This window comes from Pseudomonas sp. 1121_17, assembly GCF_052850745.1.
The window spans coordinates 1-50,599 of sequence record NZ_VXCX01000019.1 but is presented as its reverse complement, the minus strand read 5'-3'; the positions used below and the strand labels follow the sequence as shown (position 1 = coordinate 50,599).

The window sequence follows — 50,599 nt, the reverse complement described above, 5'->3', positions numbered from 1 at the left end:
CCGCAACGCGGGCCCGGCGATGTCAGCGGCGAAGCTGAAACCGTGGGGCCGCTACGCACCCCTTTCGCGACACAAGGCCGCTCTACAGGGGATTGCTTTAGAGGGGGGTGACTGCCACGACGGCGCGGATATCCGCCGCCAGCTCACGCACGCGCGTGAGTTCGGTGTCCCACGAGCACATGAAGCGTGCGCCGCCGCTGCCAATGAAGGTGTAGAAACGCCAGCCCTTGTTGCGCAGCGCCTCGAGCGCCGGCTCCGGCATTTGCAGGAACACCCCGTTGGCCTCCACCGGGAACATCAGCTTCACCTGCGGCAGGTCGCTGACCAGCGAGGCCAGCAACTGCGCGCAGTGGTTGGCGTGGTTGCCGTGGCGCAGCCAGGCGCCGTCCTCCAGCAGGCCCACCCAAGGCGCGGAGAGGAAACGCATCTTCGATGCCAGCTGGCCAGCCTGCTTGCAACGGTAGTCGAAGTCTTCGGCCAGCTCGCGGTTGAAGAACAGGATCGCCTCGCCCACGGCCATGCCGTTCTTGGTGCCGCCAAAGCACAGCACATCGACGCCGGCCTTCCAGGTCAGCTCGGCCGGCGAGCAGCCGAGGAACGAGCAGGCATTGGTGAAGCGCGCGCCATCCATATGCAGGTTGAGGCCCAGCTCCTTGCAGGTGGCGCTGATCGCCTTGAGCTCGTCGGGGCGGTACACGGTGCCGACTTCGGTGGCCTGGGTGAGGGTCACCACGCGTGGTTTCGGATAGTGGATGTCCTGGCGTTTGAGCGCCACTTCGCGGATCGACTCAGGCGTCAGCTTGCCGTTGACGCTGGGCGCGGTGAGCAGCTTGGAGCCGTTCGAGAAAAACTCCGGAGCGCCGCATTCGTCGGTCTCGACGTGGGCGGTCTCCGAGCAGATCACGCTGTGGTAGCTCTGGCACAAGGAGGCCAGGGCCAACGAGTTAGCTGCGGTGCCGTTGAAGGCGAAGAACACTTCGCAGTCGGTTTCGAAGATCTTGCGAAAGTACGCCGCCGCACGCTCGGTCCACTGATCGTCGCCGTAGGCGCGCTCGTGGCCCTGATTGGCCTTGGCCATCGCCGCCCAGGCTTCGGGGCAGATGCCGGAATAGTTGTCGCTGGCGAATTGCTGGCTGTTATCTGTCATGACACGGTCCTGTGAACGACGCAGAGATGCACTCTAAACGATCATTTACCCGGTTGCCTATACAACCGTGCAGGGCGCAATTGCCCGGCCCGCCGGCGGCTCAAGCACGCGGGCGCAGGCCGATGGCTGATTTTGGCAAGCATGCCCGCGCGCGACAGCCCACCGGCGAATGTCGTAAACGCGCCATTGCAAGGCGTGCGCAGGCATCTGACCCACCCGCCGCAGTCATACCATCGGCACAAAGGGGCACTGAACCCTACTGACAAAAAATGATCGCTGCCGGGAGACACATGATGTTCAGCAAGCAAGACCAGATCCAGGGTTACGACGACGCGCTGCTGGCGGCGATGAATGCCGAAGAACAACGTCAGGAAGATCATATCGAGCTGATCGCTTCGGAAAACTACACCAGCAAGCGCGTGATGCAGGCCCAGGGCAGCGGCCTCACCAACAAATACGCCGAAGGTTATCCGGGCAAGCGTTACTACGGCGGTTGCGAGCACGTCGACAAAGTCGAGGCGCTGGCCATCGAGCGCGCCAAGCAGCTGTTCGGTGCCGACTACGCCAACGTCCAGCCGCACTCCGGTTCGTCGGCCAACAGCGCCGTTTACCTGGCCCTGCTGCAGGCCGGTGACACCATTCTGGGGATGAGCCTGGCCCACGGCGGTCACCTCACTCATGGTGCCAAGGTGTCGTCCTCGGGCAAGCTGTACAACGCGGTGCAATACGGCATCAACACCGACACCGGCCTGATCGACTACGACGAAGTCGAGCGCCTGGCGGTCGAGCATCAGCCGAAGATGATCGTTGCTGGTTTCTCCGCATACTCCAAGACCCTCGACTTCCCGCGCTTCCGCGCCATTGCCGACAAGGTAGGTGCACTGCTGTTCGTCGACATGGCCCACGTTGCCGGCCTGGTTGCCGCTGGCCTGTACCCGAACCCGCTGCCGTATGCCGACGTGGTCACCACCACTACTCACAAGACCCTGCGCGGTCCACGTGGCGGCCTGATCCTGGCCAAGGCCAACCCGGACATCGAGAAAAAGCTCAACGCGGCGGTATTCCCCGGCGCCCAGGGCGGCCCGCTGATGCACGTCATCGCCGGCAAGGCAGTGTGCTTCAAGGAAGCTCAGGAGCCTGGCTTCAAGCAGTACCAGCAGCAGGTCATCGACAACGCCCAGGCCATGGCCGAAGTGTTCATCAAGCGCGGTTATGACGTGGTGTCCGGCGGTACCGACAACCACCTGTTCCTGGTCAGCCTGATCCGTCAGGGCCTGACTGGCAAGGACGCTGACGCAGCCCTGGGCCGCGCGCACATCACCGTCAACAAGAACGCCGTGCCCAACGACCCGCAGTCGCCTTTCGTTACCTCGGGCCTGCGCATCGGCACCCCGGCGGTCACAACCCGCGGTTTCAAGGTGGCTCAGTGCGTGGCACTGGCCGGCTGGATCTGCGATGTCCTCGACAACCTGGGCGACGCCGACGTCGAAGCCGACGTTGCCAAGCAGGTCGCCGCACTGTGCGCCGACTTCCCGGTTTACCGCTGAGTGGAGTAACAGACAATGGAACGCTATTCGGGCTTCGGCCTTTTCAAACACTCCCTCAGCCACCACGAAAACTGGCAGCGCATGTGGCGCACGCCGACCCCGAAAAAGGTCTATGACGTGGTGATTGTAGGCGGCGGCGGGCATGGCCTGGCGACCGCCTACTACCTGGCCAAGGTGCACGGCATCACCAACGTTGCCGTGGTTGAAAAAGGCTGGCTGGGCGGCGGCAACACCGCGCGCAACACCACCATCGTGCGCTCCAACTACCTGTGGGACGAGTCGGCCAAGCTCTACGAGCACGCCATGAAACTGTGGGAAGGCCTGTCGCAGGACATCAACTACAACGTGATGTTCTCCCAGCGCGGTGTCTACAACCTCTGCCACACCCTGCAGGACATCCGTGATTCGGAGCGTCGAGTCAGCGCCAACCGCCTCAACGGCGTCGACGGCGAGCTGCTCAATACCGACCAGGTCGCGGCCGAGATCCCGTACCTGGACTGCTCGAAGAACACCCGCTACCCGATCCTCGGTGCAACCGTTCAGCGCCGTGGTGGTGTGGCCCGTCACGATGCAGTGGCATGGGGCTTTGCCCGCGCTGCCGACGCGCTCGGCGTCGACCTGATTCAACAGACCGAAGTGACCGGTTTCCGCAAGGAAAACGGCGCGGTGATCGGTGTCGAGACCAACAAGGGCTTCATCGGCGCCAAGCGCGTCGGCGTGGTCACTGCCGGTAACTCCGGGCACATGGCGCGCCTGGCTGGCTTCCGCCTGCCGCTCGAGTCGCACCCGCTGCAGGCGCTGGTTTCCGAGCCGATCAAGCCAATCATCGACAGCGTGATCATGTCCAACGCGGTACACGGCTACATCAGCCAGTCGGACAAAGGCGACCTGGTCATCGGTGCCGGTATCGATAGCTGGGTCGGCTACGGCCAGCGCGGTTCTTACCCGGTGATCGAGCACACCCTGCAGGCGATCGTCGAGATGTTCCCGATTCTCTCGCGGGTACGCATGAACCGCCAATGGGGCGGCATCGTCGACACCTGCCCGGACGCCTGCCCGATCATCTCCAAGACCCCGGTGAAGAACCTGTTCTTCAACTGCGGTTGGGGCACCGGCGGCTTCAAGGCCACCCCAGGCTCAGGCAACGTGTTTGCCGCAAGCCTGGCCAAAGGCGAAATGCACCCACTGGCTGCGCCATTCTCCATCGACCGCTTCTACAACGGTGCGCTGATCGATGAACACGGCGCTGCGGCCGTCGCCCACTAATCGGAGACAATCGTCATGTTGCATATTTTCTGTCCCCACTGCGGCGAGCTGCGCTCCGAAGAAGAGTTTCACGCCTCAGGCCAGGCCCATATTGCCCGCCCGCTCGATCCGGCGGCCTGCTCCGACGAGGAGTGGGGTACCTACATGTTTTTCCGCGACAACCCGCGTGGCATTCACCACGAACTGTGGGATCACGTCGCCGGTTGCCGCCAGTATTTCAACGTCACCCGCGACACCGTGACCTACGAAATTCTGGAAACCTACAAGATCGGCGAGAAGCCGCAGATCACTGCCGCCAGCAAGGCTAACGCCGCGCCGTCGACCGTCAAAGGCCTGGGGGAAAAAGTATGAGCCAGAGTTATCGCCTTGCCAGCGGCGGCCGTGTCAACCGCGGCAAAGTCCTCAATTTCAGCTTCAACGGCAAGACCTATCAGGGTTACGAAGGTGACAGCCTGGCTGCCGCGTTGCTCGCCAACGGCGTCGACGTCGTCGGCCGCAGCTTCAAGTATTCGCGGCCTCGCGGGATCATTGCAGCCGGCACCGAAGAGCCGAATGCGATCCTGCAGATCGGTTCCAGCGAAGCCACCCAGATCCCCAACGTGCGCGCCACTCAGCAGCCGCTGTATGCCGGCCTGGTCGCGACCAGCACCAACGGCTGGCCGAACGTCAACAACGACGTGATGGGCATCCTCGGCAAGGTCGGTGGCAGCATGATGCCGCCGGGCTTCTACTACAAAACCTTCATGTACCCGAAATCGTTCTGGATGACTTACGAGAAGTACATCCGCAAAGCCGCCGGTCTTGGCCGCGCGCCGCTGCAGAACGATCCGGACAGCTACGACTACATGAACCACCACTGCGACGTGCTGATCGTCGGTGCTGGCCCTGCCGGCCTGGCCGCAGCGCTGGCCGCTGGCCGCAGCGGTGCGCGGGTGATCATCGCCGATGAGCAGGAAGAGTTCGGCGGCAGCCTGCTCGACAGCCGTGAGACTCTCGATGGCAAGCCTGCCACCGACTGGGTCGCGGCTACCGTGGCCGAGCTGCAAGGCATGGCCGAAGTGCTGGTACTGCCACGCGCTACCGTCAACGGTTACCACGACCATAACTTCCTGACCATCCACGAGCGCCTGACCGACCACCTCGGTGACCGCGCGCCGATTGGCCAGGTGCGTCATCGCGTCCACCGCGTGCGTGCCAAGCAAGTTGTGCTGGCGGCTGGCGCCCACGAGCGTCCGCTGGTGTACGGCAACAACGATGTGCCGGGCAACATGCTCGCCGGCGCTGTCTCCACCTACGTGCGTCGCTACGGCGTGGCGCCTGGGCGCAAGCTGGTGCTGTCGACCAACAACGACCACGCCTATCGCGTGGCGCTGGACTGGCACGATGCCGGCCTGCAAGTGGTCGCGATCGCCGATGCACGGCACAATCCACGCGGTTCGCTGGTGGAAGAAGCACGCGCCAAGGGCATTCGCATCCTCACCTCCAGCGCTGTGGTTGAAGCGGCTGGCAGCAAGCATGTGACCGGTGCGCGGGTTGCCGCCATCGACGCCCAGGCGTTCACCGTGACCAGCCCTGGCGAAACCCTGGCCTGCGACCTGATCGCGACCTCCGGCGGCTACAGCCCGATCGTTCACCTGGCCTCGCACCTTGGCGGGCGTCCGGTATGGCGTGAAGACATCCTCGGTTTCGTCCCGGGTGATGCGCCGCAAAAGCGCGTCTGTGTTGGCGGCATGAATGGCGTCTACCCGCTCGGTGATGTCCTGGCCGATGGTTTTGAAGGTGGCGTGCGCGCCGCTACCGAAGCCGGCTTCAAGGCCGTGGTCGGTACCCTGCCCAAAGCCGTCCAGCGTACCGAGGAGCCTACCCTGGCCTTGTTCCAGGTGCCGCATGACAAAGGCACTCGTGGGCCGAAGCAGTTCGTTGATCAGCAGAACGACGTCACCGCTGCCGGCATCGAGCTGGCGACCCGTGAAGGCTTCGAGTCGGTCGAACACGTCAAGCGCTACACCGCGCTGGGCTTTGGTACCGACCAGGGCAAGCTGGGCAACATCAACGGCCTGGCCATCGCCGCCCGTTCGCTGGGTATCAGCATTGCGCAGATGGGCACCACCATGTTCCGCCCCAACTACACGCCGGTTACCTTCGGTGCGGTAGCGGGCCGTCACTGTGGTCACCTGTTCGAGCCGGTACGCTTCACCGCGCTGCATTCCTGGCACGTTAAAAACGGCGCCGAGTTCGAGGATGTCGGCCAGTGGAAACGTCCGTGGTATTTCCCAAAACCCGGTGAAGACATCCACGCTGCTGTTGAGCGTGAGTGCAAGGCAGTGCGCGACAGCGTCGGCCTGCTGGACGCCTCGACCCTCGGCAAGATCGACATTCAAGGCCCGGATGCGCGTGAGTTCCTCAACCGTATCTACACCAACGCCTGGACCAAGCTCGATGTGGGCAAGGCCCGTTATGGCCTGATGTGCAAGGAAGACGGCATGGTCTTCGACGACGGCGTGACCGCCTGCGTCGGCGACAACCACTTCATCATGACCACCACGACCGGTGGCGCAGCGCGCGTGCTGGGCTGGATGGAGCTGTACCTGCAGACCGAATGGCCGGAACTGAAGGTGTACTTCACCTCGGTCACCGACCACTGGGCAACCATGACCTTGTCTGGCCCCAACAGCCGCAAGCTGCTGGCCGAGATCAGCGACATCGACCTGGACAAGGATGCCTTCCCGTTCATGACCTGGAAGGAAGGCACCGTTGGCGGCGTGCCGGCGCGGGTGTTCCGCATCTCGTTCACCGGTGAGCTGTCGTACGAAGTCAACGTCCAGGCCAACTACGCCATGGGTGTGCTGGAGAAGATCGTTGCTGCTGGCAAACAGTACAACTTGACCCCGTATGGCACCGAGACCATGCACGTGCTGCGTGCCGAGAAGGGCTTCATCATCGTTGGCCAGGATACCGATGGCTCGATGAACGCCGACGACCTCAACATGAGCTGGTGTGTCGGACGCAACAAGCCGTACTCGTGGATCGGCCTGCGTGGCATGAACCGCGAAGACTGCCTGCGCGAAGACCGCAAGCAACTGGTCGGGCTCAAGCCGATCAACCCTAAACAGTGGCTGCCGGAAGGCGCTCAGCTGGTGTTCGATCCGAAGCAGCCGATCCCGATGGACATGGTCGGTCACGTCACCTCCAGCTATGCCTCCAACTCCCTCGGCTATTCGTTCGCCATGGGTGTGGTCAAGGGTGGTCTCAAGCGCATGGGTGAGCGGGTGTATTCGCCGCAGGCCGATGGCAGCGTGATCGAAGCAGAGATTGTGTCTTCGGTGTTCTTCGATCCGAAGGGTGAGCGGCAGAACGTCTGACACCAGACCGATGCTCAACTCTCGTGGCCGCGGCCGAGCGCCGCTGCCACGCCTGAACACAAGAATTCAAGGCAGGTAACAATGAGCGCTATCAACGTCTTCCAGCAAAACCCCGGCGCCGAGGCCAAGGCCCAGACGCCGCTGCACCATGCAGACCTCGCCAGCTTGGTGGGCAAGGGCCGCAACAACGCAGGCGTGACCCTGCGCGAGAAAAAACTGCTCGGTCATCTGACCTTGCGTGGCGACGGCCATGATCCGGCCTTTGCCAGCGGTGTACACAAGGCACTCGGCCTGGAGCTGCCGGTAGCCCTGACCGTGGTCGCCAAGGGCGAGACCTCGCTGCAATGGGTTGGCCCGGATGAGTGGCTGCTGATCGTCCCGGGCGGGCAGGAGTTTGCGGTCGAGCAGCAACTGCGCAACGCCCTCGCGGGCTTGCACATTCAGGTGGTCAACGTCAGCGGCGGGCAGACCCTGCTCGAGCTGCAGGGCGCCAACGTGCGCGACGTGCTGATGAAATCCACCAGCTATGATGTACATCCAAACAACTTCCCGGTGGGCAAGGCGGTCGGCACGGTGTTCGCCAAGTCGCAGTTGGTGATCCGCCGCACCGGTGAAGACACCTGGGAACTGGTGATTCGCCGCAGCTTCGCCGATTACTGGTGGATGTGGCTGCAGGACGCCTCGGCTGAATACGGCCTGAGCATCGAAGCCTAAGGAGAGTTACATGAGTCGGGCACCGGATACCTGGATTCTCACCGCCGACTGCCCGAGCATGCTCGGCACTGTCGATGTGGTGACGCGGTTTCTCTACGAGCAGCGTTGCTATGTCACCGAGCACCACTCCTTCGATGATCGGCTGTCGGGGCGCTTCTTCATTCGCGTCGAGTTCCGCCAGCCAGATGATTTCGATGAGTCGGGTTTTCGTGATGGCCTGGCCGAGCGCAGCGATGCGTTTGGTATGACCTTCGAGCTGACCGCACCCAATCACCGGCCCAAGGTGGTGATCATGGTGTCCAAGGCCGATCACTGCCTCAACGACTTGCTGTATCGCCAGCGCATCGGCCAGCTGGGCATGGAGGTGGTCGCGGTGATCTCCAACCACCCCGATCTCGAACCGCTGGCGCAGTGGCACAAGATCCCTTACTACCACTTCGCCCTCGACCCCAACGACAAACCGGCGCAAGAGCGCAAGGTGCTCAAGGTGATCGAAGACAGTGGTGCCGAGCTGGTGATCCTGGCGCGCTACATGCAGGTGCTGTCGCCTGAGCTGTGCCGGCGTCTGGATGGCTGGGCGATCAATATTCATCACTCGCTGCTGCCAGGTTTCAAGGGCGCCAAGCCTTATCACCAGGCGTACAACAAGGGCGTGAAGATGGTCGGTGCCACCGCGCACTACATCAACAACGACCTTGATGAAGGGCCGATCATTGCCCAGGGCGTCGAGGTGGTGGACCACAGCCACTACCCTGAAGACCTGATTGCCAAAGGCCGCGATATCGAAGGGCTGACCTTGGCCCGGGCGGTGGGTTATCACATCGAGCGGCGGGTGTTTCTCAACGCCAATCGGACGGTAGTGCTCTGAGATTGCTGGGGCTGCTGCGCAGCCCTTTCGCGACACAGGGCCGCTCCTACAAAGGACCGCATAGCCTGGGCCGACGCGGTCCCCTTTAGGAGCGGCCTCGTGTCGCGAAAGGGGCGCAAAGCGCCCCCAGCTATCTCAACCCCTACCTGGCGCCCGCTGACAAGCCACTGTCGTTTCCAGTCACAACCGCCGGCGCCCACAAGCCCACAATTCCCTCATTCCAGTAGTACATGCCGCCCATGGATGGCGGCGCTTCAACCAACGCTGCATAAGTACAAATCAAGCGAGGTAAGAGCATGTCTGGTAACCGTGGAGTGGTGTATCTCGGTGGCGGCAAAGTCGAGGTGCGGAACATTGACTACCCAAAAATGCAGGACCCGCGCGGCAAGAAAATCGAGCACGGCGTGATCCTCAAGGTGGTCTCCACCAACATCTGCGGCTCAGACCAGCACATGGTTCGTGGCCGCACCACCGCCCAGGTGGGCCTGGTACTCGGCCATGAAATCACCGGCGAAATCATCGAGATGGGTAGTGATGTCGAGCGCATGAAGATCGGCGACCTGGTCTCGGTTCCGTTCAACGTCGCGTGCGGACGCTGCCGTTCCTGCAAGGAAATGCACACCGGTGTATGCCTGACCGTCAACCCGGCACGTGCCGGCGGCGCCTACGGTTATGTCGACATGGGTGACTGGACCGGCGGCCAGGCGGAGTACGTGCTGGTGCCCTACGCCGACTTCAACCTGCTGAAACTGCCCGATCGCGACAAGGCCATGGAGAAGATCCGTGACCTGACCTGCCTGTCGGACATTCTGCCCACCGGCTACCACGGTGCAGTCACCGCCGGCGTCGGCCCGGGCAGTACTGTCTACGTGGCAGGCGCCGGCCCGGTCGGTCTGGCCGCTGCAGCGTCGGCACGCCTGCTGGGCGCCGCCTGCGTAATCGTCGGCGACTTGAACCCGCTGCGCCTGGCTCATGCCAAGTCACAGGGCTTCGAGGTGGTCGATCTGTCCAAGGACACCCCGCTGCATGAACAGATCATCGACATCCTTGGCGAGCCGGAAGTGGACTGTGCCGTCGATGCGGTAGGTTTCGAGGCGCGCGGTCACGGCCACGAAGGGGCCAAGCACGAAGCACCGGCGACAGTCCTCAACTCGCTGATGCAGGTTACCCGTGTCGCCGGCAACATCGGTATCCCCGGCCTGTATGTCACCGAAGATCCGGGTGCAGTGGACGCAGCGGCCAAGATCGGCGCACTGAGCATCCGCTTTGGCCTGGGCTGGGCCAAGTCGCACAGCTTCCACACCGGCCAGACCCCTACCATGAAGTACAACCGCCAGTTGATGCAGGCGATCATGTGGGACCGGATCAACATCGCCGAGGTGGTGGGGGTGCAGGTGATCAGCCTCGACCAGGCGCCGGAAGGATACGGCGAGTTCGATGCTGGCGTGCCGAAGAAATTCGTCATCGATCCGCACAAGACCTTCAGCGCTGCGTGATTCTTTGGGGCCGCTCTGCGGCCCCGATTTCCACCCCGGAACAAACCCCAAAAACCCCAGTCCAATGCCTCGTTTCCCAGGCCATCCCGGCCGACGAGGTCCCCCCGATGAAAGCGCTCACCCTGGCAACCCTGATGACCCTGGCTGCAAGCCCGGCGTTCGCCTTCAACCTCAATGACGCCGCCAACGCCGTGTCGGCCATGCAGACCCCCACTCAACAGGGCAAGGTGCAGGCCCCCGCCGAATCGGCCAACCTGCTCAACACCCTCGGCATCCAACTGAACATCACCCCCGAACAAGCCATCGGCGGCGCAGGAGCAATGCTGGGCCTGGCCCGCAACAACCTCAGCACTGCCGACTACGGCCAGTTGACTCAGGCTGTACCCGGATTGGATCTGCTCGCCGGGGCTAACGCACTTGGCGGTCTGGGTGGTTTGGGCGGCCTGCTGGGCAACGGTGGCGACAATCAATCCGGCCTGAACAACGCTCTGGGCGGCAACGTCGAGAACCGCAACGACCTCAATGACGCCTTCAAGGCGCTGGGTATGGATACCGGCATGATCGGCCAGTTTGCCCCGCTGATCCTGCAGTACCTCGGCCAGCAAGGCCTGGCCGGCTCGCTGCTGCAGAACCTGGGCAGCCTGTGGGGCTCGCCTGCGGTGGCCACCCCACCGTCGATCTGAACCGCAATCGGCCCCGGCAAGTGCGCCGGGGTCAGGCCAGCTCGGCGCGCAGTTGCTCGATGCGCTGGTCCTTGTCCAGCCACAGCTGATTGACCCAAGCCTGCACGCGCTGGCGGAACAGCGGGTCGTTCTCGTAGTCGCCATCCCACAGGCTCGGGTCCAGCTCGTGCACCTGAATGTGGATGATCACCCGGCTGACGCTGCCGTTGAGCAAGTCCCAGAAGCCCGGTGCCTTGTTGCCGGGGTAGACGATGGTCACGTCCAGCAGCGCATCGAGCTGCTCACCCAGCGCTGCCAGCACAAACGCCACGCCGCCGGCTTTGGGCTTGAGCAGGTGCTTGAACGGCGATTGCTGTTCGCGGCGCTTGGCTTCGGTGAAACGGGTGCCTTCGAGGTAGTTGACCACGGTCACCGGCTGACGCTTGAACAGTTCGCAGGCGGCCTTGGTAATTTCCAGATCCTTGCCTTTGAGCTCCGGGTGCTTCTCCAGAAACGCCTTGCTGTAACGCTTCATGAACGGGTAGTCCAGACCCCACCAGGCCAGGCCCAGCAGTGGCACCCAGATCAGCTCCTTTTTCAGGAAGAACTTGAAGAACGGCACGCGCCGGTTAAGGCTTTCGATCAACGCCGGGATGTCCACCCAGCTCTGGTGGTTGCTGACGCACAGGTAGGAGGTGTCGGTGCGCAGGGTATCGACTCCACGCACGTCCCACTGGGTCGGCACGCACAGGGCAAAGATTGCCTTGTCGATGGCCGACCAGCTCTCGGCGAACCACATCACGGCGGCCGAGGCGTAGTCGCGGCCGCGCCCGGGCAGTACCAGCTTGAGCAGGGCAAACACCATCAATGGGCAGATCATCACCACCGTGTTGAGCAGGAGCAAAAGGCCGGTAACGATCCCGGTCAGCAGGCGACGCATAAAAACACTCTTGTTGTATGAAATTGGCAGGCTGCAATGATAAATGCGCTAAACGCCTACGCCAAACTTCCTAGATCAGCAGGGCCAGACAAATGTTTCACATTATGTTGAGTAAGCTCGGGCAACGAACCTATCCCGTTGTTGCAGTCTAAGCACTGTCTTGTATTTAGGATGCCTGCCCTGTGAAATCGATGCTTGCCCTGTTGTCGTTGCTCGCCCTGCCGGTCATGGCCGCCGAGCCGACCCTTTATGGCCGTTACGAGTACATCTCGCTGCCGGAAATCGGCGGCCAGACGTTGAAGGCGAAGATGGACACCGGAGCCCTGACCGCGTCGCTGTCGGCCAAGGATATCGAGCGGTTTACCCGCGACGGCGAAGACTGGGTGCGCTTCCGCCTGGCGACCAAGGATGCCGATGGCAAGGTCTACGAGCACAAGGTCGCGCGCATCAGCAAGATCAAGGCGCGTGCCGATGAAGACGAAGAAGAGGGCGAAACTGCTGAGGCCGCCAAGCGCCCGGTAGTCGATCTGGAGCTGTGCCTGGGCGGCGAGAAGCGCACCGTCGAGGTCAACCTGACCGACCGCAGCAGCTTCAACTATCCGCTGTTGATCGGTGCCAAGGCGTTGCGTGAGTTCAAGGCGGCGGTCAACCCGGCGCGTAGATACACCGCAGGCAAGCCTGGCTGCTGAGGCGCCGCCCACGGCCAGGCAAAGGCAAGCTGCAAGTGCGAGCGGATCGGTGTAAGTTCACGCCATCCGCTTCGTCTTGAAGCTCACCGCTTGAGGCTTGCAGCCAGACCGTGGCCCACATTCTTATTGTTGAAGACGAATCGGCGATTGCCGATACCCTGATCTATGCCCTGCAGGCCGATGGCCACAGCACCGAGTGGGTTTCGCTCGGCAGCGCTGCGGTCGAGCGCCAGCGCCTGCTGCCAGCAGACCTGGTAATTCTGGACATCGGCCTGCCCGATATCAGTGGCTTTGAAACCTGTCGCCAGTTACGCCGTTTCAGCGAAGTGCCGGTGATGTTCCTGAGTGCCCGTGACGCTGAAATAGACCGCGTGCTGGGCCTGGAAATCGGTGCCGACGACTACGTGGTCAAGCCGTTCAGCCCGCGGGAAGTGGCGGCGCGGGTGCGGGCGATCCTCAAGCGCATGGCGCCGCGCAGCGAAACGCCCGCTGTGGCGACGCTGTTTCAGGTCGACACGCTGCGCATGCAGATCGTTTACCGTGGTTTCAGCCTGGCCCTGACCCGTCACGAGTTTCGCCTGCTGCAGTGCTTGCTTGAGCAGCCGCAGCGGGTGTTCAGCCGCGAGCAGTTGCTCGACGCGCTGGGGGTAGCGGGGGACGCTGGCTACGAGCGCACCATCGACAGTCATATCAAGAGCCTGCGCGCCAAGCTGCGCCAGGTCGCCGCTGACGCCGAGCCGATCCAGACCCACCGCGGCCTGGGCTACAGCTACAGCCCGGAACACGCCTGATGCGCCTGGGTATTCGGATCTTTCTGGTGTACTTCCTGTTTGTCGGGCTGGCTGGCTATTTTCTGCTCAATACCGTGCGTGAGCAGATCCGCCCGGTGGTGCGCCAGGCTTCCGAAGAAACTCTGGTCGACACTGCCAACCTGCTGGCGGAGATCCTCCACGACGACGTCAAGGCCGGGACCCTTGGCCAGAGCCGCTTGCCGCAGTTGCTTGAATCATACGGCCAACGCCGCCCCGGTGCGCAGATCTGGGGGCTGGCGAAGAATCAGGTCAGCCACCGCATCTACGTGACCGACGCCAATGGCATCGTCCTGCTCGACTCGGCCGGGGTCGATCTGGGCAAGGATTACTCACGCTGGAACGACGTCTACCTGACTTTGCACGGGCAATACGGTGCGCGCTCTTCACGCAGCGATCCGGATGACGAAAGCACCTCGGTGATGCACGTCGCGGCGCCGATCATGGATGCCGGCAAGATCATCGGCGTGGTCACCGTGGCCAAGCCCAACAGCTCGCTGCAGCCGTACATCGACCGCGCCGAGCGGCGCCTGCTCAATCTTGGCCTGGGCTTGATCATCCTCGGCCTGCTGGTCGGTGCGCTGTTGTCGTGGTGGCTGGCGCGCTCGCTGCGCAGGCTCACCCACTACGCCCAGGCGGTCAGCGAGGGTCAGCGCGCGGCGTTGCCGCATTACAAGGGCGGCGAGCTCGAGCAACTCGCCACCGCAGTCGAGCGGATGCGCACCGAGCTTGCCGGCAAGGCCTATGTCGAGCGCTATGTGCATACCCTGACCCACGAGCTGAAAAGCCCGCTGGCGGCGATTCGTGGCGCCTCCGAGCTGCTGCAGGGCGACATGCCCGCCGAGCAGCGGCTGCGTTTTGCCAGCAATATCGAACGTGAGAGCGGGCGCTTGCAGCAGATGATCGAACGCTTGCTGAATCTCGCCCAGGTCGAGCAGATGCAGGCTCTGGAGGATGAGCAGGAGGTGGCGCTGGCGGCGCTGGTCGACGAGTTGCTGCTGGCCCACGCAGCGCGTATCGACAGCGCTGGCTTGCAGGTGCGCCAGCGCGTGCCGGCGGCGGTGCGGTTGCGTTGTGATCCGTACCTGATGCGCCAGGCGTTGGCCAACCTGCTCGAGAATGCACTGGACTTCACCCCGGCGGGTGGGGCGTTGCTGTTCGAGCTGGAGCAGGGCGGCGAACGCGTCGCGTTGAGCCTGTTCAACCAGGGTGAGGCAATTCCGCAATACGCGATAGGGCGCGTCAGCGAGCGCTTCTATTCGCTGCCGCGACCCGGCAGTGGGCGCAAGAGCAGCGGTCTGGGGCTGAATTTTGTCGCAGAGGTGATGCAGCTGCATGGTGGCGAGTTGGCGGTGGATAACGTCGAGGGCGGCGTGCGGGTGAGGTTGTTGCTGCCGCTGCGGCGCATCTGTTGAATTACCGAGGCGCTCACCACAGTATCTCCACGCAATCTCCACATTGGCTCCCTGCTGGCTCCACAGGTGCGGCACAGACTGTGCCCATCGCCAACGGAGCCCCCACCCATGAACAAGACCCTGAGTTTCAAGCTCGGCATGATCGCCTTGCTGATGTTGCTGCTGTTGATACCGCTGCTGATGATCGGTGGCCTGATCGAGGACCGGCAGAACCTGCGCGACAATGTGCTGGCCGACATCGCTCAGAGCTCCAGCTTCGATCAGCTGATCTCCGGCCCACTGCTGGTGGTGCCGTACCGCAAGTACGAGCGGCGCTGGATCGACAAGGACGGCCAGAGCGTACAGGAGACGGTCACCGTTAACGGCCAGCTGTACTTCCTGCCGGAGACGTTCGACGCTGACATCAACATCGATACCGAACTGCGCGCCCGCGGCATCTATCAGGCGCGGCTGTTCCACGCCAAGAGCCAGATAGCCGGGCGGTTCAAGCTGCCCCAGCGTTGGGGCATCGACAAGGACTATGAGGACTACCGTTTCGACAAGCCGTTCCTGGTGGTCGGCATCAGCGACATCCGCGGCATCGAGAGCAACCTGGAACTGCAGCTGGATGATCAACGCCTGCCTTTCGCTGCAGGTACTGGTCTGGACTGGATGCGTGGCGGTGTGCACGTGCCGTTGCCGCAGTTCGATGGCCAGCAGGCGCGTGAGTTCACCTATGGCTTCGAGCTTGCCCTGCAAGGCACCGGGCAGCTGTACGTGCTGCCGATCGGGCGCAGCAGCAGTGTCGACATGCAGGCCAACTGGCCGCACCCAAGCTTTGTCGGCAGTTACTTGCCAAGCCGGCGCGAGATCAGCGGTGAGGGCTTCAAGGCCCACTGGCAGACCTCGTTCTTTGCCACCAACCTGGAAGATGCCCTGCGCCAGTGTGCGACGGTCGCCGACTGTAGCGAGTACAAGCAGCGCACCTTTGGCGTGAGCTTTGTCGACCCGGTCGACCAGTACCTCAAGAGCGAGCGGGCGATCAAATATGCGCTGCTGTTCATTGCTCTGACCTTTGCCGGATTCTTCCTCTTCGAGGTGCTGAAAAACCTCAGCGTGCACCCGGTGCAGTACGTGCTGGTAGGCGTGGCGTTGGCGTTCTTCTACCTGCTGTTGCTGTCACTGTCCGAGCACCTGGGCTTTGGCGCTGCCTATGGTTTGTCGGCGTCGGCTTGTGTGCTGCTGATCGGCTTCTACCTCAGCCACGTGCTGCGCAGTGTCTGGCGCGGGTTGGGCTTCGCTGGCGGGTTGGCGGTGCTCTACGCGATGTTGTTCGCGCTGCTCAGCGCCGAGGACTACGCGCTGTTGATGGGCTCGCTGCTGTGCTTTGGCTTGCTCGGCGTATTCATGGTCCTGACCCGACGCCTGGACTGGTCGCGGGTGGGGAGGTCGGCATGAGGGAGGAACGTGAGCTGGGGCGCCGGCTGGCGCTGCAGATCGGCCTGCTGTTTGCGCCAGGCCAGCGCTGAAAGAGGGGCCGCATTGCGGCCCCTTTTGCCGTCAGTCAGGCAGCTGGCGCAGTGGCGCGCAGCGAAGGCCGCTGCGACACTTCGGCGTACCAGGCCGCCAGGCCGGGCTGGCACTCACGCCAGCCGAACTCAGGCTGGCGCAGGTCCAGATAACCCAGCGCGCAGGCGACGCCGATGGCGACCATGTCGAACCCGGAGATCAGCTCGGCCAGATGCTCCTGCTCCAGGTTGGCCAGGCTGCGGCGGATCTTCTCGCTCTGCGCTTCGAGCCAGCCATCCCAGCGCTTGTCCTGCGGGCGCAGGAAGCTCTCGTAGCGGCTCGATACCGCCGCATCCATGATCGCGTCGGCCTGCGCCGCCAGGGTCAGCCGGCGCCAGCGGGCCGAGCCCTCACGCGGGATCAGCGGGGTGCCGACGTGCTGGCTGTCGAGGTACTCGCAGATCACCCGGCTGTCATGCAGCACAGTGCCGTCTTCCAGGCGCAGGGCCGGAATCTTGCCGATCGGGTTGTCCTGGTTGAGTTGCTCGTCGCCAGCCACCGGGCTGATATTCACTGCCTGCAACTGTACCCGCGGCAGTTGCCCGGTTTCGTGCAGCACCACCATGACCTTGCGCACGAACGGCGACAGCGGCGAGTGGAACAGGGTCATCGTGCTCATGGCCGGGCCTCAGTTGCCTTGCAGGCTGGGCGGCAGGCACACGCCGGTGCCAGCGATGCCGCAATAGCCGTTGGGGTTCTTGGCCAGATATTGCTGGTGGTAGGCCTCGGCGAAGTACACCGTTGGCGCCTGCTCGATCTCGGTGGTGATCGGGCCAAAGCCGGCCTTGTCCAGCTCAGCCTGGTAGGCCGCTTTGCTCGCGTTGGCTTGCTCGAGCTGCTCGGGACTGGTGCAGAAGATCGCCGAACGGTACTGGGTGCCGACGTCGTTGCCCTGACGCATGCCCTGGGTCGGATTGTGCAGCTCCCAGAACATCGCCAGCAGCTCCTGATAGCTGACCTTGTCCTTGTCGAACACGACCAGCACCACTTCGGTGTGGCCGGTCAGGCCCGAGCAGACTTCTTCGTAGGTTGGGTTCGGGGTGAAGCCGCCGGCATAGCCGACCACCGTGCTGACCACGCCTTCGCGCTGCCAGAAGCGGCGCTCGGCGCCCCAGAAGCAACCCAGGCCAAAGATGGCGAAATCGACGTTCTGAAAGAACGGCCCAAGCAGCGGCGTCTCGTTGAAGACGTAATGCATCTCGGGCAGGCTCATCGGCGTCTCGCGGCCAGGCAGGGCCTGTTCCGCAGTAGGCAGGACGTTTTTGTTCACCAGGATTTCCGAACGCAGGACCATGGCCGCTCCTCTGTATATTCAGTAGATGTAGGCAGGGGCCGTCAGCGCGCTGCTGCAGCCCGAATGACTTGTATAGTGCCCGAGACTGAGCGCGCTGTCAGGCCACTGGTCCGCGCGGGTAGCGCTTGAGGCGCTCAACCAGTTCGCGGCCGGGGATTGGTCGATCGAACAGGTAGCCCTGGCCGACGTCACAACGATGGCGGCGCAGGAAAGCCAGCTGCGCAGGGGTCTCGATACCCTCGGCAACTACCTTGAGCTTGAGGTTGTGAGCCATGGCCACCACCGCCGAGGTGATTTCCATGTCGTCCTGGTTGTCCGGGATTTCGTTGATGAAGCTGCGGTCGATCTTGATGATGTCGATCGGGAATTTCTTCAGGTAGCTCAGCGACGAATAGCCGGTACCAAAGTCATCCATCGCCAGGGTCAGCCCCAACGCCTTCAGTTCGATCAGCTGGCGGTGGGTGTCTTCGGTCGCCTCAAGCAGCAAGCCTTCGGTCAGCTCCAGTTCCAGCAAGTGCGAAGGCAGGCCTTCTTCCCTGATGATCGAGCCGATCGAGCTGACCAGCTCCGGGTCGGAAAACTGCTTGGGCGAAAGGTTGATGGCGACGTGCAGGTCACCCAGGCCAGCGGCGCTCAGTTCAAGGCTCATGCGGCACGACTGGCGCACCACCCACTTGCCGATAGGGATGATCAGGCCGGTTTCTTCGGCCACACTGATGAACTGATCCGGGCGGATCATGCCGCGCTCCGGGTGGTTCCAGCGCAGCAGCGCCTCCAGCCCGAGCAGGCGCCCGCTGCGCAGGCACAGCTTGGGCTGGTAGAACACCTCCAGCTCGTTCTGGGTCAGGGCGCGGCGCAGGTTGTTCTCGACGAACAGCTTGTAGCTGGCTTCGGCGTTGAGCACTTCGGTGAACACCTGCACCTGATGCTTGCCGTTGGCCTTGGCCTTGTGCAGGGCGAGGCCGGCGTTTTTCATCAGGGTCTGCGGGTCGCTGCCGTGCAGCGGCGCGCAGGCCAGGCCGACCGAGGCGGTGACGTTGATCAGCTGGTTGTCGACGAACATCGGCTTGTCGAGGGTGCGCAGCAGTTGCAGGGCAATGCTCTGGCCGCCCTCCAGGCTGGTGTGGTCGAGCAGCACGGCAAATTCGTTACTGGCAAAGCGCGCAAGGATGCCGCCGACGGTCAGACTGTTGCGCAGGCGTCGGGCCAGGCTCACCAGCAGCTTGTCGCCGGTCTGGTGGCCAAGGCTGTCGTTGATCCGCTTGAAGTTGTCGATGTCGACCAGCAGCAGGCACAGCGAACTGGCGCTGTCGCGGCTGAAGCGCTCATCGAGGTTGCGAATGAACGCCGGGCGGTTGCCCAGGTTGGTCAGGTTGTCGGTGTAGGCCAGGCGCTCGATGCGCTGCTGAGCCAGCTTGCTCTGGGTGACGTCTTCGTAGATGCCGATGTAGTGGGTCAACTCGCGGTTGTCCCCGTACACCTTGGAAATCGACAGCTGACCCCAGTAAGGTTCGAGGTTCTTGCGCCGGCTCTTGAATTCGCCCTGCCAGCTGTTGCCCATATCCAGGCTCGACGGCGAATCGAACAGCAGCTCGCTGAGGTTTTCCAGGGCCGGCAGTTCGGACAGGCGATGGCCCTGGACCTCATCGGTGCTGTACTGGGTGATCGCGGTGAAACTTGGGTTGACGTACTCGACCACGCCGTCGCGGTTGACCAGCAAAAAGGCGCTGGCGCTCTGCTCGACCGCCCGCTGGAACAGGTGCAACGCGCTGGCAGCGGTACGCCGGTTGTGGTTGGTGATGACCTGGGCGAACTGGTCGGCGAGCTCGCCGGCAAAAGCGATTTCATCCGACTGCCAGGCCCGCGGCATGCCGGTCTGCTCCAGGCACAGCACGCCGACTACCTGGCCGTCGACGCGGATACTGGCGTCGAGCATGGCGTTGTCGGAGGCCGGGAACAGGCTCTGCGCCATGTCGCGGGTGCGCGGGTCGTGGCTGGCGTTGTGCGCGTCGATGGCGCGGCTGGCATGCAGCGCTTCGATGTAGTCGGGGAACTGGCTGGCGTCGATCGGGACCGGTAGGCGATGCTCCTGGTCAAGCCGGTACCAAGCGGTAATCGGCTCCAGCTGCTGGTCATGCAGGTACCAAATGCTCGAGCAGTCGACGTTGTAGATTTCACAGGCGCTGCGGGTGATCAGCTCGGCGGCTTCGAGCAGCGAGTTGTCGGCGCTGTAGCGCTGCCGCGCCAGGCGCAGAATCAAGTCTTGCTGGGCCCGTACCCGCTCCAGATGCTCGAGCTGTTCCTGCTGTGCACGCTGGTTCAGCTGTAGGGCGATCTGCAGGCGGTTGTTGCGGGTTTCCAGGTCGCTGGCGGTCATGTTGATGCTGTCTTCGGCGTGATCATCCAGCACTGTCAGGTACCCGCGCAGCAGCTGCCGGCCATGCTGCTTGTAGACTTCGCCGCATTCGAGCAAACGCAATGGCGCCGGGCCAACGTGCAGGGTGTAGCGCACCCGGTAATGACCACGGCGCGACAGCTGCAGCTGGATCTCGTCATGCAGGCGATAGCGTGCTTCGGGCTCCATCAGGCTGGCATATGGCGAGCTGACCAACGCGCACAGCTCAGCAGCAGGCAGGCCGAATTGGCGGTCGCAGTTGGGGTCCAGGTAGAGCATGGCCCAGTTGGCTTCGTTGAGCCTTTCGAAACGCAGCATGCCCAGCCGCGAGGGCACGGGTAGCTGGGTCACGACCTCGGCCGCCACTCGGGTCGCGGCATCGGGTTGGCTTTTCATCGAAGACTCGCTTGAAGAGGGTGACAGGGCCTGGCAGGCAGCGCATCTGGCAAGGTTGCATCATGTCCCGAAGGCTGGCAAGCGGCCATGCCGGGCTATTGGCAGTTTATCGGCAGGGGCGTGAGTTTCTGCAGCCGGTTGCAGTTTTGCGGGCAAAAAAAAGCCCCGCCAGGGGCGGGGTTGAGGTACGAGCGTGGCAGCTCGAAAGTGGTGCCTGCTGCCCCGGCATGTACCGGGGCAGCAGTTGCAGCATTACAGCAGGATGGTGCGGATATCACCCAGCAAGTCGCTCAGGCGCTTGGTGAAACGCGCAGCAGCGGCGCCGTTGATCACACGGTGATCGTACGACAGCGACAGCGGCAGCATCAGCTTGGGCTGGAAGGCCTTGCCATCCCAGACTGGCTGGATAGTTGCCTTGGATACACCCAAGATCGCCACTTCCGGCGCGTTGACGATCGGCGTGAAGCCAGTGCCGCCAATGTGACCGAGGCTGGAGATGGTGAAGCAGGCGCCCTGCATCTCGTCGGCCGAAAGCTTTTTGGTACGGGCTTTTTCAGCCAGTGCCGCAGCTTCGCCAGCCAGTTGCAGCAGGCTCTTCTGGTCAACGTTCTTGATGACCGGGACCAGCAGACCATCCGGGGTGTCGACGGCGAAACCGACGTTGACGTACTTCTTGCGGATGATTGCCTTGCCGCTTGGTGCCAGCGAACTGTTGAAGTCCGGCAGCTCCTTGAGCAGGTGGGCGCAGGCCTTGAGCAGCAGCGGCAGTACGGTCAGCTTGACGCCGGCCTTTTCCGCTACGGCTTTTTGCGCGACACGGAAGGCTTCCAGCTCGGTGATGTCAGCCGAATCGAACTGAGTCACGTGCGGCACGTTGAGCCAGCTGCGGTGCAGGTTGGCAGCGCCGACCTGCATCAGGCGGGTCATGGCCACTTCTTCGACTTCACCGAACTTGCTGAAGTCGACCACCGGGATCGGCGGGATACCAGCACCACCGGTTGCACCGGCGGCGGCCGGAGCTTCCTTGGCCTTCTGCATCATCGCCTTGACGTAGACCTGCACGTCTTCCTTGAGGATGCGACCGTGCGGACCAGTAGCCGAAACAGCGCCCAGCTCAACACCGAATTCACGGGCCAGCTGACGTACCGCAGGGCCGGCATGGACCTTGGCGTTGCTGGCAGCAGCCGGGGCAGCAGCCTGGGCCGGTGCAGCAGCTGGAGCCGGTGCGGCGGCAGGTGCGGCAGCCGGAGCAGCCTCAGCCTTGGCCGGTGCGGCAGCAGCCTGGGCAGGGGCCGCAGCAGGTGCGGCGCCAGCGATCTTCAACTTGAGGATCAGGTCACCGGTGCCGACTTCGTCGTCCAGCTTGGCGATCACTTCTTCAACCACGCCAGCGGCAGGCGAAGGGATCTCCATGGAGGCCTTGTCGGACTCCAGGGTGATCAGCGACTGGTCAGCTTCGACGGTGTCGCCGGCCTTGACCAGTACTTCGATGATCTTGGCCTTGCCCGACGAGCCGATGTCCGGCACGTGGATGTCCTGCACGGTGGCAGCAGCAGGAGCTGCGGCCGGCGCAGGAGCAGCCTCGGCGGCTGGCGCAGGCGCGGCAGCCGGTTGTTCGGCGGCAGGCGCAGCAGCGGCCGGAGCCTCGGACGCCGCAGCGCCCTCGGCTTCCAGAACCAGCAGTTCGTCGCCTTCTTTCAGGCGATCGCCCAGCTTGACCTTGAGCTCTTTGACGATGCCGGCTTTAGGCGCCGGAATCTCCATGGAGGCCTTGTCGGACTCCAGGGTCAGCAGGCTCTGGTCAGCCTCGATGCGGTCGCCAACCTTGACGAACAGCTCGATGATTTCACCTTCACCGCTGCCGATGTCAGGTACGCGAATGAGTTCGCTCACTTAAAAATACTCCTCAGCAGTCCAGTGGGTTGCGCTTGTCCGGGTCGATGCCGAACTTGACGATGGCATCAGCTACCACCTTCGGTTCGATCTCGCCACGGTCAGCCAAGGCTTCCAGGGCAGCCAGCACCACGAAGTGACGGTCAACTTCGAAGAAGTGACGCAGCTTCTTGCGGCTGTCGCTGCGACCGAAACCATCGGTACCCAGGACTTTGAACTCTTTGCTCGGCACCCACTGACGGATCTGCTCGGCAAAAATCTTCATGTAGTCGGTCGATGCGATAACCGGGCCTTTGCGACCGGTCAGGCACTGCTCGACGTAAGTCTGCTGTGGCTTCTGGCCAGGCTTGAGGCGGTTGGCGCGTTCTACGGCGAGGCCGTCGCGACGCAGTTCGTTGAAGCTGGTAACGCTCCACACGTCGGCACCGACGTTGAACTCTTCGCGCAGGATCTTCGCAGCTTCACGGACTTCACGCAGGATGGTGCCGGAGCCCATCAGCTGAACGTGGTGTGCCGCGTCGCGGGTGTCTTCTTCGAGCAGGTACATGCCCTTGACGATACCTTCCTCGACACCGGCCGGGATTGCCGGCTGCTGGTAGGATTCGTTCATCACGGTGATGTAGTAGAAGATGTCCTGTTGCTCTTCGGTCATCTTCTTCATGCCGTCCTGAATGATCACCGCCAGCTCATAGCCGTAGGTTGGATCGTAGGTGCGGCAGTTCGGGATGGTCCCGGCCAGCAGGTGGCTATGACCGTCTTCGTGCTGCAGGCCTTCACCGTTGAGGGTGGTACGGCCGGCGGTACCGCCGATCAGGAAGCCACGGGTGCGGCTGTCGCCGGCGGCCCAGGCCAGGTCACCGATACGCTGGAAGCCGAACATCGAGTAGAAGATGTAGAACGGCAGCATCGGCTGGTTGTGGTTCGAGTACGAAGTACCGGCAGCGATGAACGACGACATGGCGCCGGCTTCGTTGATGCCTTCTTCGAGAATCTGACCTTTCTTGTCTTCGCGGTAGAACATCACCTGATCTTTGTCGACTGGCTCGTAGAGCTGGCCGACCGACGAGTAGATGCCCAGCTGGCGGAACATGCCTTCCATACCGAAGGTACGGGCTTCGTCCGGGATGATCGGAACGATGCGCTGGCCAATCTCTTTGTCCTTGACCAGCTGCGCGAGGATCCGCACGAAGGCCATGGTGGTGGAGATTTCACGGTCGCCCGAACCGTCCAGGATAGCCTTGAGGGTTTCCAGGGGCGGGGTCGGGATGCTCATGCTCTTGGCGCGGCGCTGTGGCACGAAGCCACCCAGGGCGGAGCGACGCTCGGCCAGGTAACGGGCCTCGGCGCTGCCTTCTTCTGGTTTGAAGAACGGCAGGTTCTCCAGCTCGTCGTCCTTGACCGGGATGTCGAAACGATCACGGAAGTGACGCAGGCTGTCGACGTCGACCTTCTTGGTGTTGTGCGCGGTGTTCTTGGCTTCGCCAGCACCGGTACCGTAACCCTTGATGGTCTTGGCCAGGATGACGGTCGGCTGATCCTTGTGGTTCACAGCCTGGTGGTACGCCGCGTAGACCTTGTACGGGTCGTGGCCGCCACGGTTGAGCTTCCAGATCTCGTCATCGGACAGGTCTTCGACCATGGCCTTGAGCTCTGGAGTGTTGAAGAAGTGCTGACGGACGTACGCGCCGTCCTTGGCCTTGTAGTTCTGGTACTCGCCGTCGATGACTTCGTCCATGCGACGTTGCAGGATACCGTCGACGTCCTTGGCCAGCAGTGGGTCCCAGAAACGGCCCCAGACCACTTTGTTGACGTTCCAGCCACCGCCACGGAACACGCCTTCGAGTTCCTGGATGATCTTGCCGTTACCGCGCACTGGGCCGTCGAGGCGCTGCAGGTTGCAGTTGATGACGAAGATCAGGTTGTCCAGCTTCTCGCGGCCAGCCAGGGAGATCGCGCCCAGGGATTCCGGCTCGTCGCACTCGCCGTCGCCCATGAAGCACCAGACCTTTTGCTTGCCGGCCGGGATGTAGCCGCGGGCTTCGAGGTACTTCATGAAGCGCGCCTGGTAGATCGCCTGGATCGGGCCCAGACCCATCGAAACGGTCGGGAACTGCCAGAAATCAGGCATCAGCCATGGGTGCGGGTAGGACGACAGGCCTTTGCCATCGACTTCCTGACGGAAGTTGTTCATCTGCTCTTCGCTGATCCGGCCTTCCATGAAGGCACGGGCGTAGACGCCAGGCGAGGCGTGGCCCTGGAAGAAGATCAAGTCGCCGCCGTGTTCGTCGGTCGGGGCCTGGAAGAAGTAGTTGAAGCCGATGTCATACAGGGTGGCACTGGAGGCAAAGCTCGAGATGTGTCCGCCCAGGTCCGAATCCTTCAGGTTGGTGCGCATGACCATGGCCAGTGCGTTCCAACGTACCAACGAGCGAATGCGGCGTTCCATGAACAGGTCGCCAGGCATGCGTGCTTCGTGGGTGACAGGGATGGTATTGCGGTATGGCGTGGTGATGGCATACGGCAGCTGGGAACCACTGCGGGTGGCCAGCTCGCCCATACGGGTCATCAGGTAATGAGCGCGGTCTTCGCCTTCTTTGTCGAGGACCGACTCCAGGGCATCCAGCCATTCCTGGGTTTCGATTGGATCGAGGTCTTGCATGGCTTGCTCCAGGGCGGAAAGGCAACCAGAATCGGCTGCCTGAGTTTGCGACTGGCCTTATGGGCAGACGTCGTGAATTCTTGGATTACCGGAGTGTGACCCGGCGCCGTGTAGTTTTACTACAAAAGCTTTCGCATTTCATGCTTTTACACGGTCGGGGTAGTAGTAATACTACAGAAATGCGACGTTTGGTCGCACCCTGGCTTGTGGGGAAAAACGTTCATGTTGGTTGGCGATGTAGCTGAGGCGGGTGGATCTTGATGTTTAATGCCAATGATTCGTTAATTTCAGCTATTTACAACTTTTGTATGACACTTCAACCGTGGTCCCGCTTCCCCGTAGCCAATTACACCCCTCTCTTTGTTGCCGATCAAGGATAGCCCATGCGTCTGCCTTTGCCTCTCGATCTGCCCGCTGGCTTGCAACCACTGGTCGCCCGTAATCAACAGCTGCTGAGCGAGGCGCTGAGCAATCAGGTCGATCCAGGCCTGACTACGTTGAGCGCCGAGCACCGGCATCAGTTCGAGCAGGTGGCCGCAGCCAGCGAGTTCATCTTCGATCAGGCTCAGCGCGAGCCAGGTGTGTTGCTCGAGCTGCTGGCCAGCGGTGATCTGGAGCAGGCCTATGCGCCGGGCGAGATGACCGCGCGGATTGCCGCAGTGGCCCAGGCGGCGCAGAGCGAAGAAGAGCTGGCGCGCAACCTGCGCCGGGCCCGCAACCGTCAGCAGATGCGCATCATCTGGCGCGACATTACCCGCCAGGCCGCGCTGGGAGAAACCTGCCGCGACCTGTCAGATATGGCCGACGCCTGCATCGATCAGGCTTACCAGTGGCTGTACCCGCGGCATTGCCAGCAGTTCGGCACGCCGATCGGCAACCGCAGTGGCGAGGCGCAGCACATGGTCGTGCTGGGCATGGGCAAGCTGGGTGCGGTCGAGCTGAACCTGTCTTCGGACATCGACCTGATCTTCGCCTTTGCCGAGGGCGGCGAGACCGAGGGGGTCAAGCGCTCGCTGGACAACCAGGAGTTTTTCACCCGTCTCGGCCAGCGCCTGATCAAGGCACTCGATCCGGTCACCGTCGATGGCTTTGTGTTCCGCGTCGACATGCGCCTGCGTCCCTACGGCTCGGCCGGCGCGCTGGTGCTGTCGTTCAATGCACTGGAGCAGTATTACCAGGACCAGGGCCGCGACTGGGAACGCTACGCCATGATCAAGGCGCGGGTAGTCGCCGGAGATCAGGCTGCCGGCGCCCAGTTGCAGGAGATGCTGCGGCCGTTCGTCTACCGGCGCTACCTGGACTTCTCGGCAATCGAAGCGCTGCGCACCATGAAGCAGCTGATTCAGCAGGAAGTGCGGCGCAAGGGCATGGCCGACAACATCAAGCTGGGCGCCGGTGGCATTCGCGAGGTCGAGTTCATCGCCCAGGCTTTCCAGCTGATCCATGGCGGGCGCGACCTGAGCCTGCAGCAGCGGCCACTGCTGAAGGTGCTGGCCACCCTTGAAGGGCAGGGCTATTTACCGCCTGCAGTGATTACCGAGCTGCGCGAAGGCTATGAATTCCTGCGCTATACCGAACACGCCATCCAGGCCATTGCCGACCGGCAGACGCAGATGTTGCCCGACAGCGACATCGATCGGGCGCGGGTGGCATTCATCCTCGGCTTTGCCGACTGGGACAGCTTCCATGCCCAATTGATGTACTGGCGCGGGCGCATCGACTGGCACTTCCGCCAGGTCATCGCTGACCCGGATGAAGACGAGGCCGAGGGCGAACTGGTGGTGGGTGGCGAATGGTCGCCGCTGTGGGAGCAGGCCCAGGATGAAGAGGCCGCCTGCCGCCAGCTTGAAGAAGCCGGCTTCGGCCAGCCAGCCGATGCCTTGCGCCGCCTGACCGGGCTGCGCGCCAGCCCGCAGCTGCGCTCGATGCAGCGCCTGGGCCGCGAACGTCTGGATGCGTTTATCCCGCGCCTGCTAGCTCAGGCCGTTGAACACGACAATCCCGACTTGGTATTGGAGCGGGTACTGCCGCTGGTCGAGGCGGTGGCGCGGCGCTCGGCGTATCTGGTGTTGCTGACTGAGAACCCAAGTGCCCTGCGCCGCCTGCTGACGCTGTGCGCAGCCAGCCCGTGGATCGCCGAACAGATTGCCCGCTATCCGCTGCTGCTCGATGAGCTGCTCAATGAGGGCCGGCTGTTCAGCCCGCCGTTGGCGCCGGAATTGGCCAGCGAGCTACGCGAGCGGCTGACCCGCATACCCGAAGACGACCTTGAGCAGCAGATGGAAGCCCTGCGCCACTTCAAGCTGGCGCACAGCCTGCGCGTGGCTGCCTCGGAAATCAGCGGCAACCTGCCATTGATGAAGGTCAGTGACTACCTGACCTGGCTGGCCGAGGCGATTCTTGATCAGGTGCTGGCCCTGGCCTGGCGCCAGACCGTGGCCCGTCACGGGCAGCCCAAACGCAGCGATGGCAGCCTGTGTGATCCAGGTTTCATCATCGTCGGTTACGGCAAGGTCGGCGGCATCGAGCTGGGCCACGGCTCTGATCTCGACCTGGTGTTCATCCACGACGGCGACCCGCAGGCTGAAACCGACGGCGCCAAGCCGATCGACAGCGCGCAGTTCTACACCCGTCTGGGCCAGCGCATCATTCACCTGCTGACCACCCAGACCAACTCCGGCCAGCTGTATGACGTCGACATGCGCCTGCGTCCCTCGGGCGCTGCCGGCTTGCTGGTCAGCTCGCTCGGTGCGTTCGAGCGTTACCAGCAAGGGGAAGCCTGGACCTGGGAGCATCAGGCGCTGGTACGGGCGCGGGTGCTGGTTGGCTGCAAGGACGTGGCGAGCGCGTTTGAAGCGGTGCGGGCGAAGGTGCTCGGCCAGCCACGTGATCTGGACAAGCTGCGCGCCGAGGTCAGCGAGATGCGTGCCAAGATGCGCGGCAGCCTGGGCACCAAGCAGACTGCGGCAGGCACCGCCAGCAATGCCTTCGAGGCTGGCGTGCCGTTCGATATCAAACAGGACGCCGGCGGCATCGTCGATATCGAGTTCATGGTCCAGTACGCGGCGCTGGCCTGGTCGCACGCGCACCCGGCATTGCTGCGCTGGACCGACAACATCCGCATCCTCGAAGAACTGGAACAGGCCGGGCTGGTGCCGGCCAGCGATGCAATATTGCTGCGAGAAGTGTACAAGGCGTTTCGCTCGGCCTCGCACCGCCAGGCCCTGCAGAAGCAGGCCGGGGTAATCGACGCCGCGCAGTTCGCCAATGAGCGCGCCGAAGTGCGGCGGATCTGGGCGCAGCTGGGCCTTAGCTGAACTGCCGGCACTGCCATCGTGGCCCTTCGCGGGCAAGCCTGCTCCCACAGGGTTATGAGCTGCTGAGGTCGTGCTCTTTGCGTAATTAGGCGCTAAAAGCCTTGGTCAATCACCAGTGGTACACTGTACCCCACCTAGCCTGAATATAAAGAGGGGAGACCGTGCTGCACTTTCCCCCAGCGTTCCTGGACAAAGCATGAGAATACTGATCATTGGCCCCAGCTGGGTCGGCGACATGGTAATGGCGCAGACCTTGTTCCAGTGCCTGAAGCAGCAGCACCCTGAGTGTGAGATCGACGTGCTGGCGCCCGAATGGAGCCGGCCGCTGCTCGAACGCATGCCCGAAGTGCGCCAGGCCTTGAGCTTCCCGCTCGGCCACGGCGCGCTTGAGCTGGCCACGCGCCGGCGGATCGGCAAGTCGCTGGCGGGCCAGTATGACCAGGCGATCCTGTTGCCCAATTCGTTGAAGTCGGCGCTGGTGCCGTACTTTGCCGGCATCCCCAAACGCACCGGTTGGCGCGGCGAGATGCGCTACCTGCTGCTCAACGACGTGCGCAAGCTGGACAAGGCGCGTTACCCGCTGATGATCGAGCGCTTCATGGCCCTGGCCTATGCGCCCGGCGCCGAGCTGCCGCAGCCGTATCCGCGGCCAAGCCTGCAGATCGAGGCACCGAGCCGCGACGCCGCGCTGGCCAAGTTCGGCCTGGCGCTGGACCGGCCGGTCCTGGCCTTGTGCCCGGGCGCCGAGTTTGGCGAGTCCAAGCGCTGGCCGGCCGAGCACTACGCCGAAGTCGCCGATGCCATGATCCGCCAGGGCTGGCAGGTCTGGCTGTTTGGCTCGAAGAAAGACCACCCGGTTGGCGAAGCCATCCGCGAGCGGTTGATCCCCGGCCTGCGCGAAGAGTCTTACAACCTTTCCGGCGAAACCTCGCTGGCCGAAGCCATCGACCTGATGTCCTGCGCCGATGCGGTGGTTTCCAACGACTCTGGGTTGATGCACGTCGCTGCGGCGCTTAACCGCCCGCTGGTGGCCGTGTACGGCTCGACCTCGCCGGGCTTCACCCCGCCCTTGGCCGAACAGGTCGAAGTGGTTCGCCTGGGCCTGGAATGCAGCCCGTGCTTCGACCGCACCTGCCGCTTTGGTCATTACAACTGCCTGCGTCTGCTCGAGCCGGGCAAGGTCATCGCCGCGCTGCACAATCTTGCCGGGCCGAACCGTATCGCTGTTCTGGCTGAGGTCGACTGAGTGCGGGTTCTGATCATCAAGACGTCTTCGTTGGGAGACGTGATTCATACCTTGCCGGCGCTGACCGATGCCGCTCACGCCATCCCCGGCATCCGTTTCGACTGGGTGGTGGAAGAGGGCTTTGCCGAGATCCCGAGCTGGCACCCAGCGGTAGACCGGGTGATCCCGGTGGCAATCCGGCGCTGGCGCAAGAACATCTGGCAGACCCTCAAGAGCGGTGAATGGAAAGCCTTCAAACAGCGCCTGCGCGAGCGCCAGTATGACCTGGTGATCGACGCCCAGGGCCTGGTCAAATCGGCCTGGCTGACCCGTTATGTCAAGGCGCCGGTGGCTGGGCTAGATCGCTTCTCGGCGCGCGAAGGCCTGTCCAGCCGCTTCTATGACCGGCCGTTGTCGGTTGCGGTCGGCCAGCATGCGGTGGAGCGCCTGCGCCAGCTGTTTGCCCTGGCGCTGGCTTACGACCTGCCTGAAGGCATCGGCAACTACGGCCTGGACCTCGACCGTCTGCAATTGCCACCCACGGCGCCGTTCGTGGTGTTCCTGCATGGCACGACCTGGGCAACCAAGCATTGGCCTGAGGCCTACTGGCGCGAGTTGGCCGAACGCATGGGCCGGCGCAACCTGCAGGTCTGCCTGCCGTGGGGCAATCAGGCCGAAAAAGACCGTGCCGAGCGCATCGCCCAGGGCTTGAGTAATTGCCAGGTACTGCCCAAATTGAATCTGGTAGGGGTGGCTCGTGTGTTGGCCGCAGCCAAGGCCTGCGTGGCGGTGGATACCGGCCTGGGTCATCTGGCCGCAGCACTGGATGTACCGACCATTTCCCTGTTTGGCCCCACCAACCCTGGTTTGACCGGCGCCTACGGACGTGTCCAGGTCCACCAGGCCAGCGACTTCCCTTGCGCGCCTTGCCTGCAAAAGAAGTGCACCTATAAACCGAGCGCCGAGGATCTGCGCCGGTTCGATATCAAACGCGAGTGGCCATTGTGCTTCACTCGCCTGAATCCCGAGCATGTGGCGAGCCGCTTGAGCGCGTTGCTGCTGGCTGAGGATGTTCGTTAATGCAACTGGCTTTCGTACTGTACAAATACTTCCCGTTTGGCGGGCTGCAGCGTGACTTCATGCGCATTGCCTTGGAGTGCCAGCAGCGTGGTCATCAGATCCGCGTCTATACGCTGATCTGGGAGGGCGAGGTTCCGCCTGGCTTCGAAGTGCTGGTGGCGCCGGTCAAGGCGATCTTCAACCATCGCCGCAACGAGAAGCTCAGCGCCTGGATGGCGGCTGACCTGGCCAAACGCCCGGTCGACCGCCTGATCGGCTTCAACAAGATGCCCGGACTGGATGTCTACTACGCTGCCGACGGCTGCTTCGAAGACAAGGCGCAGACCCTGCGCGGCAGCCTGTACCGGCGCTGGGGCCGTTACCGCCACTTCGCCGAATACGAGCGTGCGGTGTTCGCCAGGGATGCCCGCACCGAGATCCTGATGATTTCCGAAGTGCAGCAGCCGTTGTTCATCAAGCACTACGGCACACCGGTGGAGCGTTTTCATCTGCTGCCACCAGGGATTTCCCAGGACCGTCGGGCACCGGCCAACGCCGCTGAAATCCGTGCGCAGTTCCGTCAGGAGTTCAAGCTTGCTGACGATGACCTGCTGCTGGTGCAGATCGGCTCCGGCTTCAAGACCAAGGGCGTCGACCGCAGCCTCAAGGCGCTGGCTGCGCTGCCGACGGCGTTGCGCAAGCGCACCCGGCTGATGGTCATCGGCCAGGACGACCCCAAGGTGTTCCAGTTGCAAAGTGCCGCGCTGGGCCTGGGCGAGCAGGTGCAGTTTCTCAAGGGGCGCAGCGATATCCCGCGTTTCCTGTTGGGTGCTGACCTGCTGATCCACCCGGCCTACAACGAAAACACCGGCACCGTGCTGCTCGAAGCGCTGGTCGCCGGCTTGCCGGTGCTGGTCACGAAAGTATGCGGTTATGCCCATTACATCGCCGAGGCCGACAGCGGCCTGGTGCTCGATGAGCCGTTCGCGCAGGAGCAGCTCGACCGCTACCTGCAACGCATGCTCGAAGACGGCGAGGCCCGTGCGGCCTGGTCGCGCAATGGCCTGGCGTTCGCCGACAGCGCCGACCTCTACAGCATGCCGCAGCATGCCGCCGATGTGATCCTCAACCAGGAGCGCGCATGAAGCTGATATTGGCGCAGCCGTTCAAACGGCTGTGGGCCGGGCGCGATGCCTTCGAGGCCGCCGAGCAACTGCAGGGCGAAGTGTTCCGCGAACTGGAAGGCCGGCGCACGCTGCGCACCGAGGTCGAGGGCGCAGGTTACTTCGTCAAGATTCACCGTGGCATCGGCTGGGGCGAGATCTTCAAGAACCTGTTCAGCGCCAAGCTGCCGGTACTCGGTGCCGGCCAGGAATGGCGCGCCATCCAGCGCCTGCATGAAGTCGGCGTGCCGACCATGACCGCAGTCGCCTACGGCGAGCGCGGCAGCAATCCGGCGCAACAGCACTCGTTCATAATCACCGAAGAGCTGGCGCCGACCATCAGCCTGGAAGACTTCAGCATCGACTGGGTCAAGCAGCCGCCGCTGCCGCGCCTCAAGCACGCGCTGATCGCCGAAGTGGCGAAGATGACCGGCGGCATGCACCGCGCCGGGGTCAACCACCGCGACTGCTACATCTGCCATTTCCTTCTGCATACTGATCGCCCGGTGAGTGCCGATGACTTCAAACTGTCGGTAATCGACCTGCACCGCGCCCAGACCCGCAGCAGCATCAGCCGCCGCTGGCGCGACAAGGACCTGGCCGCGCTGTACTTCTCGGCGCTGGATATCGGCCTGACCCGGCGCGACAAGCTGCGCTTCCTGCGCGGTTACTTCCAGCAGCCGCTGCGTCAGATCCTCACCGAGGAGGCGCGCCTGCTGGCCTGGCTCGAAGGCAAGGCGCAGAAACTGTACGCGCGCAAACAACGCTACGGGGATGCACTCTGATGGCGGGTTGGACGCTGCTGCCGGAGTATCAACACCTGGCAGCAGATTTCGGCAGCCTCGAGGCAGTGTTCGCCATCGACGGCGAGCGCCTGACCCGCGACCCGCTCAGCGAAGTGGTGCGGATCCAGCGCGATGGCGTGTACTACTACGTCAAACGCTATACCGGCGCCGGCAAGCACCTGCGCCGCTACCTGGGCCGGCCGCGGATCAAGGCCGAGTGGCAGAACCTCAAGCAGTTCGCCAAGTGGGGCATTCCCACCGCCGAAGTGATCGGCTGGGGCCTGGAGCGCAATGGCCTGGCCTTTGGCCGTGGGGCGATGATCACCCGCGAGCTGCCGCGGACCGAAGATCTGTCCGAACTGGCCAAGCGCAATGATCCGCGCCTGGCCGACCGCGCCTGGGTCGACCACGTCAGCCGCCAGTTGGCCCGGCATACGCGGGTCATGCACGACAACCACTTCACCCATAACGATCTGAAGTGGCGCAACCTGCTGGTGGACGATCAGGGCACACTATTCTTCATCGATTGCCCGACCGGCGATTTCTGGCGCGGATTCATGCTCCGCCACCGCGTCATCAAGGACCTGGCCTGCCTGGACAAGGTCGCCAAGTATCACCTGTCGGCGACTCAGCGCCTGCGCTTCTATCTGCAGTACCGCGGGCACCAGCGGTTGAATGCCAGCGATAAACAGCGGGTACGCGAAGTGGTGCGCTTTTTCGAGGGAAGGGAATGACCGACTATCTGGCCAGCAGCGAGCTTGCCCTGCTGCAACGCCACGGCTTGAACGATTTCGAAGCGCTGTGGGCGCTGCAACTCGATGCAGTGGACGAACCCAACACCGGCCGTGGCGGCTGGAGCAGCGTGTTTCGCCTGGAGCTCGAGGGCAAGGGCTATTACCTCAAGCGCCAGCTCAACTACCTCACTCGCACCCTGCATCGGCCCTTCGGTGAGCCGACATTTGCCCGCGAGTTTCGCAATATCACGCGCTACCAGAAGCTGAAGATCCCGGCCTTGCAGGCGGTGTTTTACGGTGAGCGCAAGAGCAACGGCGAGCACCGCGCGATGCTCATGACCCGCGCCCTGGATGAGTGGAACGACCTCGACAGCCTGCTGGCGCAGTGGCCGCAGCTGGCCGCCGAAAAACGCCTGGGCATCCTCCAGGCCTGCGGCCAACTGGGGCGTACCTTGCACGCCGCCGGCCAGGTGCACGGTTGCTTCTATCCCAAGCACATCTTCCTGCGCGAGCGCCGCGAAGGCTGGCAGGCGCAACTGATCGACCTGGAAAAGACCCGGCCGCTGCTGCTTGGCATGCGCGACCGGCTGAAAGACCTGGAACCTTTGCTGCGCCGTGCCCGCGCCTGGAGCGAAGGCGATGTGCGCAGCTTGCTGGCGGCCTATCTGCAGCAACCGGCCGACAGCCCGCTGGTGACTACCTGGCTGCAGCGGCTGGTGCGCCGCCAGCATGAAAAAGAGGCCCGTTGATGCGTTTGTCTGAACTCAAGGCGGCTGGGCGCACGCCGAGCTTGCCGCTGAACATTACCTTGGCCGATGCTGCTGGCAGCGCTGAGCTGCAGCTGCTCAGCCTGCTGCGGGTGCTGCCTGGCCAACGCTATGTCGGCGCCGGGATCTGGCGCGGCAAGCCGGTGCTGGCCAAGCTGCTGGTTGGCAGCAATGCTGCACGGCATTTTCAGCGCGAGCTGGATGGCGTCAAGCTGATTGCCGCGCAAGGCTTGACCACTCCGCAACTGCTGGCTGACGGTCTGCAAGAGGGCGAGGGCGGCTGGCTGCTGTTCGAGTACCTCGAAAACGCCCAGAGCCTTGGCGCTGCCTGGGCTCAGGTCGAGGCGCTGGCGCCGCTGGCCGAACAGCAGCAACAGGTGCTCGGCGAGGCGCTCGGCGCGGTTGCGCAGATGCATGCCAAGGGGCTGTGGCAGGCCGATCTGCACCTGGACAACCTGCTCCGCCACAACGGCCAGTTGTACCTGATCGATGGCGCCGGCATCAAAGCCGAGACACCTGGCCAATGCCTGTCACGCCCGCGTGTGCTGGAAAATCTCGGCGTGTTCTTCGCCCAGTTGCCCAAGCGCCTGGAGCCGTTCACCGAGGAGTTGCTGGTGCATTACCTGCTGGCCAACGGCGAGCATGCGCTGCCGCTCGAAGCCTTGCAGAAGCAGGTCGACAAGGTGCGCGCCTGGCGCCTCAAGGATTACCTCGACAAAGCCGGTCGCGAGTGCAGCCTGTTCAGCGTCGAGCGCAGCCTGTCTGGCCTGCGTGCAATCGATCGAAAAGAAGTCGTCGCCATGCAGCCGGTGCTGGAACAAGCCGATAGCCTGATCGACCAAGGGCACCTGTACAAGACCGGCGGCGCCGCCAGCGTCGCCCGCGTCGAAGTTGGTGGCCGTCAGTTGGTGCTCAAGCGCTACAACATCAAAAACACCGCGCATTGGCTCAAGCGCTTCTGGCGGCCGAGCCGGGCCTGGCATTCGTGGATCGAAGGGCAGCGCCTGCGCTTTCTCGACATCGCCACGCCAAAGCCGTTGGCGGTGCTTGAACAGCGGGTCATGGGCCTGCGCAGCCGTGCCTATCTGGTCACCGAATACGCCGATGGACCGGATCTGCTCGAGTGTTTTGCGCCCTTCGTCGCCAGTGGCGATGCGCCCGACGAGCAGCTGCAGGCCTTGCTGAGGTTGATGCAGCAGTTGATCCGCGAGCGCATCAGCCATGGCGATATGAAAGGCCATAATTTGTTCTGGCAGGACGGCCAATGGTCGTTGATCGACCTCGACGCCATGTGCCAGCACGCCACTCAACTCAGCTTCGCGGCTGCCTATGCCCGTGACCGCGCGCGCATGCTGCGAAACTGGCCGAGTGACAGCGCCTTGCACAAGCGGATTGATCAGCTGTTGCCGCGGCTCGCCGAATAGGCTTCGGGCAGCGCCAGCCAGTCGCTGCTGCGGCCCGACTGGCGCACCCGGATGCGCCATTCGTCCGCCTGCCAGCGCAGCACCGCCCAAGGCTTGACGCCTGTCTGCTCAGCCGGGGGAATCAGCAGGTGGTACTGGTCTGCCAGCAAATGCTTGCGCAGGCCCAGTTGCCCGCTACGGGTCTGCAGGTACAGCTGCGGGCCATCAGCGTGCAAGCCCGCTGCGCTGCTCAAAGGGGTGCCGGCGCGGGCTGGCGTGAGCAGGCAGTCATGACACAACGCTGCCAGATCTGGCAGGCCGTCATACCAGAGCACAGGTGAGTCGATCACCCACTCGCCGCTGCGCAGGCGTTTGATCGGCTGCTGTAGATAGGCATCCGGTTGCTCAGGGTCGATAACCCGCCAGCGTTCGCCATCGAAGCTGACTTTGTAATGACTGCCGTGGTTGTCCCTGACGAAGTACAACGACAAGCCTCCAAACGCCGAAACCTGCTCGTAGACGCCGATGTCATGCACACCATCGACGCGATAGCGCAACGAGCTGGTGTCGACATTGACTTGGTAGCGGGCCGGCAATGGCAGTGGCGGTTGCTTGGGCAAGCCGCGCAGCGCTCGGCGCAGGACGCTGGTAGCGAAGAAGCTGCCGCCCGCATCCGTGGCATGGCTGATGGTGTTGTAGAGATGGCGCAACACGCCTTCCATATCGCCTCGCTGGTGTGCCTGGATGCCATCGCAGATGTCTAGGATCATTCGCCCGATCGATAACGCCATCAGGGCCTTGGCAGGCAGTACCAGGCTTATCAGGTCCAGCAACCGCCAGGACAGGTCGATGACTGACTGAACATTGACCTCGCGGGTCGTCCGGCTGCTGGTGTCGACTGCTGCAAGTTGGGCGCGGACCTCTGCCATATACAATGCGAAGAACAGATCGTCGTTAATGGCTGGCAGGCGTAGAGAACTGCCCAGGCCCCCTTTGAGCAACAGCCGTTGCAGCTCGCTCTCCTCGACCTGTGGTAGCCGAGCGGCCAGGTACTGGCGCAGCGCCGGTTTGTCACGCAGGGTGCGCAGCAATTGCCGGGTGCTGGAAAACTCGCGCCAGTTGCGTCGGTCTGGCGCGTCTGGGGTGTACATGAGAAACGACGGCACACTGCCTTGTTCAGTGTTTATCAGTAGCACCCCCTGCACCGTATGGCCCTGGATCAGTAGCTGCCGCACCACGACCGTATGGCCATCTACCGGCGGGCGGAGCGCGTTGTGGGGTTGGTCCAGTACCGCCGTTGCCCAGCGGTAACCACGCTCGGCGCGATGTTCGGCGAAGTGCCCGGCATACCGGGCCTTGACCGCTTCGGCACGCATTCGGGCGCGGTTGATTCGAGTATGGGCCAGCAGGCGCCAGCGGCCCGTGCGCGAGTCGACCAGTTGGGTGTAGAGAAAATCTGCATAGCGCCCGCCGGCATTGAGGCTGCGCACCAGTGTCTTCACGTAGGCCGGCGTCAGCTCCGGGGGCAGCGTGCGTGCCTCGGTATGGCTGACACGGGCGGTCAACCAGTAGTCGTAATTGAACCAGGCGAGGTTGACCAAGGCCAGATCGTCCAGTGGCAAGCGCTCGGTGACCATCTCAATGGTTTCATTGCCGACCTGTTTGAGGCCTTGCCAGGTAACGAACAGGGATGGGTTGAACGGGTAGGGCTGCGGCCCGACCTGGCGGGCGCGCGTGATGCTCACCGTTATGTCCTGTGGTAGCAGTTGCAGGCCGAAATCATTGAGCAGGCGCTCTTGCAGGCGGGCTCGCGTCCATGTCCTGAGATCGTTCTGCTGAATAAACTGCGCTTGGGTGGGGATGCCTGGAGCCGCGGCTCTTTCACTGGCCACCACCAGTTCCTGCATGGTCTGCATGATGTGACTGAGGCTTTGCGTGTCAGCTTCGCGCAGCCATGCCGGCATGTGTTTTTCCAGTAACCGCGAATAGCGCGTGTTCAGCGTTGCCTTGCTACCAAGATCATCCTCGAGCCTGAGTGCCGCCATGACCTGCGCGTGTCGCGTGGTGGTCGATGACGACTGGTCGTCGCCCCATAGCGACGGCAGGTTCAGGCGCTGGCGCTGGGTGTCGATCAGTTGCTGTACCTGCGCTTCGATCGGATCATCGGCATACCACTCATAACGCAGACGCTCAGCCAGACGCGCCTGCTCGGCGGATTGCGGGTCGGCGTACAGGTGCAGCAACGTGCTGCTGAGTAGAGGGTCGTCCAGCCGTTCGCACAGTTCGTCATGCAAGGCCTTGAGCGAGGGAAACACCTCGATGCCTTGTGACAGGCAGCACAGCAGTGCCTCGCCGGTTTCGCTGTCGGCGTCGAGCAGCGCGCCCTCAGGGGTGCCCGCGACGATCACCATCACCCCCGGCAGGTAGCTGCGCCAGTTGGGCTGCAGGTTCACCAGCAGGGGCCGGTAGACCTGAGGTCGGTGTGCTGCCGCTATCTGCTGGCGTTGCCAGGCGCGCGGTTGCTCGATGCAGGTGCGCAGCGGTGCGGCCTGATCGGCGCTCAGCGTGTCGTCAGTGATGCGTAGGTCGATTTCGGCCAGCAGGTAAATCTGGCGCAGGGCGATCAGCGATTGCTTGCGGTTCAAGCCTTGAGTATTGAGTTCTGACCAGTAGCTGGCCAGGTCGCTGTGGAGCTTGCGTCGCGTCTGCAGATCATTGTGCAGCGGCTGCTCGATGACCGGCAGGGGTTCGAGCAGCGCATTGATCTGGCTGGTGAGTGTTTGGATAAGTTTGAGAGGTTGCATGGCCCGCTCCTTGTCATGGGGGACCCTGCATCCTAGGTACGGCAAACCTGCTGTGGTTGTAGCCAGATAACTCAACTGCGCCTGATCAGTGCCCGCACGCCGAGCACGCCAGGAATGCCCAGGCCGACCCAGGCCAGAATATCCCAGCCATCGTCACCAAGCAGCGCGGCGAACAGCCCCCCTGCACCCAGTAGCGCGATCAGCACAGGCCAGGTAAAGATCCGCCAGGTGGATTGCGAGCGATGGCTCATGGCTTGGCCTTCGCGCCGGTACGGCGCTTGCCCCACCAGAGATAAACGCCACTGGCGAGCACGACGATTGTCAGCACGTCGAGCAGTGCCCAGAGGATCTGCATCGGCCGCCCGCCGTAGTCGCCAAAGTGCAGCGGTTGCGACAGGCCCATCGCGTCCATGTACCAGGGCCGCTCGCCGACTGCTGTGACGGCGAGGGTGGTGGCGTCGATCAGGACTGGGGTGAACAGGTGCGAGGTCAGATGCGTGGCGCCGTTCATGAACACGGCATAGTGGTGCTCACTGGAGAAGCGTGTGCCGGGGAATGCGATGAAGTCTGCACGCATCCCCGGTGCAGCGGCAGTTGCGATCGGCAGCAGCTGGCTGGCCGACGCACGCTCGGTCAGCGGCGGCGCGTCGCGGTAGGGTGCAACCATTGCTGCCAGGCTGTCGTTGCGCCAGGCGGCGATGACCAGGTCAGCACAGGCACTGATCACCCCGGTGACGCCAACCACCAGCGCCCAGGTCAGGGTCACGATCCCGATCAGGTTGTGCAGGTCGAGCCAGCGCAGGCGCGGCGATCTGTCCTGGCGCACGGTGGCGAACGGCAAGCGGCGCATGAACGGCGCATACAGCACAGTGCCGGAGATGATCGCGACGACGAACAACAGGCCCATGAACGCCAGCCATAGTTTGCCGGCAAGCCCTGCGAACATGTCCACGTGCAGGCGCAGGATGGTCATCATCAAGCCGCCGTTGGCAGCCGGCATGGGCACGGCTTCGCCGGTGCGCGCATCGAGCATGAAGGTGTGCGAGTCGTTGGGGTCGCTGTCGGCAGTGGCGGCCGTGATGGCGACGACGCCGTTGGGTTGGTCCTCATCGTAGCCAAAATACTGCATGACCTCGCCGGGGCGATGCTGCTCGGCCTTAAGCACCAGTTGCTGCAGATCCAGGTGCGGGGTGCCGGCAGGCATCTGCCGTAGTTCGGGGGCGTCGCCGAGCAGATGTTCCAGTTCGTGATGGAAGATCAGCGGCAGGCCGGTGATTGCCAGCAGGAGCAGGAACAGTGTGCAGATCAGGCTGCTCCAGGTATGGACCGTGGACCAGCGGCGCAGGGTTAGGCTTTTCATCGCGTTTCCGGGTTGCCAGGGGGGCGTCGGGAGCGGCGCCAGAGGTGGGGGGGCGCAATACCTGCAGGAGCGGGCTTGCCCGCGAACGGGCCGCAAAGCGGCCCCGGGCGCGACTCAGAACTTGTAATTGACGCTGGCTACGACGTTGCGTTCGTCGCCGTAATAGCACCAGAAACCGTCGCAGTTCGCCAAGTAGTCCTTGTTGAACAGGTTCTTCGCTTCGACCGCTACGCTCAGGCCTTTCATGCTGTTGTCCAGCCGGCCGAGGTCATAGTGCGCCGAGGCGTCATAGACCGTATAGGAACTGACATGCGCCACGCTGGTGTTGGCGGTGTTGCCGTAGGTATCGCCTACATAGCGCACGCCACCACCGACACCGAAACCGTCAAGCAGGCCGTTGTGCCAGGTGTAGTCAGCCCAAAGGGTTGCCTGGTTGCGCGGAATCAATGCCATGCGGTTGCCGACATCGGTGGCAAGACCCTTGGTGATCTCGGTATCGGTGTAGGTGTAGGAGGCTATCGCCTTGAAGTTGTCGGTCAACTGCGTGGACGCTTCCAGCTCCAGGCCACGAACCTGCAATTCGCCCACCTGGCGGGTGATGCTGCCTTCGGTTACACGCACGTTTTGCTGGGTCAGGTCATACACGGCGGCGGTCAGCAAGGTCTGGCTGCCAACCGGCTGGTATTTCACGCCGACCTCGTACTGACGGCCCTCGGTCGGTGCGAACGACTGCGCTGCTCGGGCATCGGCACCCATGGTGGGCTGGAACGACTCGGTATAGGAGATATACGGCGTGACGCCATTATCGAACACATAGCTCAAGCCTACGTTGCCGCTGAAGGCCTTGTCACGCTGAGTGCTGGTGGCATCGTTGACGTTGAATCGAGTCCCGGTGTGCACCCAGTCCTCGCGCCCGCCGAGGGTCAGGCGCCAGTTATCCAGTGACATTTGATCTTGCACATACACACCCGTCTGCTGAGTCTTCTGGTTGAAATCTTGCAGGGTAATGTAGCTAACCCCGGACATGTCAGCGCCATACACCGGCCGATTGACGTTGATCGGCGGCACACCCAGGCCATACAACCATTGGTAGTTGGTATTGGCGCGTTGGTGGTCGAGGCCCAGCAGAAGCGTGTGGCTGACGGCACCGGTGTCGAAGTCAGCCTGGAAGTTGTTGTCCACCGCAAACTGGCTGATGTCTTCGTTGATGATGCCTGACTCGCGGTTGACGTTGCCGTCGGCGTCAACGGTGTTAACGGTACCAACGTTGACGGCCTGGAACGACAGATCGTTTTTGGTGTAGCGCAGATTCTGGCGGAACTGCCAGGTATCGTTCAGTCGATGTTCGAAGGCGTAGCCAAGGGCGTAGTAGGTGCGGTCGTAGAAGTCCCAGTCGGGCTCGCCAAGATTCTTGTGGTGAGAGATCTTGCCTGCCGCAGATGGCAACTTGGTGCCTTGCAGCGGCAGGAACTGCCCGGTAATGCCGGTATCGTCGCGGGTGTACTGGCTGATGAAGGTCAGCTTGGTGTCTTCGTCAACGTTCCAGGTCAGGCTCGGAGCGATGTTGTAGCGTTTGTCCGGGATGTGATCGATGGGTGAATTGCTGTCACGCACCACGCCGCTGACGCGGTACAGAAAGCGGCCTTCGTCGTCGATCTTGCCGGTGCTGTCGAAGTTGATCTGCTTGTGTTCGTTGCTGCCGGCCTGGGCTTCGATCTGATGAGCGCTCTCTGCCTGCGGGCGGCGGCTGACCATGTCGAGCATACCGCCCGGCGGGGTCTGGCCATAAACCGATGAGGCAGGGCCACGCAGTACGGTAATGCGCTCAAGGTTCCATGGCTCGACCTTGGGGTTGGCGAACGAGCCTTTGGGCAGCGCCAGGCCATCAAGGAACTGAGTCGGGTCGAAGCCGCGTACACGCAGCCAATCGGCGCGCGAGTCGGAGCCATAGCCGCTGCTCTGCACGCCAGCGGTGTAGCGCAGGGCGTCATTCAGGTTGAGAACCTGGCGGTCGTCCAGCTGCTGGCGGGTAATCACCGACAGCGAGCGGGCAGTCTCGACAATCGGCGTATCGGTCTTGGTGCCCGCAGCGGTGCGCGTAGCGACGTAGCCGGTGCTGGCACCCCATGCGCTCTCATACTCGCCGGCCGCATTGATACTTGTCTCCGGCAACGCCAGGCTGCCTTCCGGCGTGGCCACCAGGCTGTAACTGCCGACGCTGCTCTGCTGCAGTTGCAGGCCGCTGCCGCGCAGGGCCGCCTGCAGTGCGCCGAGGGCATCGTACTGGCCTTTGACCGGCGCCGCGGTGCGCCCGCTGACCAGGGCTGGGTCGATCGCCAGGGCGATACCCGCCTGGCTAGCGATCTGATTCAGGGTCGTGGCCAGTGGCGCGCTGGGCAAGTCATAGGCGAGTTGCGATTGCTCGGCAGCATGCAGAGCAGGGCTGGCCAGTGGGATAGACAGGGCAATCGCCAGAGCCATCAGGCTGGGGCGCAGGATACGATCAACGGCACGGGACATGCAGCGGCTCCTCGACGGATAAGTGCTTTGTGCTTCCTTGCCGAGCGAGAATTGAAAAGTGACAGGGGCCTGTCGAAATAAATTTATCGGCGCTGCCGCTAGCGGCTCATTGCGCGACGACCTTGACCCACCATGGCGTGCGCTGCTCGACCTTGACCGGCAATGCAGGGGTCAGCGAGGCCAGCGCCAGGTCGATATCGGTCAGCGGAAAGCTGCCGGTCACGCGCAGGTCGGCTACCTCGGGCGCGACGCCCAGATGACCGCTGCGGTAGCGGCCCAGCTCAGCGACCAGGTCGGCCAGGCGCACGTTGTCCACCACCAGCATGCCGCGGGTCCAGGCATCGGCACCGGGCGCAACCGGGCTGATCTGGCTGAGGCCATTGGCTGTCATCATGACTTGCTGGCCTGCTGCCAGAACCTGCTCATCTACTCGGTTGGACGGCATTGCCGCGACCTGCGACTGGAGCACTTCAAGACGCGTGCCTTGCGCTTCGCGCTTGACCAGGAAGCGTGTGCCCAGTGGGCGCAGGCGACCGTCATCGGTACGCACCAGCAGCGGCCGCAGGTCGTCATGGCCGGTTTCAACCGAGATTTCGCCCTGATGCAGAACGATCACGCGCTGGCTGCCTTCGAAGTCGATATCCACGGCGCTATGGGTATTGAGGCTGAGCAACGTGCCGTCTTCCAGGCGCAGGGTGCGCAATTCGCCGGTGGCGGTGCGCTGATCGGCCAGCCAGTAACCCGGCGACAGCGACGGTGCATCGAGTTGCAGGACCAGCGCGGCGACCAGTAGCACGCTGGCGAGCCCGCCGCCGAGGGTACCAACCCGCCGGCGCAAGCTGACCCGCGACTGCAGCAGTGCCTTGCGCGCTGGGCCGACTGCGGCGCTGAAACGCTGGTCGAGCATGCCCAGTTGGCGCCAGGCGCGAGCGTGCTCTTCGCTGGCAGCGTGCCAACGCAGAAACTCACTACGCTGCTCTGGCACGCCGGGGCTGTCGTCCAGGCACAGCTTCCAGGCGATTGCAGCGTCCAGTACCTTGTTCGAGACCGGGCTGGTGCTCACGTCGGCTCGCCATACAGAGCGATGTAGCATTGGCGCATCCCCTGGGCCAGATACTGACGCACACGGGAGACGGAAACGCCCAGACGCTCGGCGATTTCGGCATGGCCCATGCCATCCAGGCGGTTGTGCAGGAACGCAGCGCGGGCTTTGCTCGACAGTTTGCCAAGCAAGCGGTCGATGGCCTTGAGGTCTTCGAGAATCAGCAGTTGCAGTTCCGGCGAGGGCTGTTCGGTTTCGGGCATCTGCGCCAGTTCAGCCAGGTAAGCCTGCTCCAGCGCAGCCCGGCGGAAATGATCGAACAGCAAACCCTTGGCCACTGCAGCAAGAAACGCCCTTGGCTCACGCGGCACCGGCAACTGGTCACGCCCGAGCAAGCGCACGAAGGTGTCCTGACTCAGGTCTTCGGCGCGTTGCTGGCAGCGCGTGCTGCGTTGCAGCCAGGCCAGCAGCCAGCTGCGGTGGTCGCGATAAAGCGCACCGATCAGATCAGCATGTGGACTGTGCGCAGACGGCAAGAGCGTTCCCCGGAAAGAATGCGTTAACTAACGATAATTATTCGCGATTGTTACAGAGGCGGGTGGCCGCACGCAATCGACGTCTATCGGATAGCTATTACCAACTGTGACTCTGAGCCTTGCGCCGGCGCCATTGCTGCAGGCGCGTGCTCAGTTGCAGGGGGCTGTCGAGCTGCTGCCGGCGGGCCTGGCTGAACAGGATCAGGGCCAACTCGGCGGTGACCTGAGCGTCGGCACTGGCATGATGGCGCTCATCCACCTGCAGGCCGAAGTGGCCGATCCAGTCGTCCAGGCCGGCCTCGCGCATTACCGTGTCGGGGTTGAGCATCGGCGCGATTTCGGCCACGTCGTAAAAGCTGTGCTGCAAGCGATGGCCGAGGCTGTCTTTCAAGGCGCGGCCGAGCATGTGCTGATCGAACGGCGCGTGGAACGCCAGCAGTGGGCTGTCGCCGATGAACTCGAGCAACTCCAGCAGCGCCGTTGCCGGTGCTGAGCCGGCGGCCAGGGCATCCGGACCGAGGCCGTGGATCAACACGCTGGGGTTGGTCTTCTGCGCCGGTCGGTGCAAGGTGCGTTCGAACTGCTGGCTGAAATCGATGGCGCCGTCTTCGATCGCCACCGCACCGATCGACAGCACCTGATCACGGTTTAGGTTGAGCCCGCTGGTTTCCAGGTCGATGACCACCCAGCGCTGCTCGCGCAGCGAATGCACGCCTGGCGGCGCTGGCTTGGGCAATTGCGCCAGGCGCTGGCGCATCGCCGGGTCGACGGCGGCAGGCAGGGAAGGGCGTAGCCAGGTAAACAGACTCATAGCTGGTACCGCAGGGCCAGGCTGCTTTGCAGGCGTTGAGCCTGGCGCAGCGACTCACGCAGGATCCGTCGATCGAGCTGGTTGAGGCTGTCCGGGTCGAGCCGGTTGGAGTAGGCCTGGTTGGCGCGGCTCTGGCGTTGATGCTGCTGCATGCGAGTCTGCTGGATGAAGTGGTATGCCTCTTCGAAGGCGGCGCCGTCCAGGGCATCGATGACTTCTCTGGCGACCAGCTGACGCAGGCGTTCGAGGGTGTTGCAGGCGCCAATGCCGTTGGCCAGGGCGAGCAGACGGGCGCCGTCGACAAACGGCGTCAGGCCCTGCACCTTGAGGTCGAGGGTGGCGGCCTTGTCGGTGCCTTGGCGGGTCAGTACGAAGTCGCGTAGACGCCCCACTGGTGGCCGCTGGCGCAAGGCATTGTCGGCCATCATGCGCTGGAAAATGCGGTTGTCGCGAACCTGGGCAAGCATGCCCTGGCGCAATTGTTCGACCGCCTGCTCATCGCCCCAGACCGCGCGCAGGTCAAAGTAGATGGAAGAACCGAGCAGGTTTTCCGGGCTGGCCTCGCGGACGAACCCGGCAAAGCGCCGCGCCCACTCGCTGCGCGACAGGCACAGGTCGGGGTTGCCGGCCATGATATTGCCTTGGCACAAGCTGAAACCACACTGCGCCAGGCACTGGTTGATGTACTGCGCCAACGGCAGCAGGGCGCGCCGATGGGCGTCGGCCTGGGCAGTATCGTCGGCCTCGAACAGGATGCCGTTGTCCTGATCGGTGAACAGGGTTTGTTCACCGCGGCCTTCACTGCCAAAACACAACCAGCTGAACGCTACGCCGGGATCGCCACGCTCGGCCAGGGCCAGCTCGATCACCCGGCACACGGTGTGGTCGTTGAGCAGGGTGATGATCTGGGTGATCTGCGTCGACGAAGCACCGTGGGCGAGCATGCGCTCGACCAGTTGGCTGATCTCGCCGCGCAGCGACACCAATGTGTCCAGCCGTGGCGCATGGCGGATGGTGCGCGCCAGATGGACCAGGTCGACCCGCTGCAAGGAGAACAGATCACGCTCCGACACCACCCCGCACAGGCGCCGCTCATGCACCAGGCAGACGTGGGCAATATGCCGCTCGGTCATCGCCATGGCCGCATCGAACGCAGTCGCATCCGGCGCCAGGTAAAACGGCGCGGCGGTCATGTGCAGGGCAATCGGCGCGCTCAGTTCGGCGCTGGCATCGGCCACTACCTGACGCAGGTCGCGCAGGGTAAAGATCCCGATCGGAAAGCGCTGCGGGTCGATGATCACGATGCTGCCGACCTGCTGTTCGTGCATCAGGCGCACCGCTTCGCGCAAGGGCATATCCGGAGTGCACACCACCGGGTGACGCATGGCCAGCTCGCCCAGCGGTGTATTCAGGGAATATTGGCTGCCGAGGGCTTCTACCGCACGGTGGCGCACCTGCTGATTGACCTGATCGAGGAGACTGCTGACGCCGCGCAGCGCAAAATCACGAAACACATCCGACATCGAGAACAGGCGAATGAACGCGGCTTTGTTCAGCTGCAGGCAGAAGGTGTCCTCGCCGGCAACGTGCTCGGTGCGGGTCGCACGCTCGCCAAGCAAGGCCGCCAGCGGGAAGCATTCGCCGCTGGTGATCTCGAAGGTGGTTTCCACCCCGGCCTGGCTGACGTGCTGGCGCTCACCGACCACGCGCCCTTGCTTGACGATGTAGAAGTGCTCGACCGGGCCATCGGCGGGCTTGATGATGCTTTCGCCGCTGGCGTGGAAGCGCAGTTGGCACTGCTCCACCAGAAAGGCCAGATGGCTGTGTTCCATCTGCTTGAACGGCGGGAAGCGCTGCAGGAACTGCAATGTGCCCTGGATGTTCTGCAACACCGCGGTTCTGCCGGCTTGGCTGTAGGCGTCCTTTTTACTCATGAGCTGACCGTATCGCTGTGCCGATCTATATATATCTGACTATATATAGTGAAGTCGGCCTTGTTGTTCTCGGTCCCCATGGTCGGCTGGCGGCCGGTTCGTGCCCATTGGACGTAAGTCTATGAGGGCATAACGCCCGTTCGGCGACGTAGGCTGCACGGGCGGATAGCACATTCGGCGAATTTGTGGTCATACGCTGTGCAGACGATATTTCAACGGGAAGACCATGGCTGAGCATGACGACATTCTGAGTGACGCCGAGCGCGAGGCGTTGGCCTTGGTCAGCGCGCCACCGCCGCAACTGCCGGTGGTGCTGGTGGTGGACGACGACATCCTCAGCCGTAGGGCCCTGGCCTGGTATCTGAATCGCAAAGGTATCCGCTGCATCAGTGCGTCGAGCGCATTGGCTGCGTTGCGGGCACTCAGGCGTGAACCGCGTATTGGCATGATGATCACCGATCTGCGCATGGGGCCAGTGGATGGGCTTGAACTGATCAAGCAGATTCGCAGTTCGGTGCGGGCAGATCTGCCCATTGTGGTGGTGTCTGGGGAGTCGCAGGTGCCAGAGGCCGTCAAGGCGATGCACCTTGGGGTGCTGGACTTCATGGTCAAGCCGCCGGATCTGGACAAGCTGTTGCGGCTGGTGAGGAAGGAATTGCGGATCGAGTGAAGCTGGGGGCCGCTGTGCGGCCCTTCGCGGCGGTCCGGCGTCCCGGTGAACCCGCTCCCACAGGTCTCAGTGGGAGCGGGCTTGCCGGGACGCCGGACCGCCGCGAAGGACCGCAAAGCGGCCCCAGCATCTCCACTTACAACCCGTTGCGCGCCTTGAACTCGCGGCGGCGACGGTGCAGCACCGGCTCGGTATAGCCGTTCGGCTGCTTGGCACCTTCGAGCACCAACTCCAGCGCTGCCTGGAAGGCAACGTTGTCGTCGAAGTTCGGCGCCATTGGCCGGTACGAGCTGTCGGCAGCGTTCTGCTGATCGACCACTGCCGCCATGCGCTTGAGGCTTTCCAGCACCTGCTCTTCGCGCACGATGCCGTGGCGCAGCCAGTTGGCGAGCAGTTGTGCGGAGATACGCAGAGTGGCGCGGTCTTCCATCAGGCCGACGTTGTTGATGTCCGGCACCTTCGAACAGCCCACACCGTGGTCAATCCAGCGCACGACATAGCCGAGGATGCCCTGGGCGTTGTTGTCCAGCTCGTTGCGAATTTCTTCGTCGGACCAGTTGGTGTCGGCTGCCAGCGGGATGGTCAGAATGTCATCGACCGAGGCCGGCGCGCGCTTGGCCAGTTCCGCCTGACGCGCCTGCACATCAACCTGGTGGTAGTGCAGGGCGTGCAGTACCGCGGCGGTCGGTGACGGCACCCAGGCGGTGTTGGCACCGGCCAATGGGTGAGCGATCTTCTGTTCGAGCATGGCCGCCATCAGGTCAGGCATGGCCCACATGCCCTTGCCGATCTGGGCACGGCCTTGCAGGCCAGTGGCGAGGCCGACATCGACGTTGTTGTTCTCGTAGGCGCCGATCCACTTCTCGTTCTTCATGGCGCCCTTGCGCACAACGGCGCCGGCTTCCATCGAGGTATGGATTTCGTCACCGGTACGGTCAAGGAAGCCGGTGTTGATGAACACCACGCGCTCGGCCGCAGCCTTGATGCACGACTTGAGGTTGACCGTGGTGCGGCGCTCCTCGTCCATGATGCCGACCTTCATGGTGTTGCGCGGCATCTGCAGCACGTCTTCGACGCGGCTGAAGATTTCTGCGGCAAACGCCACTTCTTCCGGGCCGTGCATTTTAGGTTTGACGATATAGACGCTGCCGGTGCGGCTGTTCTTGCGGGTGGTGGTGCCCTTGAGGTTGTGCAAGGCGATCAGGCCGGTGAACAGGCCATCCTGGATGCCTTCCGGGATCTCATTGCCCTGCGCGTCGAGGATCGCCGGGTTGGTCATCAGGTGACCAACGTTGCGCACGAACAGCAGCGAGCGACCGTGCAGGCTGACGCTGCCGCCGTTCGGTGCGGTGTACTCGCGGTCCGGGTTCATGGTCCGGGTGAAGGTCTTGCCGCCCTTGCTGACGCTTTCCGACAGGTCGCCTTTCATCAGGCCCAGCCAGTTGCGGTAAACCACTACCTTGTCGTCGGCATCGACTGCGGCAACCGAGTCTTCGCAGTCCATGATGGTGGTCAGGGCCGATTCCATCAGGATGTCTTTGACTGCGGCGGCATCAGTGCTGCCGACCGGGGTGCTGGCGTCGACCTGGATTTCGAAGTGCAGGCCGTTGTGCTTGAGCAGGACTGCGGTTGGCGCGCAGGCCTCGCCACGGTAGCCGATCAACTGTGCATCGTCGCGCAGGCCGCTGTTGCTGCCGCCCTTGAGCGCAACCACGAGCTTGCCGGCATCGATGCGGTAGCCGGTGGAGTCAACGTGCGAGCCGGCAGCCAGAGGCGCGGCCTGATCGAGGAAGGCGCGGCCGAAGGCGATGACCTTGTCACCACGGACCTTGTTGTAGCTCTGACCTTTTTCGGCGCCACCTTCTTCGCTGATAGCGTCGGTGCCATACAGCGCGTCATACAGCGAACCCCAGCGCGCGTTGGCGGCGTTGAGGGCGAAACGCGCGTTCATCACCGGTACTACCAGCTGTGGGCCGGCCATGCGGGCGATTTCTTCGTCGACGTTTTGCGTGGTTGCCTGGAAGTCTTCTGCTGCTGGCAGCAGGTAACCGATTTCCTGGAGGAATGCCTTGTAGGCTGCGGCGTCGTGAGCCTGGCCTTGACGCGCCTGGTGCCAGGCGTCGATCTGGGCTTGCAGCTGGTCGCGTTTGGCGAGCAGGTCTTTATTCTTCGGAGCGAGGTCGTTGATGATCTTTTCCGCACCGAGCCAGAAATCCTTGGCGACGATGCCGGTGCCTGGGATGGCTTCGTTGTTAACGAAGTCGTACAGCACCTTGGCGACCTGAAGGCCACCGACTTGAACGTGTTCAGTCATTGCTTGCCTCACTCTGCTCAGCTATTTCGCTCATCGTATTAAGCCTGTAGCGCTTCTTCAAACACGCACCAGTTCATGCCCGCAGGCGGCTGGGTGCGGCCTGCCAGACGCGCTGGCGGGCGGTTTGCGTATTTTCACAGGCGCCATCGGCAGACATCCAGTCGACGTTTTGTAGTCCGCGTCGGGGCATACTACATGAAGCAGCAGGCGGGTGAACATCAGACTAAAAGCGTCGCTGTGCGACCATTTGGTCGCATAGGGTCACGCTGGGAAGCCGCATGTTCGCAAAAAACAGGTAGATTGTTCCAGATAAATCTTGAAACAGTACACGATTAGTCATTCGGACTGCCCTGCGGCAGGTTGCCACAGCTTGCCTATACTCACTCGATTGCCAGCCTTTGCGCCGTGTTCGGCCTGGCTGAAACCTTGGCAGGGCAGAGGAGTACGCAGTGGACCACCTAGTATTGACCGTGATCGCCCCCGACCAGGCCGGGCAGGTAGAACGCATTGCCCAATGCATCGCCAGCCACAACGGCAATTGGCTGGAAAGCCGCATGTCGCGCATGGCCGGGCAGTTTGCCGGGATCCTGCGGGTGGCGGTGCCGACTGAGTCCCACGCTGAATTGGTCAAAGCGCTGGAGCAACTGATCAGCCACAACATCCGCGTGCTGATCGCCGAGAGCGGCGCCGAGCCTGCGGCTAACTGGAAGCCAATCAGTATGGAACTGGTGGGCAATGACCGCCCAGGTATCGTTCGCGACATTACCCGATTGCTGGCAGACAAGGGGGTAAATCTGGAGCGCTTCACCACTGAAGTGCGCCCGGCGCCGATGAGCAGCGAGCCACTGTTCCACGCCAACGCGCTGCTGGCGTTGCCGATGGCGCTTTCGTTGGAGGATCTGCAGCAGAGCCTGGAAGCGCTGGCCGATGATTTGATGGTCGAACTTGAGCTGCGCGCAGAGGAGTAGGTGGGTGCATTGGGGCTGCTTTGCAGCCCTTTCGCGACACGAGGCCGCTCCTACAAAAATCCGTGCCAACCAGTTGTACGCGGTCCC

38 protein-coding genes are annotated in these 50,599 nt (G+C 63.1%); 22 read left to right on the top strand and 16 right to left on the bottom strand.

Features of this window, described 5'->3' with window-relative positions; genetic code table 11:
- Window positions 1-97 precede the first annotated feature (97 nt).
- The gene (locus FW789_RS23525; RefSeq protein WP_181089467.1) at window positions 98-1,147 is read right to left on the bottom strand and encodes a threonine aldolase family protein; all 1,050 of its coding nucleotides are present in this window, start codon (window positions 1,145-1,147) and stop codon (window positions 98-100) included.
- A gap of 293 nt (window positions 1,148-1,440) precedes the next feature.
- Between FW789_RS23525 and glyA the strand changes: the two genes are divergently transcribed.
- The 8 genes from glyA (at window position 1,441) to FW789_RS23485 (ending at window position 11,083) form a co-directional block, all read left to right on the top strand.
- Complete coding sequence (glyA, locus tag FW789_RS23520; RefSeq protein WP_101322469.1) at window positions 1,441-2,694, top strand: serine hydroxymethyltransferase; 1,254 nt, start codon at window positions 1,441-1,443, stop codon at window positions 2,692-2,694.
- Between the two features lie 15 nt (window positions 2,695-2,709).
- Window positions 2,710-3,960 carry a sarcosine oxidase subunit beta family protein gene (locus FW789_RS23515; RefSeq protein WP_101322468.1) on the top strand — a complete coding sequence of 417 codons (1,251 nt, stop codon included), beginning with the start codon at window positions 2,710-2,712 and terminating at the stop codon, window positions 3,958-3,960.
- A 15-nt stretch (window positions 3,961-3,975) separates the two neighbouring features.
- Window positions 3,976-4,311 carry a sarcosine oxidase subunit delta gene (locus tag FW789_RS23510; protein WP_446432119.1) on the top strand — a complete coding sequence of 112 codons (336 nt, stop codon included), beginning with the start codon at window positions 3,976-3,978 and terminating at the stop codon, window positions 4,309-4,311.
- On the top strand, window positions 4,308-7,322 hold the full coding sequence (locus tag FW789_RS23505; protein WP_101322466.1) for a sarcosine oxidase subunit alpha: 3,015 nt from the start codon (window positions 4,308-4,310) through the stop codon (window positions 7,320-7,322). Before FW789_RS23510 ends, FW789_RS23505 begins: the two co-directional genes overlap by 4 nt.
- A gap of 81 nt (window positions 7,323-7,403) precedes the next feature.
- Window positions 7,404-8,036: a sarcosine oxidase subunit gamma gene (locus FW789_RS23500; RefSeq protein ID WP_186700485.1), complete on the top strand. Its 633-nt coding sequence runs from the start codon at window positions 7,404-7,406 to the stop codon at window positions 8,034-8,036.
- Between the two features lie 10 nt (window positions 8,037-8,046).
- The gene (purU, locus tag FW789_RS23495) at window positions 8,047-8,904 is read left to right on the top strand and encodes a formyltetrahydrofolate deformylase (RefSeq protein ID WP_446432118.1); all 858 of its coding nucleotides are present in this window, start codon (window positions 8,047-8,049) and stop codon (window positions 8,902-8,904) included.
- A gap of 296 nt (window positions 8,905-9,200) precedes the next feature.
- The gene (fdhA, locus tag FW789_RS23490; RefSeq protein WP_340612647.1) at window positions 9,201-10,400 is read left to right on the top strand and encodes a formaldehyde dehydrogenase, glutathione-independent; all 1,200 of its coding nucleotides are present in this window, start codon (window positions 9,201-9,203) and stop codon (window positions 10,398-10,400) included.
- Between the two features lie 107 nt (window positions 10,401-10,507).
- Window positions 10,508-11,083, top strand: coding sequence for a DUF2780 domain-containing protein (locus tag FW789_RS23485; RefSeq protein WP_446432117.1), 576 nt, complete (start codon window positions 10,508-10,510; stop codon window positions 11,081-11,083).
- 31 nt (window positions 11,084-11,114) lie between these two features.
- Here FW789_RS23485 and FW789_RS23480 read toward each other — a convergent pair whose 3' ends face one another.
- A complete protein-coding gene (locus FW789_RS23480) occupies window positions 11,115-12,002 on the bottom strand; it encodes an acyltransferase (RefSeq protein ID WP_103435249.1) in 888 nt (295 codons plus the stop codon).
- A gap of 182 nt (window positions 12,003-12,184) precedes the next feature.
- Here FW789_RS23480 and rloA2 point away from each other — a divergent pair, with 182 nt between their 5' ends.
- From rloA2 to creD, 4 genes are all read left to right on the top strand, one after another.
- Entirely contained in the window at window positions 12,185-12,691 is a 507-nt protein-coding gene (gene rloA2 / locus FW789_RS23475) for a retropepsin-like aspartic peptidase RloA2 (RefSeq protein WP_103435248.1), read from the top strand.
- 110 nt (window positions 12,692-12,801) lie between these two features.
- Window positions 12,802-13,482 carry a two-component system response regulator CreB gene (creB, locus tag FW789_RS23470; protein ID WP_103435247.1) on the top strand — a complete coding sequence of 227 codons (681 nt, stop codon included), beginning with the start codon at window positions 12,802-12,804 and terminating at the stop codon, window positions 13,480-13,482.
- Entirely contained in the window at window positions 13,482-14,915 is a 1,434-nt protein-coding gene (gene creC / locus FW789_RS23465) for a two-component system sensor histidine kinase CreC (RefSeq protein ID WP_186700479.1), read from the top strand. The genes creB and creC overlap by 1 nt, the downstream gene beginning before the upstream one ends.
- A 108-nt stretch (window positions 14,916-15,023) precedes the next feature.
- Window positions 15,024-16,352: a cell envelope integrity protein CreD gene (gene creD / locus FW789_RS23460; RefSeq protein WP_186700477.1), complete on the top strand. Its 1,329-nt coding sequence runs from the start codon at window positions 15,024-15,026 to the stop codon at window positions 16,350-16,352.
- Window positions 16,353-16,458: 106 nt separating this feature from the next.
- Here the strand turns inward: creD and FW789_RS23455 are convergent, their stop codons facing one another.
- The 5 genes from FW789_RS23455 to aceE all read right to left on the bottom strand — a co-directional run bounded on the left by FW789_RS23455 (window position 16,459) and on the right by aceE (window position 25,100).
- Window positions 16,459-17,082 carry a glutathione S-transferase gene (locus tag FW789_RS23455; RefSeq protein ID WP_446432116.1) on the bottom strand — a complete coding sequence of 208 codons (624 nt, stop codon included), beginning with the start codon at window positions 17,080-17,082 and terminating at the stop codon, window positions 16,459-16,461.
- A 9-nt stretch (window positions 17,083-17,091) separates the two neighbouring features.
- Window positions 17,092-17,757, bottom strand: a complete 666-nt coding sequence (msrA, locus tag FW789_RS23450) for a peptide-methionine (S)-S-oxide reductase MsrA (protein WP_101322452.1) — start codon at window positions 17,755-17,757, stop codon at window positions 17,092-17,094.
- 97 nt (window positions 17,758-17,854) lie between these two features.
- Entirely contained in the window at window positions 17,855-20,548 is a 2,694-nt protein-coding gene (locus tag FW789_RS23445) for a putative bifunctional diguanylate cyclase/phosphodiesterase (RefSeq protein WP_446432115.1), read from the bottom strand.
- A 252-nt stretch (window positions 20,549-20,800) separates the two neighbouring features.
- Complete coding sequence (aceF, locus tag FW789_RS23440) at window positions 20,801-22,441, bottom strand: dihydrolipoyllysine-residue acetyltransferase (protein WP_101322450.1); 1,641 nt, start codon at window positions 22,439-22,441, stop codon at window positions 20,801-20,803.
- 13 nt (window positions 22,442-22,454) lie between these two features.
- Complete coding sequence (gene aceE / locus FW789_RS23435) at window positions 22,455-25,100, bottom strand: pyruvate dehydrogenase (acetyl-transferring), homodimeric type (RefSeq protein ID WP_103435242.1); 2,646 nt, start codon at window positions 25,098-25,100, stop codon at window positions 22,455-22,457.
- Between the two features lie 383 nt (window positions 25,101-25,483).
- Here aceE and glnE point away from each other — a divergent pair, with 383 nt between their 5' ends.
- From glnE to FW789_RS23395, 8 genes are all read left to right on the top strand, one after another.
- Window positions 25,484-28,417 (top strand): bifunctional [glutamate--ammonia ligase]-adenylyl-L-tyrosine phosphorylase/[glutamate--ammonia-ligase] adenylyltransferase, encoded by a 2,934-nt coding sequence (gene glnE, locus FW789_RS23430; RefSeq protein ID WP_186700471.1) that lies wholly within the window; start codon window positions 25,484-25,486, stop codon window positions 28,415-28,417.
- A gap of 196 nt (window positions 28,418-28,613) precedes the next feature.
- Window positions 28,614-29,663 (top strand): lipopolysaccharide heptosyltransferase II, encoded by a 1,050-nt coding sequence (gene waaF / locus FW789_RS23425; protein ID WP_186700469.1) that lies wholly within the window; start codon window positions 28,614-28,616, stop codon window positions 29,661-29,663.
- A complete protein-coding gene (gene waaC, locus FW789_RS23420; protein ID WP_150573398.1) occupies window positions 29,664-30,722 on the top strand; it encodes a lipopolysaccharide heptosyltransferase I in 1,059 nt (352 codons plus the stop codon). It abuts the gene before it with no gap.
- Entirely contained in the window at window positions 30,722-31,846 is a 1,125-nt protein-coding gene (locus tag FW789_RS23415; RefSeq protein ID WP_446432114.1) for a glycosyltransferase family 4 protein, read from the top strand. Before waaC ends, FW789_RS23415 begins: the two co-directional genes overlap by 1 nt.
- The gene (gene rfaP / locus FW789_RS23410) at window positions 31,843-32,649 is read left to right on the top strand and encodes a lipopolysaccharide core heptose(I) kinase RfaP (protein WP_103435237.1); all 807 of its coding nucleotides are present in this window, start codon (window positions 31,843-31,845) and stop codon (window positions 32,647-32,649) included. The genes FW789_RS23415 and rfaP overlap by 4 nt, the downstream gene beginning before the upstream one ends.
- Window positions 32,649-33,383 (top strand): lipopolysaccharide kinase InaA family protein, encoded by a 735-nt coding sequence (locus FW789_RS23405; RefSeq protein ID WP_103435236.1) that lies wholly within the window; start codon window positions 32,649-32,651, stop codon window positions 33,381-33,383. Before rfaP ends, FW789_RS23405 begins: the two co-directional genes overlap by 1 nt.
- Window positions 33,380-34,132: a lipopolysaccharide kinase InaA family protein gene (locus FW789_RS23400; RefSeq protein ID WP_103435235.1), complete on the top strand. Its 753-nt coding sequence runs from the start codon at window positions 33,380-33,382 to the stop codon at window positions 34,130-34,132. The genes FW789_RS23405 and FW789_RS23400 overlap by 4 nt, the downstream gene beginning before the upstream one ends.
- Window positions 34,132-35,574: a lipopolysaccharide kinase InaA family protein gene (locus FW789_RS23395; protein WP_411564179.1), complete on the top strand. Its 1,443-nt coding sequence runs from the start codon at window positions 34,132-34,134 to the stop codon at window positions 35,572-35,574. The genes FW789_RS23400 and FW789_RS23395 overlap by 1 nt, the downstream gene beginning before the upstream one ends.
- Here the strand turns inward: FW789_RS23395 and FW789_RS23390 are convergent.
- The 8 genes from FW789_RS23390 to FW789_RS23355 form a co-directional block, all read right to left on the bottom strand.
- Window positions 35,547-38,357, bottom strand: coding sequence for a dermonecrotic toxin domain-containing protein (locus FW789_RS23390; protein WP_446432113.1), 2,811 nt, complete (start codon window positions 38,355-38,357; stop codon window positions 35,547-35,549). The genes FW789_RS23395 and FW789_RS23390 overlap by 28 nt on opposite strands.
- A 71-nt stretch (window positions 38,358-38,428) precedes the next feature.
- On the bottom strand, window positions 38,429-38,608 hold the full coding sequence (locus FW789_RS23385) for a hypothetical protein (protein WP_103435232.1): 180 nt from the start codon (window positions 38,606-38,608) through the stop codon (window positions 38,429-38,431).
- Window positions 38,605-39,717: a PepSY-associated TM helix domain-containing protein gene (locus FW789_RS23380; protein ID WP_186700463.1), complete on the bottom strand. Its 1,113-nt coding sequence runs from the start codon at window positions 39,715-39,717 to the stop codon at window positions 38,605-38,607. The genes FW789_RS23385 and FW789_RS23380 overlap by 4 nt, the downstream gene beginning before the upstream one ends.
- Before the next feature lie 114 nt (window positions 39,718-39,831).
- Complete coding sequence (locus FW789_RS23375; RefSeq protein WP_427116753.1) at window positions 39,832-42,237, bottom strand: TonB-dependent siderophore receptor; 2,406 nt, start codon at window positions 42,235-42,237, stop codon at window positions 39,832-39,834.
- 106 nt (window positions 42,238-42,343) lie between these two features.
- Window positions 42,344-43,300 carry a FecR domain-containing protein gene (locus FW789_RS23370; protein ID WP_103435229.1) on the bottom strand — a complete coding sequence of 319 codons (957 nt, stop codon included), beginning with the start codon at window positions 43,298-43,300 and terminating at the stop codon, window positions 42,344-42,346.
- Window positions 43,297-43,815, bottom strand: coding sequence for an RNA polymerase sigma factor (locus FW789_RS23365; protein WP_340612661.1), 519 nt, complete (start codon window positions 43,813-43,815; stop codon window positions 43,297-43,299). The genes FW789_RS23370 and FW789_RS23365 overlap by 4 nt, the downstream gene beginning before the upstream one ends.
- A 97-nt stretch (window positions 43,816-43,912) precedes the next feature.
- On the bottom strand, window positions 43,913-44,626 hold the full coding sequence (locus FW789_RS23360) for a 3'-5' exonuclease (RefSeq protein WP_101322434.1): 714 nt from the start codon (window positions 44,624-44,626) through the stop codon (window positions 43,913-43,915).
- Entirely contained in the window at window positions 44,623-46,560 is a 1,938-nt protein-coding gene (locus FW789_RS23355; protein WP_446432112.1) for a DUF294 nucleotidyltransferase-like domain-containing protein, read from the bottom strand. The genes FW789_RS23360 and FW789_RS23355 overlap by 4 nt, the downstream gene beginning before the upstream one ends.
- 226 nt (window positions 46,561-46,786) lie before the next feature.
- On the opposite strand from FW789_RS23355, the gene FW789_RS23350 reads away from it, so the two are divergent.
- Window positions 46,787-47,230, top strand: a complete 444-nt coding sequence (locus FW789_RS23350; protein ID WP_103435226.1) for a response regulator — start codon at window positions 46,787-46,789, stop codon at window positions 47,228-47,230.
- A gap of 136 nt (window positions 47,231-47,366) precedes the next feature.
- Here the strand turns inward: FW789_RS23350 and FW789_RS23345 are convergent, their stop codons facing one another.
- Window positions 47,367-49,544 (bottom strand): malate synthase G, encoded by a 2,178-nt coding sequence (locus FW789_RS23345; protein WP_103435225.1) that lies wholly within the window; start codon window positions 49,542-49,544, stop codon window positions 47,367-47,369.
- Between the two features lie 449 nt (window positions 49,545-49,993).
- On the opposite strand from FW789_RS23345, the gene FW789_RS23340 reads away from it, so the two are divergent.
- Window positions 49,994-50,512 (top strand): glycine cleavage system protein R, encoded by a 519-nt coding sequence (locus FW789_RS23340; protein ID WP_101322430.1) that lies wholly within the window; start codon window positions 49,994-49,996, stop codon window positions 50,510-50,512.
- Window positions 50,513-50,599: the final 87 nt, after the last annotated feature.

Bases quoted from the DNA above. Each gene is read 5' to 3' on its own strand.
- FW789_RS23505 (WP_101322466.1), top strand. From the start codon at position 4,308: ATGAGCCAGAGTTATCGCCTTGCCAGCGGCGGCCGTGTCAACCGCGGC.
- FW789_RS23380 (WP_186700463.1), bottom strand. From the start codon at position 39,717: ATGAAAAGCCTAACCCTGCGCCGCTGGTCCACGGTCCATACCTGGAGC.
- creD (WP_186700477.1), top strand. From the start codon at position 15,024: ATGAACAAGACCCTGAGTTTCAAGCTCGGCATGATCGCCTTGCTGATG.
- glyA (WP_101322469.1), top strand. From the start codon at position 1,441: ATGTTCAGCAAGCAAGACCAGATCCAGGGTTACGACGACGCGCTGCTG.
- FW789_RS23360 (WP_101322434.1), bottom strand. From the start codon at position 44,626: ATGAGTCTGTTTACCTGGCTACGCCCTTCCCTGCCTGCCGCCGTCGAC.
- FW789_RS23445 (WP_446432115.1), bottom strand. From the start codon at position 20,548: ATGAAAAGCCAACCCGATGCCGCGACCCGAGTGGCGGCCGAGGTCGTG.
- creC (WP_186700479.1), top strand. From the start codon at position 13,482: ATGCGCCTGGGTATTCGGATCTTTCTGGTGTACTTCCTGTTTGTCGGG.
- purU (WP_446432118.1), top strand. From the start codon at position 8,047: ATGAGTCGGGCACCGGATACCTGGATTCTCACCGCCGACTGCCCGAGC.
- fdhA (WP_340612647.1), top strand. From the start codon at position 9,201: ATGTCTGGTAACCGTGGAGTGGTGTATCTCGGTGGCGGCAAAGTCGAG.
- FW789_RS23350 (WP_103435226.1), top strand. From the start codon at position 46,787: ATGGCTGAGCATGACGACATTCTGAGTGACGCCGAGCGCGAGGCGTTG.
- FW789_RS23375 (WP_427116753.1), bottom strand. From the start codon at position 42,237: ATGTCCCGTGCCGTTGATCGTATCCTGCGCCCCAGCCTGATGGCTCTG.
- FW789_RS23480 (WP_103435249.1), bottom strand. From the start codon at position 12,002: ATGCGTCGCCTGCTGACCGGGATCGTTACCGGCCTTTTGCTCCTGCTC.
- rfaP (WP_103435237.1), top strand. From the start codon at position 31,843: ATGAAGCTGATATTGGCGCAGCCGTTCAAACGGCTGTGGGCCGGGCGC.
- FW789_RS23395 (WP_411564179.1), top strand. From the start codon at position 34,132: ATGCGTTTGTCTGAACTCAAGGCGGCTGGGCGCACGCCGAGCTTGCCG.
- FW789_RS23400 (WP_103435235.1), top strand. From the start codon at position 33,380: ATGACCGACTATCTGGCCAGCAGCGAGCTTGCCCTGCTGCAACGCCAC.
- FW789_RS23525 (WP_181089467.1), bottom strand. From the start codon at position 1,147: ATGACAGATAACAGCCAGCAATTCGCCAGCGACAACTATTCCGGCATC.
- FW789_RS23455 (WP_446432116.1), bottom strand. From the start codon at position 17,082: ATGAGCACGATGACCCTGTTCCACTCGCCGCTGTCGCCGTTCGTGCGC.
- msrA (WP_101322452.1), bottom strand. From the start codon at position 17,757: ATGGTCCTGCGTTCGGAAATCCTGGTGAACAAAAACGTCCTGCCTACT.
- FW789_RS23510 (WP_446432119.1), top strand. From the start codon at position 3,976: ATGTTGCATATTTTCTGTCCCCACTGCGGCGAGCTGCGCTCCGAAGAA.
- FW789_RS23390 (WP_446432113.1), bottom strand. From the start codon at position 38,357: ATGCAACCTCTCAAACTTATCCAAACACTCACCAGCCAGATCAATGCG.
- aceE (WP_103435242.1), bottom strand. From the start codon at position 25,100: ATGCAAGACCTCGATCCAATCGAAACCCAGGAATGGCTGGATGCCCTG.
- glnE (WP_186700471.1), top strand. From the start codon at position 25,484: ATGCGTCTGCCTTTGCCTCTCGATCTGCCCGCTGGCTTGCAACCACTG.
- FW789_RS23500 (WP_186700485.1), top strand. From the start codon at position 7,404: ATGAGCGCTATCAACGTCTTCCAGCAAAACCCCGGCGCCGAGGCCAAG.
- FW789_RS23485 (WP_446432117.1), top strand. From the start codon at position 10,508: ATGAAAGCGCTCACCCTGGCAACCCTGATGACCCTGGCTGCAAGCCCG.
- FW789_RS23415 (WP_446432114.1), top strand. From the start codon at position 30,722: ATGCAACTGGCTTTCGTACTGTACAAATACTTCCCGTTTGGCGGGCTG.
- FW789_RS23355 (WP_446432112.1), bottom strand. From the start codon at position 46,560: ATGAGTAAAAAGGACGCCTACAGCCAAGCCGGCAGAACCGCGGTGTTG.
- FW789_RS23515 (WP_101322468.1), top strand. From the start codon at position 2,710: ATGGAACGCTATTCGGGCTTCGGCCTTTTCAAACACTCCCTCAGCCAC.
- waaF (WP_186700469.1), top strand. From the start codon at position 28,614: ATGAGAATACTGATCATTGGCCCCAGCTGGGTCGGCGACATGGTAATG.
- FW789_RS23405 (WP_103435236.1), top strand. From the start codon at position 32,649: ATGGCGGGTTGGACGCTGCTGCCGGAGTATCAACACCTGGCAGCAGAT.
- FW789_RS23345 (WP_103435225.1), bottom strand. From the start codon at position 49,544: ATGACTGAACACGTTCAAGTCGGTGGCCTTCAGGTCGCCAAGGTGCTG.
- FW789_RS23385 (WP_103435232.1), bottom strand. From the start codon at position 38,608: ATGAGCCATCGCTCGCAATCCACCTGGCGGATCTTTACCTGGCCTGTG.